The sequence below is a fragment of the Sphingobacterium sp. GW821-FHT03E03 genome (assembly GCF_059420745.1).
Window position 1 is genome coordinate 1 of sequence record NZ_JBWKUH010000016.1, and the last position, 57671, is coordinate 57671.

Genomic DNA, 57671 nt, shown 5'->3' on the forward strand with positions numbered 1-57671 from the left:
TTAGCTCAGCTGGTTCAGAGCATCTGCCTTACAAGCAGAGGGTCACAGGTTCGAATCCTGTAGCCTCCACAAAGCATCATTAAATGGTGCTTTTTTTTCGTTAGGGGGTTTAGCTCAGCTGGTTTAGAGCACTACCTCGACAAGGTAGGGGTCACTGGTTCGAACCCAGTAATCCCCACAATAAAAAAAGCGTTCTTATGAACGCTTTTTTTATGCTGTTTAAAGGGGTTTCTATTTGCCCCATTAGTTTTTTTCTACTGTCGAAGCAGCAGACGCTTTAAATATTTATTAATTACTGCCTGGATTTCCCCGTTTTTTACCCAACTTAAAGCCATAGCCTGTTGTCCATTCGATAAAGTCTGCTTTACCACCATGAGCCTTAATGGAAACTCCTGCAAAGAAATCTTTATACACTTTATAGCGTACACCTGCTCTTAGATATACGGGTGTACTTTCACCATTGAATTTATTACGGTGTAAGTATACACCGACATTACCATTGATATATAGTCTTGAATTTAACACGTGATCGATGTAGAAGGCTGGTCCATAGGAAAATAATGCTGAAAATTTACCTGATTTATCACCAGCAATGTTCTCGTCATTACCACTTGCTGAATAGAATGCGTCCATTCCAGCGCCAAGACGCCATTTGTATCCGAAATGTTTGCTATAATAGGCCCCTAGGGTTGATTTGAAGTATTGACCATCATGCTCTCGATCGATCTGTTTAAATCCAAAAGCATAGTTGAAATGTAGTTCCTCCGTTTCTTCCATTTTTGGGACAGCACGTTTTCTGAAATCAAATGGTTTGCTCGTCGGTGTATAAGAAACAGACAAGCTCAATGGAAGTAGGTTTATTCCTGTGTTTGGCAAAGCCAATGCACCATTGCTGAAATGGTGGAACGCTACACCGGCACCGACCTGGAATTTCTGGCTTAATCGATAGTTTGCCTGAAGCCCAAAATCGATAAATACATTGTTTTTGCTTCCAATAAGGAGGTTAAAAGGGTTTTCTTGTTCGTTGTAAGGGTTGAATCTGCCGGAAAGCCCCAATGCAATCCGGTAGTTGAAGTTCCATCGGCTGTTGACTTTCGGTTTTATGGGAATCGCTACGAATCCATAAAATGCAAAGGGCTGGCCCAGGTGTTCCTGGCCAAAAGTACTGCTATAGATGCCGACACCGTAAATGGGGTAGTTATATATTTCGTTATAAATGCTTTTTAACGAATCCTGAAATTGTGTTTGGAAGCCAATGCGGAAGTTAAGACCGCTGTAATAGGAGTCTTCCAGGGTTTGTTTTGAACGTTCGTTAAATTTGAGTTCGCCACCACTTTCATGCTCAAGTTGAAATATTAACCTTGTTTTTGCGGGGGTACGGTTGTTTGATGTGTCTTTCTGATTTTCTATTCTGGGAGTGACCTGCGCATTTGTATGAAAGGAAAGAAGCGCGAAGATCACAAAAACAAGTATGCTTGATCTCATGAAATAAAACGTTTGCGTTTTTTAAAATTTTTGCAAAAATAAGAATGATAAACCATTGTAACAATATTCATTCAGCATATGGGAAATACAGATGACAAATTGCCGTATTTCAACTACAAAGAAGAAAGTGCAGCAGTAGTGGCTTGCAATAAATTGTTTTTATATCTACCTAATTATATTGCATATCCACAGCAATTTATCTAAGTTTGAGCTGAAAAGAAAAAGGAAATATGATTAAAAATCTATTTAAAATTACTGCTGTTACGTTTGCTCTAACAACAGCGGGGGGGGCTTTGTTTGCCCAAAACGCCAAATTTGACTGGAAAGAATCTTCTGAGGGTGGGTATACCTACAAGTATGTGACCAATGACCCTACTCATTCAAGGTTTTACAAACTCAAAAATGGTCTAACCGTTATCCTAAGTCCAACCAAAAAAGAACCGCGTATCCAAACTTACATCGCGACAAAAGCCGGAAGTAAAACCGATCCAAAAGATCATACAGGTTTGGCGCACTATCTGGAACATATGCTCTTCAAGGGTACGGATAAATTTGGATCGAAAGATTGGGCGAAGGAAAAGCCTTTGCTGGATCAGATTGATGCACTTTATGAAAAGTACAATGGTACGACTGACGAGGTGCAGCGGAAAACGATATATAAGGAAATCGACCGTGTCTCTGGTGAAGCAGCCAAATATGCGATCGCTAATGAATACGATAAACTGATGGCATCCATGGGTGCTGAAGGTACAAATGCATTTACTTCGTTTGAACAAACGGTATACCAGGAGCAGATTCCGAGCAATGTAATGGATAAGTATCTTGCTGTACAAGCCGAGCGTTTTAGAAATCCGATACTCCGTTTATTCCATACGGAGCTGGAAGCGGTGTATGAAGAAAAAAATATCGGATTGGATAAAGATAGCCGTAGGGCTATTGAAGCAATGTTTGAAGCAGCTTTCCCAAATAATAACTATGGAAAGCAAACCACTATTGGTACAGTAGAGCATCTAAAAAATCCATCATTAAAGGCTATCCGAGAATATTTTAACACCTATTATGTGCCTAACAACATGGGGGTGATCATGTCCGGTGATTTTGATCCTACAGAAGTTGTGAAGAAGGTGGATAAGAGTTTTGCTTTTATGCAGCCAAAAGAGGTGCCACCGTATACTTTTGATCCTGAGAAGCCTATTTTAAGCCCAATTGTTCGGGAGGTAAAAGGGCCGGATGCGGAATTTATGTTTATGGGATTCCGTTTTCCGGGTGCGGCAACCAAGGATGCGCAGCTATTAAATCTGATGAGTCAGATTTTGACGAACGGTTCTGCAGGTCTGATTGATCTGGATTTGGTGAAGAATCAGAAGCTATTGGGCGCGGGTGCCTTTCCGTATGTGTTGAAGGATTATTCACTATTGATTCTACAGGGAAATCCAGGGCAAGGACAGAGCCTAGAGGAAGTACAACAGTTGCTGTTAAAAGAGCTGGATAAACTGCGGAAAGGTGAATTCTCTGATGATTTGATCGGAGCAATTGTCAATAACGCGAAAAAAGATGAGATCAAACAGAATGAAAGTTATGGCGATCGTGCAGAAGCATTGATGGATGCTTTTACATCGGGTCAGGACTGGTCGTCGGTGGTTAGTTATTCGGATGGGTTGAATAAGATTACAAAACAAGATATTGTCAATTTTGCCAATAAATATTTGAACGATAATAACTACGTTGTCGTTTATAAACGTAAAGGGGTAGACAATAATGTTGTGAAGGTAGTGAAACCGGAAATTACACCTGTCACTGTAAACCGTGACGATCAATCTGATTTCTTGAAAAAAGTGGAGGCAATGCCAGAGGATAAGATCCAGCCGGTGTGGGTAGACTACAATAAAGATGTTCAGAAAGCTACCGCAAATGGTTTGCCGGTACTCGCTGTGAAGAATAGTGACAATGAATTATTCTCCCTGTCTTATCGTTTTGATGTAGGGAAATGGAGTAATAAATTGTTATCGTTGGCGGCCGGTTATCTGGAGTTTTTGGGAACTAAAGATAAATCCAGTGAGCAATTCAGCAAAGACTTTTATCAATTGGCATCTGATTTCTCTGTCTCTGCGGGAAATGAAGAAACACTGGTCTCAATTTCGGGTTTGAATTCGAATTTTATCTCCACGCAATCTTTAATTCAGGATCTGTTGCGCAATTGTGTGACTGACCAAGAGGCATTCAGAATGTATATTGCACGCCTTAAGAAGTCCAGAGCGAATGCAAAGGAAAACAAGGGAGCGATTATGGAAGGACTGAAATCTTATGCAAAATACGGTGCTAAAAACCCATTCAATAATGTTTTTACAGATGCGGAACTGGATGCATTGAAAGCGGAAGATCTTGTAAAAGCATTACATGATCTGGCGAATATGAAACATACATTACTTTATTTTGGACCATTGAGCGCCAGTGAATTTGTAGCGAAGGCAAAACCATTAAAACAAGGTTCGGGGGACTATGTGCAAGGTGGAAAAAGCTTGGTGTTTGCGGAGCAGCCAACCAATAAAAATCAGGTATTGTTTGCTAATTTTGATATGAAACAAGCGGAAGTATTCTGGTATAGAACATCTGACGCTTATTCCAATCCACTTACACCAACAGTGTCATTGTTCAATAATTATTTTGGTGGTGGTATGGGAAGTATTGTATTCCAAACTATTCGTGAATCGAAAGCGTTGGCTTATTCTACTTATGCATTCTATGGCCAGCCTTATAAAAAAGAAAATCATTATACAGTGGGTGCTTATGTCGGTACACAGGCCGATAAATTCAATGAGGCAATCAAGGGTATGAATGAATTATTGGATGTACTTCCTGAAAGTACAAAAGGTTTGGATATTGCGAAAGTCAGTTTGCAGAAATCTATTGCAAGTGAGCGTGTACAGAATGCTTCTATTCTAGGTAGCTATTTAAGTGCACAACGTATGGGTAATACAACAGATATCCGTAAAGTTGTTTATGAGCAAGCTCCCAAGCTGACTTATACTGATTTGAATATGTTCCATAAGAAAGAGATGAGTCAAAAGCCTTATGTATACTGTATCGTAGCGAAGGAAGATAGCCTCAAACCAGAAGATCTTGCTAAATTGGGCGAGGTGAAAAAACTGGATTTAAAGGAAATATTTGGCTATTAGTTTTTTAGATATTAGTATCAGGATAAGAGATTTGAGACAATAGTTTTTAGGCCTTTGGTTGATAAACTATTGTCTCCTTTCTTGATTCTCTACTTTAACTAAAAACGGGGCTGCCCAATTGGGCAGCCCCGTTTTTATGTTATTTTATTTGGTATCCCCGACAGTCTCTTTTCAAATAGTTGATTCTCAGTGGGTACTTTTATTTTTGGGGACAGTCTTTCCACTGGTTATCTAATTGTTGTCTGTATTCTTAAAATTGCCGATAAGCTAGCTTCTTGCTTATCAAAAACGTATGATCATCTCTTCCAAAATGGAAGGGATGATCTACTTAATTATGGTTGATCTTCGTCATGAGGGTTTAAAATCGGATGATCTCCTCAATCTGTTCGTTGATAAACTGTAAGGTATCTTCTTTAAATAATTCACCGTTTTCGTTCAGTTCCTGCTGTACATTGGGAAGAAATATCTTGAGGGGGAGTACATGCATTCTGAGGTAGTGGCATATTCCCGTGAGATGATCTATCCCGCGTAGGTTGCCATATCTTCCAGAAGATAATCCAACCAATGCAACTTTTTTGTGGTAAAAACTAATTGGAAAAGTGCAGCAGTCAATAAAAAGCTTGAGTGCGCCAGGGATGCTTCCATTGTATTCGGGCGCTACGAAAATAAACATATCGGCCTGACTAACCTTTTGCTGAATTGGTTCAAAGGCGGTACTTCTTTTTCCGTAAAGATCTGTTTCTAAAATATTTGAGGGGAGATCTGATAGCGAAAAGATCTCACTCTCAATGGATTTACGATTAAGAAGCTGTTGGTAGCATTTTGCTATTTTTAACGTCTTACTATTGGGACGGTTTGTTCCGGATATTATTAAAATCATTGTGTTGTTGATACTTATAAAAAGCACTATTTCAAAGTGGATACATATCTTGATTTTTTGTATCTTAGCATCCTGAGGATATGTGCCTTTGATCAATCAAAAGTACAAAATATGCTGAATTTGTTAGGCTAATTTAAATTTAGCGTAAATATTTGGTCAAATTGATCTTCGGGAAAGTGAAATGTAGTGTAAAATGACATTTTAATTAAGAAAGGTTTTCATTCAAGATGGGAAAAATAATCGCAATCGCAAACCAAAAGGGTGGGGTTGGAAAAACCACAACGTCAATTAACTTGGCGGCTAGTTTGGCGGTTTTAGAATATAAAACATTGTTGGTGGATGCGGATCCACAAGCAAACTCTACTTCTGGGATTGGTTTTGACCCTCGTACGATCAATGAAAGTATATACGAATGTTTGGTCAATGATTTGAGTCCAAGAGACGCTATTCAGTCAACTGAAACGCCAAATCTTGATCTTTTACCTGCTCATATCGACTTGGTTGGTGCTGAGATTGAAATGATCAATATGCACGAACGGGAGTATAAGATGAAAAAAATCTTGGATCAGGTGAAAAATGATTATGATTTTATTATCATTGACTGCTCTCCTTCCTTGGGTTTGATCACCATTAATGCCCTGTCAGCATCTGATTCGGTCATCATACCTGTTCAATGTGAATATTTTGCATTGGAAGGACTTGGTAAATTACTGAACACAATTAAAATCGTTCAAAACCGTTTAAATACTAGCTTGGAGATCGAAGGTATTTTATTGACGATGTATGATGTTCGTTTAAGACTCTCTAATCAGGTTGTAGAAGAGGTGAAAACGCATTTTACAGATTTAGTTTTTGATACCATCATTCAACGTAATACCCGTTTAAGTGAAGCTCCTAGCTTCGGTATTTCTGTTATCATGCACGATGCTTCTTGTAAAGGAGCGATCAACTACTTGAATTTAGCGCGTGAGATATTGCAGAAAAACGGGCATCTTAATGAAATGAATACAACAGTAACCGCATAATATGGCAGCACATCAGCGTAAAACAGGACTGGGAAGAGGTTTAGGTGCGCTATTAAACGATAGTGTAGAAGCTCCTGCTAAAAGTAATCAGCAAGTTGAGGAGTCACCGCTTGTGACTTCTTCTACAGTACATGCAAACAAAGAAAATGGCAGCATCAGCCATGTCCGGGTGGAAGAAATATCGGTGAATCCATTTCAACCTCGTACCGAATTTGATCCGGTTGCCCTACAGGAATTATCCGAATCCATTATTTTGCAGGGTTTAATCCAACCGATTACAGTACGTAAGATTTCGGATGGCAACTATCAGTTGATCTCAGGGGAGCGACGTCTTCGTGCTTCAAGATTGGCGGGAATCACAGAAATTCCAGCTTATATCCGTACTGCTAATGATCAGCAAATGCTGGAAATGGCATTGATCGAGAATATCCAACGCGAAAACTTAAACGCCATTGAGGTTGCTTTGAGCTTTCAGCGTATGATCGAAGAATGTAATCTAAAGCAAGAGGAACTTGGTGAACGTGTCAGTAAAAACCGTTCTACAGTGACAAACTACCTCCGCCTATTGAAACTTCCACCTGTCATTCAGGCGGCGATACGGGATGGCGCCTTGACCATGGGCCACGCTCGCGCACTGATCAATATTCCAGAAGTAGATAAACAGTTATATATCTTTAAATTGATTATCGATCAAGGTTTGTCTGTTAGAAAGGCCGAGGAGCTAGTTCGCGAACTCCAAAAAGGTGGGAAGAAAAAAGCTGGCAAAGATAAAACTGCGATGTCATTTCAGCTGCAAAAAATTGAAGATGATCTGGCATCGAAATTTTCGTCGAGAGTCAAATTGAATTTGAAGAGTACCAAAGGTAAGGGGGCGATTGAGATTCCTTTTGAATCGGAGGATGATCTGAGCCGTATTCTTGAACTTTTAGATTGGTAATATGACCAAATTAATAAGTCTGCTTTTTGCCGTATTTGCTGTACTGATCGTACAAGCGCAGACTGTCGATACAATTCCAAAAAAACAGGTTCAAACTGTTAAAGCAGAAAGTTTGAAACCAAAATCAGCACAGGACACTGTTAAAAAGGAATCCCGGAAAGAGCGTAAAAAGCGCGAAAAGGAGGAGGCCAAAGCGAAGGAGAAGGTCGTTTTTAAAGATTCAACCCGCTTAGCTATTGAAGCAAAGAATAAACAGGCCTGGAAACGTTCTTTGGTACTCCCTGGCTGGGGTCAGTATACCAACGGTGGTGTATGGTGGATTAAAGTGCCTGTGATCTATGGTGGATTGGCAACTACAGTGCTCGTTTTTGATTTCAATAATAAATATTACAAAGAACTTTTGGGTGTATTACAAGATAGGGCGGAAGGTCGACCAGTAGATCCTTTTTATGAAAGAATCCCAGATCAGTCAATTATACGGGCAAAGGACAATGCAAGACGAAACAGGGATCTGATGGTACTGCTAACGCTCGGCGTCTATGGATTGAACGTTGCCGAAGCGTATATTGATTCTATGCTAAAATATCGCTGGAGTATCGGTGATGACAAACCCAAAAAGACAGCTTTTTCTATCGGACCTACATTAATGGATGCAAGTCTCGCATCTGGATCGTTTACTTTTAAACCTACAGTCGGATTAAAGTTGTCCATGAAATTCAATTAAAAACCTCTCGCGGAAGCTTGCAGCAAGTGCAATGTCCGACGACATATGGTTCTTATTGGTCTTTGAATACGGACACTTTCAATAAAAAATCGTTGTTAATCACGGTTTTGTGTCTGTTTTTCAATGGAATTTTTTAATTTTAAAAATAAACTATACTTTATTTTCTAGATATATGAACATCATTCTCTTGGGATATGGCAAAATGGGGCAGATTATCGAAAGGTATGCACTGAAAAGGGGCCATCAGATTTTTTTAATTGTGGATGAAAATAATCGTCCCGGCCTGACAGTTGATGATATCAAGGGAGCTGATGTAGCTATTGATTTTAGTGTGCCATCTGCTGCTTTGGATAATATGAACCTCTGTTTGGAAGCAGGTGTACCAATTGTAGTGGGGACAACAGGCTGGTATGATCAATTGGAAAGTATCAGGGAAAAATGTCTGGACTCAGATGGAACAATTTTATATGGTTCAAATTATTCGATTGGTGTGAATGTATTTTTTCATATCAACCGTATGTTGGCGGAAGCCCTACAACCTTATAAACAATATGATGTTCAAGTGGAAGAAATCCACCACATCCACAAATTAGATGCCCCTAGTGGGACTGCGATTACCATTGCAGAGGGTATCTTGGATCACAGTGATGTGAAAACAAACTGGGTCAATACTGTTGTGGGCGAGCAAGATGAAATTATTCCTAAACCACAAGAACTTCTCATCGAGAGCCATCGGATTGAGGAAGTTCCGGGTACACATACCGTGCTGTACAGTTCTGAAGTGGATCAAATAGAATTTAAACATACTGCGCATAGTCGTGATGGCTTTGCGTTGGGCGCTGTCGTAGCCGCCGAATGGTTGAATGGTAAGAAAGGATTCTATCAAGTAACTGAAATTTTTGATTTTAATAAATAGTACTAATTAATAGATTATGTGGTTAATTATCTTTGCGGTTTTAACGGCAATAGCGGGATATGGATTGTGGCAATTGTTTGTTAAAGCTGGCAGAAAAGGCTGGGAAGCAATCGTACCTTTTTACAGTCAATATATACAGGCTAAATTAACAGGAAGACCAACCTGGTGGGTGATCTTATTGTTGATTCCAATAGTCAATATTTTTGTCTTCTATAACCTTTACCTCGACTTTATCCATTGTTTTGGCAAGCGTCGCTTTTGGGAGAATGCTGCTGCTGTTTTGGTGCCATTTATCGTGTTGCCCATGTGGGCAAAAGATACTAACGTGCGTTTCTTGAATGGTTTGTATGCTAAAAACCTGAAGACCGCTGCACAGGAAGGTGTGGAATTGACCGAAGAGAAGCTTGCGGAAATCGAACAAGCCTCCTATAAGGAATATAAAATCAAATATCCTTATAAGAAATCTATGGTGCGTGAATGGGCTGATGCAATCGTATTTGCAACTGTTGCGGCATCACTTATCCGCGGATTTTTAATCGAGGCGTATATGATCCCGACAGGATCAATGGAGCGTACCTTATTGATTGGAGATTTCTTATTTGTGAGTAAATTGAATTATGGCCCTCGTGTGCCTAATACGCCAATTGCTTTTCCTTTTGCGCATCATACGATGCCAATAACAGGTGGAAAGGCTTACTCTGAGTTGATTGAGTTGCCTTACAAACGATTGCCGGGCTTTCAAAAGATAGAACGAAATGATGTCGTTGTCTTTAATTTCCCTGCAGGTGATACAGTAGCCTTGGAAAACCAGAATGCAAGTTACTATGACCTGGTCAGAGCCTACGGCTGGCAGACCGTTAATTCGCAGTTTACCATTCAGGCCCGGCCAATAGATAAACGTGAAAATTATATCAAGCGGTGCGTCGGATTGCCCGGAGATAAGATTTCAATGAAGGATGCTAAGCTCTTTATCAATGATCAACCGGGATTTGATCCGCCTGAAAGCCAGTTGAATTATTATGTGTTGACAGATGGTACGCCATTGGATATGGAACGTCTACGTGAATTACGTATCGAAGGTGGTGGATCTGATCAGCAACCAGGTGTATATGAGCTGTATATGACAGATGATGAGGTCGCACTTGTGAAGTCATGGTCAAATGTAAAGGAAATCAGAAGAAGTCCAGCTGGTGAAGGTGCTTATCCGTACGATCCTCAGTATAAGTGGGATTTTGATAACTTTGGACCTATCTTGATTCCGAAAAAAGGCTGGACTGTTGCTTTGAATGCTCAGACCTTACCAATCTATGAGCGCGCCATTCGCGTTTATGAAAATAACAAATTGGAGAAACGTACCGATGGTATCTACATCAACGATGTTAAAGCGGATAACTATACCTTTAAAATGGACTATTTCTGGATGATGGGAGATAACCGTCACAATTCCCTGGATTCAAGAGGATGGGGATTTGTGCCTGAAGACCATATTGTAGGTAAAGCATTGTTCACCTGGATGAGCTGGGATGAAATAGGTTCGGGACTGACTAAAATCCGTTGGAACCGTATATTTAAAGGAATTCACTAATAGTCACTATAACGAAGAAATCATTTTCTTTTTATAGCGGACGTGAGTCAAAAAAAGGGCTTTCCCACAGGAAAGCCTTTTTTATTTGCAATATTTATTGTTTAAGGCATCAAGCCTTCGTCGTATCGTTTATTTTAGACAGGTCAAATAACGTTTGATTGTTTCCTCAAGTCCAAGGTATAGGGCATCTGAAATCAAGGCATGTCCAATGCTCACTTCCAGTAATTCAGGTATATGTTGATTGAAATACTGGAGATTGTTTAAATCTAGGTCATGGCCTGCATTTAAACCTAAGCCAACCTCGCGTGCTTTTAATGCGGCTTTGAAGTAAGGTCTGATGGCGGCTTCTTTATCAAAGCCATATTCGCTGGCAAAACCTTCGGTATATAACTCTATCCGATCTGTCCCCGTTTCTGCTGCCGCTTCGACCATTTCCTCCACGGGATCTACAAAGATTGATACACGGATGCCAGCATCTTTGAACAATTGGCACATATCCTGTAGATAGGCTTTGTTTTTGATGGTGTCCCAGCCGTGATTGGAAGTCAGCTGGCCTTCGGTATCAGGAACCAAGGTTACCTGAGCAGGTTTGTTGGCCAGTACAAGGTCAATAAATTTCTGCTCCTGGCAATTACCCTCGATATTGAGTTCGGTCTGAATTTCGGCTTTTAAGTCAAATACATCCTGATAGCGGATATGCCTTTCGTCTGGCCTTGGGTGTACAGTGATACCTTGCGCCCCAAAACGTTCACAGGCTAATGCAGCAGCTACGAGATTGGGGTTATTACCCCCTCTGGAGTTTCTGAGCGTTGCAATTTTATTGATATTTACTGAAAGTCTAGTCATTTTCCTGTATGTTATACGGTAAAAATACGAATAATATCTATTTTTTTTTAACTTGCATATATGGATGGAATCGATTATAGCTTGTTTAGTGGCTTTCGCCTATTGGACGTTATCGATATTATATTGGTGGCGATTATTATCTACTATATCTATAGTCTGATTCGGGGTACCATTGCCGTGAATATCTTGATCGGCGTTGCCTTGTTTTATGGGGTCTATATTGTTGTCAAACAGATGCACATGCGTCTATTGACCGAAATATTTGGTGGATTTATATCTGTAGGATCCATTGCGCTTATTGTGGTATTCCAACAGGAAATCAGACGCTTTTTGCTTCATGTGGGTAAGAATATATCGATGAAGCGAAAAAAGGTTTTCTGGTCCTTTTTGGGGAATAAGAAAGCTATACAGAAGGACCTGACGGAGGATTTAAGGCCGGTTGTGGAAGCCTGCAGAAGTATGTCGCGTACACGAACCGGGGCACTTTTGGTTTTCTCAAAATATTTTGATGAGGAATATTATCAGAGCAGTGGTGAGTATATCGATGCACATATTTCAAAACGTCTTATTGAGAGTATATTTCATAAAAATAGCCCCCTGCATGATGGGGCGGTCGTGATTGTCGATTTCAAGATTATGACGGCTTCCTGTGTACTGCCATTGTCAGATAGTGAGGATTTACCGCTACAATTTGGCTTGCGGCACCGTGCGGCAATTGGGGTGACCGAAATCTCCGATGCCATAGCGGTCATTGTCTCCGAGGAAACTGGGGAAATCTCTTTTGCAAAGGACGGTAATGTGAACATGAATGTTTCGCCCGAAGAACTGGAACAACTGCTAAAAGATGAGTTATAAAAATGAAGTTGGGCAAAAGTAATAGGAGGGTCTGCGCATTGGATATTCGAAAAGAGCGGGGAGAGGCATAGGAAAGAAATTAACAAAAAATGGGGGTATCCAAAAAGTCGGATACCCCCATTTTCGTTATAGAGTTTTCAATGCTTTATTTTTTTGCAGCATTGATTATTTGTGTATTCAATTTGATGTATTCGCTATTTTTACCTTCAGTAGCGACTTCAACTCCTTTCGTCGCGGTTTCTATAGCGCCTTTTTTATCGCCGGCTTTTAATTGTGCTTTTGCTTTCCAGTATAATACGTGGGCAGCCTTAGGCTGTGCTTTGGCCGCTTCGTCAAACCAGGTTAACGCTTTATTTTGATCCAGATTGTTGTTGAAATAATATTGGGCAGCGGCGAAATAAGGTTTTTTCTCACCTTTCATGGCTTCATCAATGGAAGCGATAATTTTTGCCTGTTGATTGACTTTAAGGTCAACTTTTATTGCTGTTTTCTCCCATGCAAGAGTTAATACGGCATCCGTCGGTGTAACGTTGTCGAAAGAGATCGTAAATGTTTCGACCGGAGAGCTCAAGTTTTGCGGTTTCACATTGAAACGAAATGCATCTTCAGATTGATTGTAGGTGTAGGCACCCCATTGCTTGGTATTCTTGCTAATAATAACAGTCCATTCATTCTTATTAGGAATGGTAAATAATGCATAGGTTCCCGCAGTGAGTTTGTGTCCATTTAGGCTAACATCGCCTTCAAATGTTAAGGTTGTGTTGGTATTGGCACCTGTACGCCATACTTCATTGTAAGGTACGAGTTCACCAAAAATCTTACGGCCGTTCATGCTTGGACGACTATAGTTTAGAGTTACATTTTCAATCCCTAATCCCTGTGTGATTGTTTGAGCACTACTTGCTGCAGGTAGTTTTAACTGAGCAAAGGATTCATTTGCAGTAAACATCAGGGCTGCTGCAAAGGCAATGGCAAAGAATTTCTTTTTCATTTGTTCGATAATTACATTGTGAGCTTGTTTGCTCGATTATTTATGAATATAGAATTTTGCGAATTAATGGTTGAGGCTCATTTATTTCGGATGAGGTACTCTGCATCATGGCATGTGGAATGAACCCTGTTACAATCGAACGAAGATTCATCACTTAAAAATAGGAAGAATTTCACAAAAAAGGGCATCTATTTTTTTAGATGCCCTTTCGTTATACCAATATTTCGTTTTGATATTAATTTTCTTTTCCGATTTTGTGTCCTTTCGTAGCAAAAAACAAGATATATAAGTATGCTGGAACCATTGCAAAGAGAAATGCATGTTGAAAATCAACATGTAAGGTGTCTTTCAGATAGCCATAAATCAAAGGCCAGATTGCTCCTCCGGCAATACCCATAATCATAATACCAGATCCTGTTTTTGTAAATCGTCCCAGTCCTTTAATTCCTAGTGGGAAAATGGCTGGCCACATCAATGCATTTGCGATACCTAATAAGGCAACAAAGATATAGGACGTAAGACCTGTAGAAAATGCAGAAATTGCAGTGAATGTAATTCCGACAATTGTACAAATACGCAAAGCTGTCTGTTGCGATACAAATTTTGGAATAGAAATAATACCAATAAAATAACCAACAAGCATGCAGACAAGCGTGAAAGTTGTACCATATTTAACAAAAAATGGGGGTAGTGACAATAATCGTCCATAAGTTCCGATGATATCACCCGCCATCACTTCCACTGCTACACAGAAGAAAATAGCGAGAAATCCTAAAAATAGATGTGGAAATTGGAATATACTTGTCTTTTTTGTGCTTGTTACAGCAGCTTCATCTGTTGTTTCTTCTTCCTTATTAACATCCACCTCTGGCATTTTTACGGCGAATACGACAATAGCTAGAATCGCAACACCAATGGCTACGCCAATATAGGGACCGTGAAGTCTCTCCGATAATTCAGCTAGTAAAGCATCGTGCTCTGCACCAGCTTTAAGTTCTTTGATTTTGCTGGAAATATTGTCGTAATCTTTTAATAGAATGCTTCCCAAAACCACTGGTACAATCATACCTGCTGTTTTATTGAAAATCCCTACAATAGAGATCCGTTGGGCTGCACTTTCTATTGGTCCGATGATACTGAGGTATGGATTGATCGCGGTCTGCAATAGTGCCATACCTGAAGCTTGAACAAAGATTGCAACAAGGAAGAGCTGATAGCTTAGGTTTGATGCGGCAGGAATAATAATAAGCGCACCAATAATAATTAAGACCAAACTCGCAACAAGGCCATTTTTAAAACCTATTTTACCTAAAATCCATGAACTCGGCAATGCCAGGAAAAAATAGGCGATATACGAAGCAAAAAGGATTAAAAACGCTTGCGTATCTGTCTCCAAATTAAATGCCAATCGTACAAATGGAATCAATGCCCCATTGGCCCAGGTGATATACCCCAGAATAAAAAATAATGCACAGCAAATAAGCATAGGGACTATCGCTGTTTTACCCGAATTAGGATTAGTGGTCATTTTTTTAATTATATTTAGTTAAGTTATCGTTCACGGATTGGAAACCAGTCAAAAAAACAGCTTTAGACAAACGATTGCATGCTATTTTTGTTGATTTTTGAAATATCCATCTTACAAGACTACTTAATTTTCTTGAATATCGGAAATAAATAAAGGGGTATTTTGATAATTATTTGGCAAAAAAAAGAAGAATAAATTGTGAAAATTATCCTTCTTTAGTTGCAAATATTGTTGATTTCGAATTACATGGGATTGATAAATCGAGTTAGCAGACTTCGGTTTACTTTGGTACAATAGCTACTGTAAGTCTTGAGATACAATTCAATTTATTGAAGCGATCGTACATTTTTATCTCCCAGATGTGGGTTGACCGACCAATATGTATCGGGCTACATTTTGCTGTGATAACTCCACTACTTACCGGGCGGATGTGATTTGCGTTCACTTCGAGTCCTACCCCCCGGTATTTGTCGGGGTTAACCACCAAATTGGACGCAATACTCCCTAAAGATTCTGCCAGGACTACTGAGGCGCCACCATGCAGAATGCCATGGGGTTGTTTCACATTATCTGTGACGGGCATGGTTGCTGTAATACTGTTATCATCTATTTCGGTTGCCTTGATTTCCAATAAACCCGAGAGGTATTTATTGAAAAAGACATTTATTTCCTCAATGCTGTAAGGCTGAAACCAAATTTTTGACATCGTCTGAATTTAAATAACGTTCTTGAATGATAATGCGGTGATGATTGAGGTGCCCGGCAATCACATACAATAATGCTTTGACACTCGTGAGCCGCTCTGAGGCCATGCCCTTGCGTTCTAATTCTGCGTCGTTAAAGCTGTTGAACAACATTAAGTTGGCTTTGCGTAGGTAAGTAAATTCCTTACTTAGACTTTCCAAAGTACGGTCATTGTAACGGGAATATTGAATAAGGTAGTCCTGGTCATACCCTGCGAGCTCTTTGAGATCGTTGCGCGAAAAACGTAAAGCACGGTAGGCCATGATACGCTCATTGTCGATGACATGTCCGACGACCTCTTTGATTGTCCATTTATCTTCGGCATATTTGAAATTGCCTCTTTCTTCTGGAATAGCATCCAGAAATGCAGGAAAGGAGAGCGTCTGTTCTTCCAATGCATCTAATACGTTATCGACTACAGTCTCAATATAGGGCGCGTATACTGCCGGATATTCGTCAGATTTGAGTGGCTTCATATTTTAAGTTGCTTTTTAAGATTATTCGAAATGTTGTTCCTTTACCTATTTCAGATTCTTTAACAAAGATTTGTCCTTGATGATATCGTACCATTCGTTTGGTTAGGCTCAGGCCAAGTCCCCAACCTCTTTTGCGTGTTGTAAAACCTGGCTGGAAGACAGATTCAAAATTTAACCTTGGAATTCCTTTGCCCGTATCACTAATGTCTATAAAAATTTCTTCTTTCGCAATATTTTCTGAAATATTAACAGTTATCTTTCCCTCTGTACCAATAGCATTTACCCCGTTTTTCAATAAATTTTCAATGATCCAATCGAAGAGTGGAATATTAAGTTTGGCCTCCACATGTGTATCTCCATGTAATTCGAATATGATCTTGTTGCTGGTCCGTATTCGGAAATAATCCATGTAATTTTTGATGACCTTATAGAGGTTGTGATTGGTTAACACGGGGGTTGACCCTATTTTCGAAAAACGATCAGCCACGATTTCTAATCTTTTAATATCGTTTTCCATTTCATTGAGCGTATCGTCTTCTTCGGCGTCAAATTTGATCCGAATAAGCTCCAGCCAGCCCATTAATGAAGATATCGGGGTGCCCAGCTGATGGGCGGCTTCTTTTGTAAGTCCCACCCAGACTAGATTCTGCTCGGATTTTCGAATAGAATTGAAAACTGTATAAGCAATAATAAGGAAGAGGGCGATCAGCGATAGTTGGACATAGGGGAATACACGCAATTGTTGCAAAAACCAGGAATCTTTGTAGTAAACATGCCATTTTTGACCATTTTCCAATTCCAAGGTAATGGGGGGATGACTCTTCTTCATAAAGGCAAGCTGTTTCTGGAAATAAGCGGGGTCATAATCCAGGTTGTTTGTAACACTGTCGTCATGGATCGGCTTAATATTGGTCTTGGTGGAATCCAGATTGCGCCAGAAAATAATATCGTTTTTATCGTCTGTAATAATTGCCGGCAAATTTAAGCTATCCCTGACAGCATAGATGAATGTAATGAATTCATCGTCGACATCTGGCATGGTCATAATATTTTTGGTGCTCATGGCCCATACTTCGGCTTTTGAACGTTCGGCGTGGGCAAGATTTCGGACAAGGTAATTGGTGTAAACCAATGATGCGATGGCAATGATTGCCGCAAAGATGAGTAAAATAAATTTCCAGCGTTGTTGGCTTATCTGAGAGGGTTTCATGATTCCTTATTTGTGTACTCTATTGCAAATTAATGAATAAATGTCTGTTTTCTGCACTTTTATTTCACCTTAGAAGTTATCCTGTTATCCAAATCAAAAATTTTGTGGTAATTTTGCGGCATGAGTTCAGAAAGAAGAGTAAGAGTGCGATTTGCACCGAGTCCTACTGGTGGTCTGCACCTTGGAGGCGTACGTACAGCTTTGTTTAATTTTCTCTATGCACGTCAGCATCAGGGAGATTTTATTTTACGTGTCGAGGATACGGATCAAACTCGTTTTGTCCCAGGAGCCGAGGAGTATATCAACGAATGTTTAGCTTGGTGTGGCCTGACTCCAGATGAAAGTCCGTTGCAAGGTGGTCAATATGGCCCTTACCGTCAAAGTGAACGAAAACCGTCTTACCGCAAATATGCTGAACAGTTGATCGCGAATGGTTACGCTTATTATGCGTTTGATACAGCAGAGGAATTGGAAGAGCAACGGAAGCTACAACCTAACTTCCGCTATAGCCATGAAAATAGGTTGAAATTGCGTAATTCTTTGAGCCTGAGTGAGACCGAAACTCAACAATTATTGGAGGCGGGAACACCGCATACAATCCGAATAAAGATTCCAACGGATGAAACGTTGTCTTTCACAGATATGATCCGTGGGAAAGTCGCTTTTGATACCAATCTTGTCGATGATAAGGTTTTGCTTAAAGCAGATGGAATGCCAACATATCACTTAGCCGTGGTTGTGGATGATAAGGCGATGGAGATCTCGCATGTTTTCCGTGGTGAAGAATGGTTGCCTTCTGCGCCGATTCATATTCTATTGTGGGAATACCTGGGATGGGCGGATAGTATGCCACAATGGGCACATCTCCCGTTAATCCTTAAGCCTGATGGTAATGGAAAATTAAGTAAACGTGATGGAGACCGTCTAGGATTCCCTGTATATGCCATGAATTGGACGGATGCCAAGTCTGGCGATACAACCAAAGGGTTCCGTGAGATGGGATTCTTGCCAGAAGCTTTTGTCAATATGCTTGGTGTATTGGGCTGGAATGATGGTACAGAACAAGAACTATTCTCTTTGGAGGAGTTAACCCAGAAATTCAGTGTCGATCGCATCAGCAAAGCTGGAGCAAAATTTGATTTTGAGAAGGCAAAATGGTTCAATCACGAATGGATTAAACGTTCTTCAAGCGATTCTTTATTGCCTCAGATCAAGGATGTATTGACTCACCATCAGGTAGCAGCTGAAGAGAGTTATGTAAACCGTGTCCTGACAGCCGTCAAAGAGCGTTTAACCTTTGTTGAGGATTTCTGGACCCAAGCTTCTTTCTTTTTTGTACAACCCGTTGAATACGATCTGAATGCGGTAAAACCAAAATGGTCTGTTGAAAAGACAGTATTCTTTGAAAATATGATGACATCATTTGAAAGATTTACGGAATGGAAAGCGGCGGAGCTTGAGTCATTCTTTAAAGAAGCAATTCAAAATTCGGGAATGAAGATGGGGGAATTGATGATGCCATTCCGGATTATGCTGGTAGGCGGTAAATTTGGCCCTGATGTATTCCAAATTGTTGAGTTACTTGGTCAAGGCGAAGTCATTGAACGTATAAAGAAAGCACTTCAAGAATTTGACGCTTAAACACTAATATATAAGAAAAAAAGCTGTTGCAACCTATTGCAACAGCTTTTTTTATAGGTATGGAATTCTCAATCGCATGAACAGTGCTTTAGCCGGGGCAAATAGAAAAATGATCAGCGTGATGAATGCCCCCAATATCCCTAGATAGGTAAATATCTCCATATTACTGATCAGAGATGCCTGTTGACTAAGTGTTGCATGGAGGCTTTTGCTGGCGAGATTAATTGCCAATTGATCACTGGATGTCCCCACGTATTTTTCGACCAAAGCGCTCCAATAGGCGACAGTGATCGGACTGGCCGTATTTAAGTGCTGTTCGATCTGGATGAAATGTTTTTGATTTAAGGTGTAAGTGATGTTCTGAATCAACGCAAAACCAATATTGGTACTCCAGAATCTAACGGACGTGCCCATTAAACCTGCATTGCCCGCATGATGTGGAGCAACCCCTGTTATAATATAGATCACAAGTGGCGTAAAGAGCCAGCCTTGTCCGATTCCCTGAATAAATAGTGGTAGGCCAATAACCCAAACTGTGGTATCGGGATAGAACGTGGGGACAAACAAAAAGCAGGATGTGGTCAACAGCAGGAACCCCAGTCCGAAAATGTATTTCGGTGATACATCGCGCAATAACAGTATGCCTGAGCCACCTACTCCCACTATGGTCCCCAATACATTAATGTATTGGATGTCGATAATGTAATGCCAGGGCCACCGCCAAACATTGGACATGACAGTGTAGGCATTATTGAGACTGCTCCGGATCAGATAAAATAGAAAAAATAGGATAACGCCAAAAATAACGTTCTTATAACTCAAAATTTCAAAATGAAACAGTGGTCGTCTTACGAGATATTGTTTGATCACAAAAAGCGCCCCGAAAATTAGGAAAAGTGCGAGATTAATTGTGATTGTGCTATGTTCGAACCAATAATATTTACGGCCATAGATCAATACATATGCACCACAGCTTAACGAAAGCAGTAGAAAGAGACAGCTGACCAGATCCAATTGATAAAGTGGAAATTTTCGGCTTAATCTGTTGTTATTCAGGAGAAGCAAAGCAATCGCAACGACCATCAAATGCCAATAGAGCACAACATGGATCATATCCTCCCAACCATAATCCATAATACTTTCTTTTAAGAGGGATGTTGTTATTGTTCCGCCTGTTAGCATAAAAGTATACAAGAAGAAATAGGCAATGGTACGGCTTTTGGAATGTCTGATCTGCATCATCAGCAAGGGAAGAAAACAGGCGCCTTCAAGTACACAGAAAATACCCTCAATCACTCGGAGCACGGCAATGAGGAAGGGATCTCTGGTCATAGAAATGGCTAATAAAATAAGGATGGATACTGTACAGGTCAGCAGGATATATGTCCTTACCCGAAAGAAGGCAAATAGCCGTTGAAATATCAATAGCGCTACGACAATAGCACCATACATCAACGAAAGAAAATACTGAATATCTTCTATTTCGATCGCTAATGTGGAAGCTGTAAAAGCTGTATTGGAATGAAAAAGGGACATTAACATAAGATGCGGAAACATGGCCAAAATCATCATAGGAAGTTTAATCCATTCGGGCACCCACTTATAATATAAAGATGTGTTTGAACTCATGAATAATTAAGATTGGTGGGCTGCATGAACCACAACATTCATTCCAGCACGTAGTTTTGTTAGATCCTGCTGTGGAGAGAATATAATTTTGATCGGTATGCGCTGTTCGATTTTAACGAAGTTTCCGGTTGCGTTATCCTGAGGTATGGCCGAAAATTTAGACCCCGAGGCTGGAGAAAAAGAATGAATGATGCCTTTGAGATGTAAATTTGGAAAGGCATCTACTTGTATATTCACCTCGGTACCTTCGGCGAGATTCGCTAGTTGGGTCTCTCTAAAATTCGCATTTATCCATTTCTCTTCGCTGACAACATTGACTAAAGTTTGTCCTTCTTTAACAAATTGTCCGGGTTGGATTGTTCTTTTCCCAACAAAACCGTCGTAAGGTGCAGTCACTATCGTATAGGAAAGGAAGACCTCAGCGTTGTTTTTTGCAGCTTTTTTGATATCAATATTTGCTCTGGCAGGTAGCTCGTTGGCTTTTTCTTTGCTTGTATTTAATTGTGCAGCGTTGTATTCTTCCTGTATGGCATTGAGTTGCGCCAAAGAAATTTCATATACAGCCTTGGCGTTATCGTATTGTTGTTTGGCCACAGCATCTGCTTCAAACAAATTTTTAAATCGTCTATAATCTTGTTCCGTTTGCCATACACTCACTTTGGCAGCTTCTAATTTTGCTTTTTGGACAGAAATACTATTGGCGGTGACATTTGTGCTTTTGACAATCACTTCGGCATTCCGCTGACTACTTCGAAGTTCGGCATTCGCCATATCTACTTTGGTCTGATACTCGCTGGCATCGATGAGCAATAAGGTGTCACCACGATGTACATATTGATTTTCTTCAAATCTGACTTCTTTCACAAAGCCCGCTATTCGACTTGCAACTGGTGTAACATACTGATCTATCTGTGCATCGTTTGTCGTTACGTGCTGACTAGTAAATAGTAGATGTCTACCCAAAATGCCGATCCCTACAAGCAGTACGATCGCGGCAAATACAACTAAAACTTTATTAAATCCCTTTGTTTTATCTTTATTTTCTTCTTTACCCATTATTGTTTTTATGAATATTTAATTGCTTTTTCATCCATTCTCCAGATGATCTACCCGTTAAGGTATGGGTGATTTGCATCTAAGGTTTCAACCAGCAATTTCCAAAATAGGATGACAAATTGTTCTTGAATCGAGACTGCCCTGATACGCTCATAGGATACTTCTGTAAGCAAGGAGTGAAACTGTGTACAAAGATACTGCTGTAGATGGGAGTTGGTTTTGTATAGTCGGACGGATATTTGTTCATTTGCGCCAGATTGCAAAAAAATGTAATTTTAAATTATGGAACAGGAACAACTAGGGGCTATTGATGACGATCAATACGACTTTTATGTGTGTCATACACATGTAGATCGGATTGATCCCCGTGAATATATACATCGGAAAGCACGTTTACTTTATGCGGATGGTAGTATTATACATATATTTACTGCCACGAAACATTGGTATTTGCCGGGGCGGTTTTACATGTGGATTCCCGCCAATACTCCATATCATCTGGAAAGTTCCAGTTCTCATATTCACTTGTATAGCTTTTACTTTAAAGAACAGGAGGAAGTTCACCCGGTTCTGTTGGATCCCAATATATTTTTAAGCAATGACCTGATGCGTGAGATGTTTTTGTTTGCGAAGAATTGGGAAGGGGGGATCAGTAGAAAGACCAGCTATTCAAGGTATTGTTTACTCAGGGCGATGATGGCTATTATTCCGGAGATGAGTCGGCCGATAGATGCATTTCCTATGCAACATCCTTATCCTAAAAGCGAAAAGCTTCGGCGTATCGCTCGATATTTAAACATGCATATTGATCAAGCCTTTACTATCGAACAAGTGGCGGCGCAGTTTGGAATGAGCAGTAGATCCCTTTCACGACTTTTTAAGGAAGACATGGGCATCAGCTATATCCGGTTTTTAAGAGCTATACGCATTGCAAAAGCTTTGGAGCTGATGGCTGAAAATACCTATTCTATCCTAGAAATCGCTATGCGGATTGGCTACAACGAATTATCATCTTTCAGTAACATCTTTAAGCGTGTAACGGGTATTCGTCCTTCGGTTTATATGTCGAAAATTAATGAATACAAGAATTGATTGCTTTAGATTATGCCAAAAGCTCGTGCAAATCTTCCTGAGAAAGTGATTTTATAAAACTTTCTTCTGTTGTAATGAGGCTTTGTGCAATGGATTTCTTGCGGTTCTGTAGCGCCAATATTTTCTCCTCTACGGTGTCCTTACTGATAAATTTATAGATAAATACATTCCGTGTCTGTCCAATACGATGTGAACGGTCAACGGCTTGTTGTTCTACCGCAGGATTCCACCATGGATCTAGTATAAAGACATAATCCGCTTCAATCAGGTTGAGCCCTACACCACCAGCTTTGATCGATATTAAGAACAATTTGGTGTTATTGTTTTTGCGGAATTGACTCACCGCTTCATCGCGGTTTTTGGTGCCTCCATCCAGGTAGGCATAGTTTGTCCCTTTCTTATCAAAATATTGCCTGAAGATATTGAGCTGTTTGACAAACTGGGAGAAAATAAGAACCTTATTTCCTCGTTGCATCACCATTTCAAGGGTCTCAATGACGGCGTCAAATTTTCCCGAATCACCCAAAAAGTCCTCGTCGACCATTCTAGGGTGATTGGCGAGCTGGCGAAGTTTGGTCAGTCCCTGTAATAGTGCAATCTGCGTTGATTTTGGTTTGTTGTCTAATTGTCCATCAAGAATGGCATTGCGATACTCAGATTTGACCTTCTCATAAAGTTCCGATTGTTTATCGGTCATTTCACAATAGAGCACTTGTTCTGTTTTGGGCGGCAGTTCCTTTGCGACCTGATCTTTTGTACGTCTTAGAATGAAAGGTTTGACAATCGCCTGAAGGCGTTGCGCTTTTTCTTCATCCTTTTTCTTTTCAATGGGCTGTACAAACTCTTTTTGAAAGTAGGTGTAACTTCCCAATAAACCGGGATTGGTAAAGTGCATTTGTGCCCAAAGATCAGAAACAGAGTTTTCTACGGGTGTTCCGCTTAAAGCCAGTTTATTTTTGCTCTTCAGACTTTTTATGGCCTTAAAGGATTTTGATGTCGGATTTTTAATATTCTGGCTTTCATCCAAGATGATATAATTAAAATAGAAGCTATTCAATATATCTTCATCAATACGTGCAATGCCGTAGGTGGTGATAATTAGATCGTATTTGGAGAACAGTGAGGCATCTTTGATGCGATTGTTTCCCGTGTGCAGATGGATTTTGAGCTGGGGAGCAAATTGATGTGCTTCTTTCTGCCAGTTGTAAACAAGTGACGTCGGTAATACCAGGAGTGATGTATGTATTTCCTGCTGATCGACAATCTGTTCTTTTTGTTGTTGCAATAAGGCTAAGGTTTGTATGGTTTTACCCAATCCCATGTCATCTGCGAGACAGCCCCCAAATTTATATTGTTTCAGAAAGTTGAACCAGTTATATCCTGCTTTCTGATAAGGCCGGAGATTACCTTTGAAGTGCTTTGGCTCCGGAATATCTTCAATTTCTTCGAATGTAGCAAGATTTTGCAATTTACGATTGAAAACCAATTTGGTGTGTTCGCTGATCTCAAAGAGAAGGCCGATATGAACTTTGTTTAATTTAAGCTCATGTCTGTCGGCAGAAAACTGAAAGAGGTGATTGTATTGTGCAAACCATTCTTCGGGGATCATGGCGATTTCACCATTTGGCAGGGTAAATTCTTTGATATTGTTTAGAATATGATTTCTTAACTGAATAAAAGGAATTTCGTAGGGGCCGAATTTAGCGATAGCGCTGATATCGAACCAGTCATTATCCTCATCAATAGCGATGTCCAATGAGGTATGTCCGATGAAAAAGCGTTTTTGTTCACTGTTTTGTATAATTTGAAATCCCAGGGTCTTTATTTGTTCCTGATGATTATTTATCCAATCAAATATTGAAATGCGTTTTCCGGATTGAATAGATGGCGCTAGTAATCCAAGTTGGCGATCCAGATCCTCAAGGCCCAGGGCTTTAAGATTCTCCTGCTGTTGTTCCTCCCATTGTAAAGATCGTTTGACCCGATGGAAGATATACTGGTCCTTCTCCTCATTATACTCCATTCGGACGGTCACTTTATTTTCCGCCCCTGCGGTGAATGTGTGGGGACCATATTTGAATTGCAGCTGTAATTGCGAAGCTCCATCTTCAACGTAGATCAAATGAAGTAAAGGGATTGCTTGGTGTTGATGTGTCTGTATTTCAAAACCCTCGGCATAAACATGGTAGCGTTCGATCAATCCACAGACAAAAGTTTCAAAATATTTTTTTTCGGTACTTCTTCCAACAGAAATGTATCGTTTATTGAGAAAGGGACTCAATTTTTTTCCTTCCAGGGCCTGATCAAAATAGTATAGTGTATTGTTTAAAATTAGCCATGCCTGTGCATTGGTTAATACAATGGCATTTTTAAACATAAACTCCAAGCGCTGGTTTTCGTACTTTATAGTTGGGAAGTAACGTGTTTCTTCTTCGGTTCGGCGAAAGTGAAATAAGATAGAGGCCGCTGATGTTGCGCGTTTAATTTCCTGATCTGCTGGATAACCATCTTTACTCATCATGAAAAGAGGTTTATCTCCGATAGACTCAAAGAATTGAATCATCTTTTCATCAATCTTTGGGCGTAACAGGTCATAGAGTTTTTTGTCAAAAACTTTAGAGAAAAAGTCTACAGGTCTAATTGCTTTTTTATAGTACTTTTTGATGAGGTTGGTCTGTTCGATATCGTCGAGCAGTCGAATGAGCTTGTAGTCTACCTCATCCAATTCTGCAGCATAGGCATCTACAGTATTGCTAAATATACGTTGATATCGTAATGAGTAAGTCCCATTGGGATTGAGTTTGACCATGTGTGGCTCAATGAGATAGCCAAGATAGGGATGCTCACAGATAGAATAAACGATTTTATATACTGGAAATGACTTTGACTGTTGCATTAAAAATAGCGGACCTTGTAAATAAAGGTATCTAATATACAATAAAATATACCATTAATCACAATTTGCCGGACGAAAATTAAAAAAATATAGCTAGCTGAAGTTGTGTATAAAAGTTCAGGTAAATATAGAGAGCCTATTTATACACTTGAACGTATCAATGGGCAATATCTCTATCTAATGATTAAAAAATGCCTTCAAAAACAAATTGTGCTGGGCCTTTGAGGAAGACATCTGTAAAATTGTGTCCGTCTTTATGAAAGGAGACATAGAGTTGGCCGCCCAATACGCGAATTGGAATATTGATATCGCCTTGAAGATCTGCTTGTAGCGCCACAGCCATCGCTGCTGCAGTAGCACCTGTGCCACAGGCATAAGTTTCGTCTTCTACACCACGCTCAAATGTGCGGAGGAAATAACCATCTTCTTCTTTTTCTATAAAATTGACGTTGATACCTTCTTTGGCATAGGTCGCGTTGTTGCGGATCGAAAAGCCGTCCTGAAAAACATTTTTCTCTTTCAGGTTTGTAACGAAGGAAACATAATGGGGGGAGCCGGTCTGCAAGATGTAAGCATCGTCGTCGCGACCAAATTCGCTGACATCAATCATTTGTAGATTGACGAGCTCGGGTGATAAGGAAGCATGATGTATACCGTCTACTGCCAAAAAGGCAGTTTTGTCAGTGATAATCCCTAAGTCATGTGCAAATGCCACGATACAACGTCCGCCATTGCCACACATGCTGCCCTCGCGTCCATCTGCATTGTAATAGATCATCTCAAAGTCGTAATTTTCTTTGTTTTGGAGCAGCATAAGCCCATCTGCACCAATACCAAATCTGCGGTCACAAAGGCTTTTGACCAGTGCTTCATCTGCACGGTTAAATGAATTGTTGCGATTGTCCACTAAAATGAAATCATTTCCCGCTCCTTGATATTTTGAAAATCTTACTTTCGATGCCATTATGTTGATTTGTAGTAACAAAAATACGTTTTTTTGTTACAAAAATCCGGCAGAAAGTTAAGATTTGTTAAAATTATTGCATTTGTCTAGCAATTAACATTTTTTAACGTGTCGGATTTTCCGAAGGCCTTGAAATGGTATTACATTTGAACATATCCGAATAAAATCGGTAATTTTAAGAGCAAAAATTATCAGCTTATATTAAGACAATTTAAAATATAGATAAGTTTATGAATAAGGTCGGTTTAACGCTATTAACAGCTGTTTTCGGTGGAGCAGTAGCATTAGGTGGTTACAAGCTTATTGAGAATAAGAAATTAGATGGCATGTCTTTCGAAGAGAAACAGAAAGTTTATTTTGCCAATAATCCTACAGGTGTGATGTCTTCCACAGGTAATCCTGATTTTACACAAGCTTCTGCTGCGGTAGCTCCAGGTGTGGTACATATTAAGACAACATATAGTAGAAAGGGTTCCCAACAATCGCAGGGATCTCCTTTTGATATGTTTGAAGAATTTTTCGGTATGCCGCAGGGTGGTGGACGCCGTCAGATGCAGGCACAGCCAGTTCAGGCATCGGGATCAGGTGTTATTATTTCGGATGACGGTTACATCGTTACCAATAACCACGTGGTGGAGGATGCGGATAAGATCGAGGTGGTACTGACAGACAAACGTACATTTGAAGCAAAATTGATCGGACGTGATCCCAATACGGATATTGCATTATTGAAAGTTGCAGGCAAAGGTCTTCCGGTTGTAAAAATGGGTAATTCGGATAATGTCAATGTTGGTGAATGGGTATTGGCGTTTGGTTACCCCCTTGGTTTACAGTCTACAGTGACGGCGGGTATTGTCAGTGCAACAGGTCGCGATATTGGTATCTTAAGAGAGGGGCAACAGCAACGCGGTAATCCTTTTGGAGGTGGTGCGGAGCAACCACTTGCGAGCTCGGCTATCGAATCTTTTATACAGACAGATGCCGTTATCAACAAAGGGAACAGTGGAGGAGCGTTAACAAATGCTTCGGGCGAATTAATAGGTATCAACTCAGCGATTGCGTCACCAACTGGAGTGTATGCCGGTTACGGATTTGCGATTCCGGTTAATTTGGTGAAAAAAATTGCGGATGATTTTGTTGAATTTGGTAATGTAAAACGTGGTTATATTGGTGTTAGTTATGTGCCTATAACCTCAGAATTGGCCAAAGAAAAAGGTATTACAGAGATTAATGGTTTATATGTGGAGGATGCGGTCACTGGTGGAGCCGCTGAAGCTGCAGGTATTAAAAAAGGGGACATCTTAACGAAGGTCAATGGTAAGGTGATTACGGGTTCCCCTGTACTAAGTGAAACTATCGGTCGCTTACGTCCGGGTGATAAAGTGAATATTACCTACAAGCGTGAGGGTAAGGAAAAACAAGTTTCCTTGACATTGAAAGGTGAAGAATCGCTTAAATCAGCTTCTGGTGCGAGTGGAAAAGCTTCGAAAAGCGCAACTGAAATCTACAACAAATTAGGAGCAAGCTTTATTCCTGCCTCTGCAGCGAAGAAAAAAGAATTGGGTGTAAACTCTGGTGTTGTGGTGACACAAGTAAACCGCGGTGGTATATTTGATTACTTCGGTGTCGAAAGAGGTTTAGTAATTACAGAAATTAATGGAAAAGCTGTCAATAGTGTTGATGATGTAGAATCTGCATTGGGTGCCACTCAGCGTAATATTGTACGCTTAAAAGGTGTGTCTCCGCAAGGTGGTGCAGTTCAACTCAGCTTCCCAGTAGAATATTAAAAATTGAATTAAGAATTGGTTGATTAATATAGTTTAGGTGGTTCTAACCGTAAGGTTAGGCCACCTTTTTTATTAGAGGGTATCGTTTGTCTTAGGGCCCAGCAAGATCTTTAAATATTTGATGCATTTGTCACGGGAAAATACTGCCCACAAGGATATGGTCACGGAGATTTTGGTACATGATATCATCGCCTATTGTGCGCACTGTCATAAACCTTTGTGTGAATGCTTGAATGCATGAAAATTTAATTGAAAATACCAGGATCTTGGGAATCGTCCGGATGCTCCGATTGTAACCGGAAAGTACGATTTCATCAGGGTTGTTTCTTTAATAGTTTAAGTTTAGTTATTTTGTGCAATAATGTTGAGAGAAACTGGTCCTGCTTGGAAAAATGAGATGGAACATGTTTATGATTTATAGTTACATATGTATGCTCATGGAAGTTTAAAGGGCTTTTCGGCGGGCAATTAAAATGCGATCTGTCCGAACGTTGATAGCAATGGAGATATTCCTTATCTATTGCTCTTTATGGTTACATAGCTTTTAAAAAAAGTATTTCGATGAAAATTTTAATGGTCTGTTTGGGAAATATCTGTCGTTCGCCATTGGCACATGGGATATTGAAGCAAAAAGTAAAAGATAAACAATTAAACTGGGTTGTAGAATCTGCTGGCACAGGTGACTGGCATATTGGTGAGGCGCCCGACCGAAGGGCAATTGCGATTGCAAAGAAATATGGGGTCGATATCTCCGGACAACGGGCGAGACACTTCCATCCTGCATTTTTTAATGAATATGATCTTATTTTTGTCATGGACCGTCAGAATTTTGAGGATGTCTGTGCACAGGCGGAAAACAAAGATGATTTGGAGAAGGTACAATTGTTTTTAGATGATGATATCGTTCCTGATCCGTATTTTGATGACAATTTGTTTGACCCCGTTTTTCAGATGATTGACAAGCGTTGTACGGAGGTGATCGCAAAGGTATCCCTATCCTCGTAAATGACATTGATATTATCTGAATATCGTGAATTAATTCCTAATTTTCGATGGTCAAAAATTCCAAAGGAGAGGAAGACTTTGGAGATCTCGGTGAATAATGTTTAAAAAAAGGATAATAAGATAAGCCAACACAGGTGAACTTGTCTTTTTTGTTTAAAGAAAAAAAATGAAAGCAGCAGAAGTAAACAAGAAGTGGAGCACCTTGCAGGGTGAAATAGCTTCTTTATTTGATATGGAAAAACCTGACATCAAGGTGTGTTTATTCCTTATTGGTGTGCAGGAATTGGGGAAAGGTCCACAGACTTTCTCAAAGCGACAAAAAGAGGAGTTGATGCATATCGCAACATGTCGTTTGTTCAGTGCAATGGGATTCTATACCCTAAAGGGGCTGGATGAAGAAGGATGGCCGCACTGGGAACTAATAAAACCCATTCCTAACTACACCTTATTGGAGCAGGAACTTATTATGAAGTCCTTGATTATTGATTATTTTGAAGAGTTAAACGTCATCTAAAGTATGAGATTTTTAAAAGTTTGTTTAGTAACAGTATTTTGTTTTTTGCAGATAATGGCATTTGCAGCTAAACCGGAGTATAAATATGTTCAGATTGTTACCGACAAGGGAACCTGTGTATTACGCTTGTATAATGCAACAGCAAAACATCGGGATAACTTTGTGAAATTAGCAAAAAGCAAATATTATGATGCTACCCTGTTCCATCGGGTTATTCAGAATTTTATGATACAGGGTGGTGACCCAGATTCAAGAAACGCGGTTGGTGGAGCTCAGCTAGGCAATGGAGGTCCCGGTTATACCATTCCTTCGGAAATCCAGGATGGACTATTCCACAAGAAGGGGACAATAGGTGCCGCCCGGGACAATAATCCTGCGAAAGCATCTTCTGGCTCTCAATTCTACCTTGTTCAGGGCAAAGTATTCACCCCCGAAGATCTCAGCCGCTTAGAACAGACACGGATGAACGGCAAGAAATTTTCTGAAGCGCAACGTCAGGCCTATACAACAGTAGGTGGAGCTCCACATCTAGACTGGAACTATACGGTATTTGGTGAATTGGTTCAGGGAATAGAAATTATCGACCAGATTGCGGGGGTGAAGACCGACAAACATGATCGACCGGAAGTAGATCAAAAAATGAGCATGCACGTGTTGACCAGACGTGAAGCACTTAATCTGGAACGCGAGCTGAAAGGGCTGAAGCCTCAAACAGGTTTCTTTACCAAGATAGGTGATTTATTCTCATCTAAAGATTATTAAAAGGTGTAAAGTTTCAAATCTAATATCTCAATACTCATATCTAAACAAATGAAAATAGTAACCTATAATGTGAATGGTTTGCGGGCCGCTTTAAAGAAAGATTGGTTAGGCTGGTTGAAAAATGTGAATGCAGATGTCATATGTCTTCAAGAGATTAAAGCCACTCCTGATCAAATTCCGGAGGTTGCCTTGCTGGAAGAAATGGGTTATGAGCATTACTGGTATCCGGCACAGAAAAAGGGGTATAGTGGAGTGGCCATCTTCAGCAAAATTACTCCCACACATGTCGAATATGGTTGTGGTCATGAAGACTATGATTTTGAAGGGCGTATCATTCGTGCTGATTTTGATAAGGTGTCGGTGATGAGTACTTATTTCCCTTCCGGAACAACAGGAGATGTTCGGCAGGATTTTAAATATCGTTTTTTGGATGATTTCCAGTTATATAGCAATAAGTTGTTGATTGAAAAACCTAATTTGGTTGTATGTGGCGACTATAATATCTGTCATCGCGCTATTGATATCCATAATCCTAAATCGAATGCAAACTCTTCGGGATTTCTGCCGGAAGAACGCGAATGGATGGAAAACTTTATCAACTCGGGATACATTGACTCTTTCCGTCATTTGAATCCAGAACCGCATAACTATACTTGGTGGAGCTATCGTGCCGGTGCACGTACCCGAAATCTGGGTTGGCGTATCGATTATAATATGGTGTCAAAACCGTTAGAGACGCAGATCAGATCTTCACAGATTTTAGCAAATGCGGTTCATTCGGACCATTGTCCGGTTCTGTTAGAACTGGATGTGTAGATAAGAGTGATCTCGTGAAAAAATATGCTGTCAAAAAAATAAAAGAGAAACCCCTAAGTATTGGATATTTGAAAATCGGTGGCAGGGGATATGAATGAATTTAAAGAAAAACAGGGGTATCCGAACATTTTTGGATACCCCTGTTTTTATGGAAATGGTATGTTGATCAATCCATTTAAATGCAGCTCGACTGTTTAGTCGATCCGGTGTCTCAATAGCTGTTATATTTAAACCCGACTATGGATGATGGAGAGTTGTTGCGCAACCTTCTCCGCAATCGTCAGAAATGATTTTGTTACAGGATCTTCTTGATCTATTGCGACAGGGAAACCATTGTCTCCAGCATCAGAAATCCCTTTAAGCAATGGTATTTCACCAAGGAATGGTACTTTATATTCTTCGGCTAAACGTTTTCCACCATCTTTGCCAAAGATATAATATTTGTTATCAGGCAGTTCTGCCGGTGTAAAATAAGCCATGTTTTCAACAACTCCCAAGAGTGGAATATTGATACTGTCCATTAAAAACATGCCGATTCCTTTGACAGCATCGGCTAGCGCTACCTGCTGCGGTGTGGTGACAATAACCGCTCCGGCGATTGGAAAAGTCTGTGATACCGTGATATGGATGTCACCGGTTCCCGGTGGCATATCGACAACAAGATAATCCAGTTCACCCCAATTGGCATCATTAAAAAGTTGTTTGATGGCCGAGGTGGTCATAGGACCACGCCATGGGATAGGTTGATTAGGATCCGTAAAAAAACCTATGGAAAGTAATTTTAGACCAAATTTTTCAAGTGGTTCAATTTTAACCTGACCGTCTGGCATCTCAACAGATCCGGGTTTGGCTCCTTCCAAACCGAACATAATCGGTAGTGATGGGCCATAGATATCGGCGTCCAATAGACCTGTTTTTGCTCCCTTGGCATGAAGTGCAAGGGCCAAGTTCGCAGCGACTGTTGATTTTCCAACACCGCCCTTACCTGATGAAACCAGAATGATGTTTTTAATCCCTGAAACCTGAGCGCCCTGTTTACCGACTACATTGGAAGTCATGTTGATCTGAACATCAAGATTTTTATCAATAAAATGTGCTATGGCGTTGCGGCAAGCATGCTCTATATGGTCTTTTAGTGGACAGGCGGGGGTAGTCAATATGACATCGAAGGCAATTTTTTGGTCTTCGATCTGAATATTTTGAATCATATTCAATGTTACAAGATCCTTTTTTAAATCGGGCTCTTCAACATAGGATAATGCATTTAATATTTGTTCTTTGGTAACCATCTATTATTCATTTGAAATCATGGAATACAAAACTACTCATTGCCGATCAATTTCATGTCATTTGTTTGTTTTTAATGGAATTTAGATCGTTGTAATTGTTCCCTGTTTATGACGTAAGGATTGTCCAAAAACACTGAACAAATCCTTGAAGACTCTATAGCGTGGTATAGTGAATGCGCTGGGATAACTTTTGAAGGAGACTGTTTTTCTATTGTTCAGAAAATCGCCTGATAATCTTGTCTTCATTCTAATCGGAGTTTTAGATAAGCTGTGCTTCGGATGGTTTCCGGGTAATTATAATTGTATATAAAGGCAAATTTATCTAAGTTTGACTATTGATATGCATGGATTTGCATGAAATTGTAATTATGTCCAATCGATTTATAACATCACTGAAGTCCCGCAAGTGGCGATGGCTTTATATTACTTTGGCTGTTTTCTTGATTTTGGTAATCGCAGCAGGTACTTATGCTTACCAAAAGAGAGACGGGATGCTCATGGGGGCGATCAATAAAGCAAAAGCTAAGCTGTTGGAAAAGTATGATATGGATTTGAAAATTCAATATTATGCTTTTCAGGGAATTAATGCAGTGCAGTTTAAAAATATACAGTTGTTACCTAAAAATAGGGAGCCGCTGGCACAGATTAATGATCTGACAGTATCTGTTAAATTATGGCCCCTTTTATTCGGTGATGTAAAGCTTGGGGAGGTTGTTATGGACAACGCAACAGTGTCTTTGGTCAAGAAGGATTCCATTAGCAACTACGATTTCCTGTTTAAGAAACAAAAGAAGGATACAGTCGAGAATGATAATCCGAAGCAGAATTTGGCTGCGTTGGCGGATCGTCTACTAAAGAATGTATTTTTTAAAATCCCAAATGATCTAGATCTTAAAGATCTTGAGCTTTCTTATAAGGACGACAGTACTTCACAGCGTATTGTCATACCTTCTGCTGTCATTGACGGTGGCGATATGGAATCTAAGTTTTTGCTAAATGATCATGAGGCTGCCTGGAACCTAACAGGGACAATAGATTCGGATAATCAGGAATGTGATCTGCGTCTTTTTTCGGATAAGAAGGAGGTGAATCTCCCACTATTGCAGCGCAAATTCGGTCTGGCTGTTAGTTTTGATGAGATATCCTTTCGATTGGACAAGGCCAACCGACGTAATAAGGAGTTGTTGGAATTACACGGGCAATGGGGTTTTAAAAACCTGAAGGTAAATCATTGGCGTATCTCCAGTAAAGACGTTATTTTCCCCGAAGCGACCATGCAGGGTGCACTCAATATCGGAGCTTCTTCCATTGAAGTCAGTAAGGAGAGTACAGTACAGGTAAAAGATTTTGTTTTTTCTCCATACATAAAATATGTACATAAACCTGAAAAAGAGGTTTTTTTGGCTATTCACACGGATAAAATCAAGGCACAAGACTTTTTTGATGCGATGCCAGTTGGCTTGTTTCCAGGGCTGGACGGAATTCAGGTTGAGGGGCATATTCAATACGATCTAAATTTCGCTTTAGAATTAAAAAGACCGGATAAGCTTCTCTTTTCGTCCAAAATGGATGATAAAGATCTGCATGTCGTGAAATGGGGCGAGGCTAACATTGGGATGCTAAATACACCTTTTACCTATACAGCTTATGAGGATGGTAAACCGATGCGTGAGATTGTGGTTGGTCCGCAAAATCCGAATTTTACACCATTGGATCAAATCTCCCGTTACATGCAGATTAGTCTGATCAACACCGAAGATCCTTTTTTCTTTAAGCATAATGGCTTTGAAGAAAAGGCTTTCAAACTCTCTATTGTCACGAATATCAAAGAAAAAGGCTTTAAGCGGGGTGCAAGTACCATATCGATGCAATTGGTGAAGAATGTATTTCTAAACCGTAATAAGACTGTCGTTCGGAAACTTGAGGAGATCCTATTGGTTTGGCTAATGGAGCGTTCGCAGCAGGTAAATAAAAAGCGGATGTATGAGGTTTATCTCAATGTTATCGAGTGGGGTAATAATGTCTATGGGATCACCGAAGCGGCCCGCTATTATTTTGGAAAAACTCCTGCACAACTCGGACTTGGAGAAAGTATATTTTTGTCCAGTATCGTACCGCGTCCGAAGAAAGGACTTAACTTTTTTGACTGGACTGGACATCTTAAGGGAAATATGTTGCGCTATTTTAATATCTATGGCCATATCATGACTAAAACAGGGCAGATAGGTGTTGATTCGACCACATCAGCTTATGGTTTCTATGAGGTACTATTGCAGCCACATCTGCGTGCTGCTAGACCTGCAGTTGTAGATTCGATAGACACATTGGATATGGGTGATGATCCATTGTTATTTGATGATCTGGGGAGCGGTGGAGCAACTGATAATCTGGAAGACGTTTCCCTTCCTAAAACCATAAAAAAGATGTCTCATCCTGAAAAACAGGACGAGGAAACAGCTGAACCGGAAAAACATAAGCGATCTATTTTCGATAAAATCCTGGGCCGTAACAAGGAAGAAAAGGAAAAAACGGAGGACGAGGTGAACAAGAATCCTAAAAAAGTACAGAAGTAGCCTGATAAAGTAGGTTTATAAATTAGTAGTTTTCATATTGAAAAAGCTTTTGATTTGTTGACATCAGGGGTGGATTCAAAAATTTAGCGTGCTCAATACCTTGGAAAATCTGTCTGGAAAAAGGAAATGATACCGATAAAAATAATATAGTGGAATGAAAAAAATAGAAATTGACGGATTGCTTTTTGAACCCCTTTTTGAAGAAGAACAGATTCAGAAAAGGGTACGTTTGATGGGGATAGACATTAGTCTACGATATGAACATAAGCAGCCTGTTTTTATAGGCGTTTTGAACGGTTGTTTTATGTTTATGGCGGATTTGCTTAAACAAATTGAAGTTCCCTGTGAGATGTCTTTTATTAAATTGGCCTCTTATATCGGTACTGGTCAATCTGAATTGAACGAGCTTTTAGGATTGGGTATCGATCTGGAAGGGCGTGATGTGATTATCGTGGAAGATATCGTAGACTCCGGACATTCGCTGAAACATACGTTGGATGCCGTGAAGCGATTAAATCCAGCCAGCGTCATCGCCTGTGCACTTCTGGTTAAGCCAGAAGCACTGCAATATCATTTTGAAGAGCTGACCTATGTTGGTTTTGAGATTAGCAAAGAGTTTGTTGTGGGGTATGGGATGGATTTTAATGGTCTATGCCGCAACTTACCTGATATTTATAAGAATGTTCCTGTTTAGATTATAGTCTTGGTGCTTGAGAGTTTTGAAGATTGAAATTTTGGTCTGTTAAGATCTTGGCTGTTGGAAATAGATCAAGGACTAAGGATAGAAAGATCCTTCAGCGAGGTCGTCCGTTTTTATCTTTGTTCCTTGATCCTATAGCAATGTAGCTTAATATTTAAAAGTACAAGTTTCAATATGATCATTGACCATACCCACAGCTTGCATGTAAGCATAGCAAATCGTGGAACCAAAAAACTTGAAACCTCTTTTCTTCATGTCTTTTGCTATTTTATCGGAAATCTCGGTCGTTGCTGGAACATGCTGCAAACTCGGCCAATGGTTGATCAACGGTTGCTGTTCCGGTAAAAACGTATACAGGTAGTTGTAAAAACTGCCATATTCCAGTTGCACATTTTTGAACAGTTGTGCATTTGTAATGGTCGATTCGATCTTATTTCGATGTTTGATAATACCGGAATCTTTCAGGAGTGCTTCGACGTGATCTGCAGTATAAATCGCGACTTTGCTGACATCAAAATTGGCAAAGGCTTCCTGATAGGCTGTTCTTCGGCGGAGGATCGTAATCCAGCTTAAACCAGCCTGAGCCGACTCTAGCACTAAAAATTCAAATAAGGTTTTATCGTCCTTGACTTGTCGTCCCCATTCTTTATCGTGATAGTTGACATACTGTTCATCAGATCCGCACCATTGGCATCGTATAATTTCTTTTGGCATGTTCTGTAAAGATTTTTTGAATGCAATATAACTTTTTATCCTAACTTTACGACCATAAAAAAGTTTCGAATTTAAAAGGTCTATGATTTCTTCATCGCCGTTAAGGAACAGTTTATTTCAATGAAAGTTAACATCTTTAAATATTTTATTGTCTTTGTAATCCTCTTTGTGTTTTCGGTTGTACAGTTGAACGCACAGCGACGGACATTGCGACATGTTGTCCAAGATAGCCTATCCCTACCCGATAGTACACATATTTTAAGAGATTCTATTCTGTCGCCTAACCAGGAGGTTCTGGCATCCTTAAATCCAGCACTGCAGAAACAATATCGGATTGTCACTGTAGAAACGGAGGGATTGGTGGTTCACAATATGTATAACTATGATGTGAAACAGTATTTTAAAGGTGAGCAGCATAATAATGTTTTGGCACGACAATATGGAAGCCCTAAGCCGCACCGGGAGAACTGGATATTATTTACTGTGCTCTTTCTGATATTTGGGGTTGGGTTAATTCGTATATTTTTTCCTTCAGATATAAAATTGGTCTTTCAGGGTTATTTTGATGACCGGGTGTTGTTGTCGGTTAGTAAGGAAGATACGATCCTAACCTCTTGGCCGTTCATTTTTCTGTTTGTATTGTTTTCGGGAGCAATGGCGCTATTTGTTAGTTTATTTTATGCTTATGAATTGAACCGCTTTGATTTTATTACCTTTCCCAATTATATTAAAACAGTAGGTATGGTCGGTGGACTATTTGCCTTAAAAATTGGCTTTATCCGATTTTTATCTTTTGTTTTTGAAATTAGGAAGCTGGTAAAAGAATATGTGACGGTGTTATATCTGATTTATTTTAACACACTCTTTTTGATGCTTCCAGTGTTATTAATACTGAGTCTTGTCCCATTAAGCGCTGTTGGCGTCGTTTTACATTTGGCTATTGTTGGAGCAATCCTATTATTCTTATATAGATTTCTTAAGACAGCGGCACATATTATGTCGATGTATAAATTTTCAATTTCCTATTTAATTTTGTACCTTTGTTGCCTAGAAATAGCACCAATATTAATACTGTTAAGATTATTGAGCTAAAACTGGTTAATATGCAAACTTCAGACGTAGAAAGAGCAAAGAAGGTAAAAAGTGTACTGGTGACTTTACCAAAACCTGAAAACGATAAGTCCCCTTATTATGATTTAGCAAAGAAATACGGGTTAAAATTAGACTTTCGAGGTTTTATACACGTAGAAGGAGTTCCTGCCAAAGATGTGCGTAGGGATAAAGTTAATTTAGCAGATCACACTGCGGTAATATTTACAAGTAGAAATGCTGTAGATCATTATTTTAGGATCTGTGAAGAGATGCGGTTTGAAGTGTCGGCAGAAATGAAATATTTCTGCATTTCAGAGACGATCGCCCTTTATCTTCAAAAATATATTCAATATAGAAAACGAAAAATTTTCTTTGGTAAACAAACGGCTAAAGATCTGGAAGAAGTTTTGAAAAAACATAAGGCTGAAAACTTCCTGTTTCCTTGTTCGGATGTTGCTAATGAAGAAACAAGCAATTGGTTACAACAAAATGGCTATAAGTTTACCCCGGCAGTTCTTTTTAGAACTGTGGTAAGTGATCTGAGTGATCTTAAGGATGTATTTTATGATGTAATTGTATTCTTTAGTCCTTCTAGTGTTCAGTCGCTATATGACAACTTCCCGGACTTTAAGCAAAACAATACCCGTATCGCTGCGTTTGGAGCTTCAACACAACAGGCTCTCTTAGAACATGGATTGATATTGGATATTCCTGCTCCTACACCAAAAGCACCTAGTATGACGATGGCTGTAGAAGAATACATTAAAAAAGTGAATAAATAATAACCTATCTTAGGTTGATGATATAAAGGGGTTTTTTAAACCCTTTTTTTGTTGGATTTGGTTATTCTGTGGGATTCAATGTATTATGATTGCATTGAGTTTGCCCGTCTAGCACAATCACAATAAAAACAGTCGCTTAGTTTTCATGCGGTTGATAAAGAAACCTGCTAGGAACTTGATCAAGGCATACAGTTTGTAGATAATTGAGTTGTTATAACAGGTGACTCATTTGGTTTGTTAAAATAAGGTTCTATATGATGGAACTGGATTGTGGTAAGATGAAATGTAATAAAAGTGACAGATGTCACTGAGATTTTAATTATATTTCTATTAAATTGTATTGGGGTTATTTGTTCCAATTAAAATAACGTCTACACGTTATTTTTAAAATTTGGTAGAGATATTTTTTTTATGTTTGTAATTAAGCAAAATTAGTCAGTCGTGAAGTTAAAGCAAGTTGATAAAATTTCGGGCATTCGATCAGAAGACTTTTTAAAAAACTATCTGAAACCAGGGTTTCCGGTGGTCATTACAGATTTTATTAGTGCTGATAGTCCAGCATTGAAGAAATGGAGTTATGATTACTTTAAGGAAATAGCCGGGGATATTAAGATTGATGTCTATGGAAAAGAAGAAGATTCAATGGACCGTGCTGCCAGTGCTCCTGTGGGGCAAATGACATTTGCGGAATATTTGGATCTGATTACCAAGGAACCTACCGAGTTGCGATTATTTCTGTTCAATCTGCTCAAAATACGTCCTGAATTAAAGCAGGATGTTATTTATAATGATGTGACCGGAGGAAAAGTGTTGCAGTGGCTACCATTTATGTTTTTCGGAGGAGAGGGGTCTAGCACCCGCAATCACTTTGATATTGATATGTCCCATGTATTCATTTCACAATTTCAGGGACTAAAACGGATCTGGCTTTTCCCGAATGATCAATCGGATCTGATGTATAAGTTACCGTACAACTTTCATAGTATCGCTAATCCGAAGTATAGCAATGTGGAGGAATTTCCGGGAATAGAATATCTGGAAGGATATGAAGCTTTGATCCATCCCGGAGAAACACTATACATGCCCGCAGGATGGTGGCACTATATACAATATGAGACTGAAGGATATTCGATTTCGGTAAGAGCATTGGCTAATTCGATCAGCGAGAAATTACAAGGGGCACGAAATCTTTTTATAACAAGACATTTTGATAATACGATGCGGAAGATCTTTAAGGATCATTGGTTTCATTACAAAATAAATACAGCCAAGCGTCGCGCAAATAATGCCATTAAGAGAAATAAACGATAAAAATAAAGGGGGTATCAATTGATATCCCCTTTATTTTTATCGTCTAGACCAGTTTGATCTACAGGGTATGATTTTTCTTAGACCGATTCTTCATTTTCTGCCCATTTGCTTGCTTCTCTGTAGAACAGCGTATAAGGATCGCTGGGGTAGATGGTCGCATCTGGATTATGTCTAAATGGAATTTCAGGATTAAAAATCTCACTGAGTATATTGCTTAGGAACCCGACGAAGTTCTCTTTTTGAAAGGCGAGAAAGTCGGCGGTCAATACACCTTCTTTGCCATTAAACAAAGTTCCTTCTTCACGCATTTTTCGGGCGACATATAGATGTGGCTCCAGTTGCTTCCGACCTGTTTTTTGCTCAAATACATAGGCATAGAAAAGTGTTTGTATCAGTGCTTTATTTTCGGTGTTTGGTGCAAACACTTGATCGATCTCTCTAAATATAACTGAGTCACCTCCTGTCTTGTAATCGACAATCCGGCTGATGATACGATCATCATGTGTGACGACTTCGTCGACACGGTCGATGATACCGTATAAAGTAACCTGTTCTTCTTTACCATTTACAGAAATAGGGAATGGAAGTGTGTAATCTATGTCGTTTTCAAGTTCTATAATACGGAAAGCCTTATAATTGGCGATATCATATTCGAGATACATTTTGATATATTCAGAGGCGATCTTTAGCATGATCCGCTGTAGGCTATTTAAATCGCTCGTAGAATTTAATTCAACCTGATATTGAAAGCCTATTTCCCGGACAACAAAAGATTCGATCTGATTGAAGTGCTGCTGCAGGATATTCGTTGGTACAAAGTCTTTCTGATCTTTGAAGGGTAGGAATATTTTCTCCATGACATTGTGGATAACAGTCCCCAACTTGTTCATCTCAAATTCCTGTGAAATGGAAGGTGGTTCTTTGATATTCGCAATATGTTTGAGGAAAAATTGCAATGGCGATTGCAGGTAGGTTGTGAGTGCTGTTGCTGATATTCTCTTTTGGTCGACAATAAAGTCCTCATACATCTTTTCCCATACTTCGCCCTGTTTTTCGATGATAATCTCTTTTGTTTTGTCGGCGAATTGGATCGTTTGTTGTTGAATCTTGCGTTCAAAATTAAACTTGCTCTCGAACTCAAGCTGTTTGATAAATCTACTTTCCTCTCCTGTTGAACTTTCGTCTACAAGTCCATTGTAAAAAATATGGATACCCTCACTATATTGAAAGTGTCTATAAAACAAATAGGCTGACAGTGCATCTTGATTTTCTAATATTGGCAGCCCATAGGCTCTTCTCAGGCTGTTGGGGATAAAGGTTGGGGAATTGGATGTTTTGGGTAGGATACCTTCATTTGCACCTAAAATATATACATTATCAAAATTTAAACAACGGCTTTCCAGAAGTCCCATAATCTGGATGCCCTCCAGTGGATTTCCTTCTATCGCAGAATTTATCGGCGATATGGCTTTCTTGATCAGACCAATCTGGAAGCTGATACTTAAAGGCGCCACTGTCTCAAATCCCAAGAGTAATTGGTTGAGTGTCTTTTTGGTTTCTATCAACAGGTTGTTGTCAATCTGACGGATGCGTTCATGTGCGGAAATACTATGTAGCAGATCGTCAACAATTGTGATGAGCGAAGGGATCAATTGCGCCGCGTGTACAATCGGAACGAAAAATTGAGGTAGTGCGCTTTTGAAATGGAGTTCTTCCAGTGCGATTTCAAATAATTGCTTATCAGCGATTTCTTTCTGAATTTGCAGCTTGTCTTCCAAAGAAACCTGTGTTAAAGGATGATTTATAAATGTCTCAATGGTCTGATAAGAGATTTTGTTCCTCTTTAACTGCGAAATTTCTAAATGCACTTCCATCCATAAATCCAATATACCATAAATAGGGGATTGGGTTAAGGGGTAGCCAGTAGTAATATTGGGATTAACATCAGGAAGACTTTGCAATAGAGGAACCAATAGGTTCTCATCAGCTAATAAAATGGCCGAGGTTTGCTCCTTGTTATTTTGTTTTTCAAGAATGTCATATAGTAATTTTGTCTGACTTATTTTTCCTGTGCTTGCATATAAGTTTACCGTTGAGGTTCTGTTACCTATAATATTGGGGCTGCTGCCGAGTGCGTTAACAAGTCCGGTCTGAAAGATATTCCGACGAATGAACAGACCCGCTTCTTGCATATTGTCTTCTAGATAATAGGCATCTGCATCGAAGTAAAATAGTGCCTTTCCTTCTTCTTGCCATTGACGGAATAATTTAGCTTCGGCTCTATTTAGGGCATTGAATCCGACGAACAGAATCTGTTTAAAGGATGATGTAAAGTCCTGAAGTGTAGCTTTGCTCTCGACCAGATCACGATAAATCGTCGGATAATTAGTCTGACCACCAGCTTTAAGTGTTTCTTTAAACCTTGTGTATAAAACCGGCAGTCTTTTCCATAATTGTAGAAATCGCTCTTGTACACCACTATGACCAGCAATGGAAAAGGATTGCCAAAACTGACGGATAAACCCTTGTTGTTCTTGCGTAAGGTGTTGAAAAGCAATATCGATTTTGGTATTATCATAAAGCTCCATATAGATCTGATCTATGGGAACGAGGTCATAATCCAGTTGTCCAAAGTCACTCAATATAATCTCGGCGATAGGGTAAAATTCTTCTAATGTTTCTGGTTCTTTGCCTTCTGTGGCCAAAAGTTCGTTATGGATTTTAAACAGATGAAAGAACTGTCCCAAGGGGCTCGCCTCGGCGTCATTGGTCGATAATTTGAAGAATTCCTGTATAGTAAAAAACTGGGGAGACCAGATTGCCTGTCCATAGACATCGGCAAGATTTTTTTTAAGATATGTAATCGGACGTTTATTGTTAAACACGATGGCAATCTCACTCAAATCGTTTCCAAAACGTTGTTGAATATCCGCCGCTACTAATTTTAAAAAGGCTGTTTGCATCGTGATCGTTTATTTTACTTCAATTAATTGATTTGATTTAGCATAGTAGAGGTAGGCTTTAACATTGTTGTAGCCTAGGTTCTCTAAGTTTTGCTTATAGTTGTCAACCTGATATTTATGTCCGATATAATCGGTTTGTGTAAATTTAAAGTCGAGGACAATTGTTTCTTCCTCAGATGTGAAGACTTTATCGGGGCGGATGGTTTCTCCTTTAGCGGTAATGATACTGGCTTCATTCCAGATTTTATATTTCCCAGTAAGCCACTGATTGATGATGGGATGGTTCCATATCCGATTGATTTCTTGCATCAGGTGGGGCTCTTCCTCTTTTGAGAGTATACCTTCCTGAATGAGCTGACGGACTAATCTGGAAATATCTTTTTCTTTGGCGATCTGGGACATAATTTCATGGGCCAATATCCCATATTGCGCCGCTTTTTCCAGCATCATAATATCGTTGATCGTGCGTGTGCTGGATTTCTCCAGGGCCATCTCCAATTCTTTGGAAATCGGGTAGTGGCTGAGTGCAATGATATTGTCTTCTTGACTTTGATGGGCAACTCGTTCGATGGTCTGATCGACCTTTATATGGGCATCTTCTAATGTAAATGGAGCAACAGATGAATCCAAGACTTGATAGAGTATATCGCTTATATATTCATCCTTGATATCATATCCCGTAATTTCGCCGGTCTTTTTGTCTACAGATTCTTTAAATGATGGAGCAGTAATATAGAGGTGTTCAACGGCACGTGTTGTAGCTACGTAAAACGTATTTAGCGCGTCCATATAATTGAATAACATTTCCTCAAAATACTGTTTGAAAAACACAGACTTTCCAACTGTCGTGGTATATTTTATAGGAATTTTCCCCAACTGGGCAAATGGTGTATCGTAAGTGTCGATCCAGAAATCTCCATTAATCATCCCGTCCAGATCCCAGGAACAGAAAGGGAGCATGACAACATCATAAGCAAGCCCTTTTGATTTATGGATTGTTGTTACCTCAATTGCGTTTATATCACCATTAGAGGGGAGTACTGCACGATTGCCATCTTCTTCCCAGAATTCTAGAAACTGAATAATTCCACGCTCACCATTGGTCGAGAAGGCCGAAATCATATCCTTGAAAGCCAATAGGTAAGGAAGGTGAATGTTCTGTTCCGTTGTGAAGCCATAGATTTCGATAAGTTTTTCTATTAAATGAACCAAAGGCTGTTTTTGCCAAATTTCCCAGGAATCGATCAATGCGTGGGGAAGAAAATCTTTCAGCGCACGGATGTCGTTTGAAGCAAAGGTTAACCAAGCGGTTTGATTGACCGTATTTTTCTGGATGGTCTGATAGAGATAGACCATTTTTGCTTTATGAATGCTATGTTTATCCGAATTATATACGAGCGCTTTTAATGTTTCTATCAACAAGAGTACAGCGTCGTTGCTGGCTAATGATAGCGCATCTCCGGAGATAACCTCAAAACTAAGATTCTCTTCTTTTTTGAAATCCATCAATTTTTGGATAACCAATTTCGCTTGTGCATTACTACGTACAAGGATGCCTATTTGTTTGGCATGGTATCGGCCGGTATGAAACCATTCACCTATCTTCTTGCATAAAAGAAGAAGAGATTCTTCGATGACCTGGTTTCTCCTGTAGCGTCCATCTGACACAGGGATATACGAAATCTCGATGGATCCCAATTTGTCGAGATCCCCCTTTTTGTGTGCAGGGATTTCCTGTTGACTATGTTCATAGGCTTTAACAAGCATATTATCATTGCCTGAGGCTGCCCACCAACGTTTCCCCTCTTCGTCTAAGTTTTCGTCTACTTTTTCATTGAGAACACGCTGCAGATGCTGGGGGATACTGCTAAAAAGATAGTTGTTTAGCTGGATGATATTTGGGAGACTTCTAAAATTTGTGTCAAGACTACCATTTTCAATAAAGCTGTTTTTGGCACTCTCATCCAAGTTGAACGCATGACCAATTTGCTGTTCGACCTGTTGGAGCAATATTCGCCAATCTCCGTTTCGCCAACGGTATATACTCTGTTTGACATCACCAACAATTAGATGCTCACTCAGTGTGCCGTTGGCATCGGCAAGTGCATTGATCAATAGGGGACTGTAGTTTTTCCATTGAATACGAGAGGTGTCCTGAAATTCGTCGAATAAAAAATAATTGAAGCGATTGCCGATCTTTTCCCAGATGAATGTAGGATCGCTGTTCTCGTCAATCCCAAGTTTATTTAACAGGATCTGTGAATCGGAGATTAATTGAGCTCCGTTTTCCTTACGCCACTGGGTTAGTAAGTCGCTCATTTCTTTGAGCAAACGTAGGTAATAGAGATTGTTTTGTACAGCCTGATAAGCAATGTACGCTGCCAGATTCTCCTGTAGTGTCCGAAAAGACTGTAAGATGGGAGCAAGCGCTGATTGGAGATCGTAACGTATATTTTTGTCACTATCTGTAAATGCGTCCTCATTGTCAATTAATTGAACATATTTGTCTAATATCTTGGCAATTTCGGAAGAACTTAACTTGTCTGTCTTTTTACTGGTCTTGCTAGCCGAGATAATCTTATTGCGTGATTTTCCCTTGAGCTCATTTTCACTGATGTTGAATCTTTTGAACGTATCATTGAAAGTTTCGATGGTCAGTGAAAGTGCTTCTGTAAAGGCGTTTATTTTTTGTTCGATTTCTTGATTCAGGAGATTGAAAACTTCCCTTGGGTTAGCTGAATTAATATAGCTGTCAAACTCCTGGAAATTTTCAGAGAAAATAAGGTTAGCCAGGCCCATCAATTGTTGTCGATAGTTCCAGTTTTCATTTTTGGCTATTTTTTTCTCCGCATAGGTGATGATCCAATCGAGGAGGTCGGGGCGCTCATCAAGCAGCTGATTGAGCATGACTGTCAACTCATTTTTGACTTTATTGACATTCATTTCTATCTTGTAGGCTGCGTCGAGGTTGAGCTCATAGGTGAAAGCACGGATAACTTTTTGAGAAAAACCATCAATTGTACTGATGGTAAAATGACTGTAATCGTGTAAGATTCGACGGTAGACACGATAGGACTTCTCCTGGATCAAATAGCTTGTCCAGTCGGGTTGTTGCTGCAGCAATAATTTTCTGAAATCTTCGATTTTGGGACTGAGGTCGCCAATAGCTAGGCCTTGGAGCACGGAGAGTATGCGCTCTTTCATTTCTGCGGTGGCCTTGTTGGTAAACGTTACCGCCAATATCTCCTTATAGCTGTTTTCATTGGACAGCAATAATGTTAGATAATGTAGTGTCAGACTAAAGGTTTTTCCGGAACCGGCCGAAGCTTTAAGTATTTTTAATGGCGCAACAGATTTCATGGAATGAAGGTAGAAAGTAAAATGTGAATTGGCAAAAATGCCGAAGATTATTTTAACTGAAAAAAATAGGCTTAATTTGTATCTAATTTAGTCCAAAAATTTGGAAAATGCTTTTTTCTCTACCTCGGTTCAGGGGAAGACCAATCAGGAAATGCCACCAGATTGGGCAAAGAAAACGCCTGTAAAAATTACCTTGGACGCTAGTGGCAAACCTACGGCAATGAATTACGTTGTTAAAGGGGATTTTGAAGGAGTTAAGGATGTCATTTTCAGCGAAGTTTTATTAAATTATGTCTATGAATAAAAAAAAATAACTATCTTTGCATCCCCTCTAGTATGAAGCTCGGGGGATATGTTGAATACATAAAATAAAATTAAGAAATGGCAACTAAAATCAGATTGCAAAGACATGGTAAAAAAGGACGTCCTTTTTACCACGTAGTCGTAGCGGATTCTCGCGCTCCACGTGATGGTAAATTCATCGAACGTATCGGTTCTTACAACCCAAACACAAATCCTGCAACTATCGTTTTGGATTTTGAAAAAGCTTTGGATTGGATGAATAAAGGTGCTCAACCTACTGACACAGCTCGTGCTATCCTTTCTTACAAAGGTGTTCTTTACAAAAAACACTTACAAGGTGGTGTGAAAAAAGGTGCTTTTGATGAAACTGCTGCTGAAGCTAAATTCACTGCTTGGACTGAAGCTAACGAAGCTAGAATCTCTGGTAAAAAAGATGGTTTAGCTCAATCTAAAGCTGATGCTAAGAAAGCTGCTTTAGCTGCTGAAGCGAAGAAAAAAGAAGAAAAAGCTGCTGCTGTAGCTGCTAAAAATGCTCCTGTAGCAGAAGAACCTGCTGCTGAAGAGACTGAAGCTCCTGCATCAGAAGAAACTGAAGGTTAATTCTTTCATAAAGTATTCGAGAAAGCCGACTCAATCTTGAGCCGGCTTTTTTAATAAAATAGTTTATGTGTTAAAATGTGATGCTGATTGCTCTAATTTAAAATAGGAGCAGCTATACCATCATACCGCTATACAAGAAAATGAAAATTAAATAGATGCTGAATTTACAGTGGAAGCTGGAAAGAAAAGCATCTCAATACTAATATCCCAATACGCAATACTACAAAATGACTATTGATCAAAGTTTTTATATAGGCTATATCAGCAAAACACGAGGTCTAAAAGGCGAGATGCAACTGTTTTTCGAATTTGAAGACTATGAGAGTTTGGATATAGATGTCGTTTTTTTGGAGGTCAACAAAAAGCTTGTACCTTATTTTATCGATGCTATAAAACTGCAGAAAAATAGTACCGCCTACGTGACATTTGAAGATGTCGATCATATCGACAAGGCACAGGTGCTCGTTCACAAAAAGGTTTATCTACCCAATGATAAAATGCCAGAACGGGATCCCGATGATTTTAGATATACGGATTTGATCGGCTTTTTGGTGATTGATGAAACTCATGGTGAACTGGGGAAAATTACAGATGTACAGGAATTTCCACAACAATTCGTCGCGACAGTTGATATGGACGGTAAAGAATTGATGTTCCCACTATCCGACGACTTAATCGTTGGCATAGATGGAGAAGAAGAGATTATTGAAGTGGAATTGCCTGAAGGGTTAGTTGATCTTTATAAAGAATAAAAGTGGACGTCTTGTAAATTAATCCTTGATTACAAATCGGAATTTACTTTGGAGGGTCCGTCTTGATTCCTATAAATTTGAATCGAAAAAGGTCTAAGTTCGTAAAGGAATTTAGACCTTTTTCGATTCATTAAGTTGAGGTTTTAAATCGTATTTTGCTTCATCTGACAAAATTTTTGTCTTGGGACAGTCAGGGATCTCTTACTCTGATGGATTTTGTTTAAATTGGTACTGAATAATCAATATATTGACCATTATAAACGATCTGTCTTGAAACTATTACTGCTAATTATTTCAACGATATTCTTATCCTCTTGCGCTTTCTTTGGGAAGAAAAAAGAATTTCCGATCGGAAATTATCAAGTTATCTGTGGTTATACCAATGACGGCTACCTAGAGGCCAAAGCTAAGGATCCACTAAATATTGAACCTGATACATATTGTGATCATCCACTTCATCATCGTTCCTTTCTCTCCCTTCAGGATAAAGGACAATTTGTCCTCGCGATAGGTGATATCTTAATCTATGGCAAATATCGATTTGAAGGGGATAAAATTGAATTGGTGGATGATAAAAAGGGAACCCTCTCTTTGGATATAATTCAAGTAAAAAAGAATTTCGTACAATTGAAAGGTGATTTCTCCCAATTCAATTCAGCCCATTTGCCAAATACGGAACGGTTGTTTCTCAATTTTGAATTGGACAAAACACCCATTCGCGAGCAGCCTAGTAAATTTGATAGTGTAGTCAATCTTTGGCGTAATATTCCGACAAGTGCTGAAAATGATCAAGAGGTAAAGGCCCGGGCATTAAACTTTTTAGATTATTCTATTGCATACTTTCAGCACATCTCAAATTCTGGCGTCCATAGTGATTATAAGATAGATGGGATTGAATCTCCAATTACTTATGCGCAAAATGGCATTGTACTGAAACAATGGGAAGACGTTCCTGTTTCATGGAAAGAGCTATTTTACAACGAGGAGAATGCATTGGTTGCCTATAAATATTTAATGGATGGATTTAAGTACGGAGAGAAGGAGAAATATAGTGTCTCAGGTCTGTTGCTAATCACATTCTATTTAAAGAATCTACGTAATTCTCTTTCAACTTTGAAATAATTTGCATGGTAAAATCTGGGAAAACGACAGCTTTGTTGCTATAATTTATAGCTTTTCGAAAAAATATTTTTGTTGTTTGGTTTTTTAAGACGATATTAGCAACGCTTATAGAGAAAGGCCGAGGGACTAGACCCAGTGAAGCCTTAGCAACCTGTATTGTTCAAGGTGCTAAATTCTACCCTGCTCCATGTGGGAAAGATAAGTTACATGCAGATAGACATATCCTCGACTTGTGCGTTTCGATGTAAGCCAACCCAAACTTAAAACAGTTTTTTAATGAAGATTATCGACCATATCCAGAATGCTAAAGGAAAAACATTGTTTTCTTTTGAGCTATTACCTCCTGCAAAGGGACAGGGCATCCAAAGTATTTTTAAAACAATGGATGAACTGATGGAATTTAAACCTCCCTTTATTGATGTAACCTATCATCGGGAAGATTATATCTATAAGGAACATGCAAGTGGGCTGTTGGAACGTGTATCTTATCGCAAGCGACCAGGAACAGTGGCGATATGCGCTGCGATCATGAATAAGTATAAAGTGGACGCAGTACCCCATCTGATATGTGGTGGCTTTACCAAAGAGGAAACTGAAAATGCTCTGATCGACTTAAATTTCTTGGGTATCGATAACGTATTGGTATTACGAGGTGATGCACGTAAAGGAGATGCTGATTTTATTCCAAGTGAAGGCGGACACGCTTTTGCAACGGATCTATTGGAACAGGTAACGGATATGAATAAAGGGAAGTACCTCCACGAAGATATTATCACATCTGAAAAAACCGATTTTTGTATTGGTGTCGCAGGATACCCTGAGAAACACTTTGAATCCCCTAATTTCAATACTGATTTTAAATATCTGAAGCAAAAAGTGGATATGGGTGCTGAGTTTATTGTAACTCAAATGTTCTTTAACGTGGAGAAGTATAAGGAATTCGTGACCAAATGCCGTGACAATGGAATCCATGTGCCTATCATTCCAGGCCTAAAACCATTGACGACCAAAAAACAATTGGTTACTTTGCCAAGAATTTTCCACCTGGATATTCCTGAGGAATTGAGTGATGCAGTTGCAGCATGTAAAACTAATGCTGATGTAAGGCAAGTAGGCGAAGAATGGCTTGTGCAGCAATGTCAGGAACTGATTAAATTTGGTGCGCCAGTATTGCACTTTTATACCATGAGTAATCCTGGGCCAACGAAAAAGATTGTCGAGAAGTTAGCCTAAAAAATATAAGAGAAGCGAGGGATTTTCCCTCGCTTTTTTATTGAACCTATAGCGGATATACCGTTTTGGACTTGTGAAATGAATCGCATTTACTCCATGGCCTATGTAGCTTATGGGATGAAGTATGCCATTACCCCTGCTTTCAAAATCAGCATTTCTCTTTTCACTATAGAAGTGGCCTCTTTCAAAAAATATTTTTAGTTAGACGGTAGTGTTAAATAGTGTTAATTAACATTTTTAAATCGAGATAACTATTTAATTTAAAGCACTAAAAAAATAAGATATACACCAATTGTCCTTATGATGTATAATAAATTAAACTCACGATTTGGTTTGGCCTGTGGCCTCATTGCTACTTTTGTCTACATTGTTACTGTCGAAAAGACCGTGAGCTGGTGGGATTGTGGTGAATTTATCGCCTGTGCGTATAAACTTGAGGTGGCACATCAACCTGGCGCTCCGCTATTTTTACTTATTCAGAATGTTTTTTCCAATCTGGCTTTCGGTAATACAGGGCAGGTCGCCTACTGGATGAATATTGGTTCGGCAGTCTGTAGCGGTCTGACGGTGACATTTTTATTTTGGACAATCACAGCGATTGCTCGGAAGATTGTAAAGAAGCCACAGCAATCTGCTTTTTCTTACTATTTACAGATCTTTGGAGCGGGTGCAGTGGGGGCTATGGCCTTTAGTTTCAGTGATACCTTCTGGTATTCGGCCGTAGAATCCGAAGTGTATGCGATGTCTTCACTTTGTACAGCCGTGGTTTTCTGGGCGATTTTTAAATGGGAAGTGCGTGCGGATCAGAATGGAAGTGACCGCTGGCTGATTTTTATCGCTTTCGTCATGGGGCTTTCGATCGGAGTCCACCTGTTAAATCTTTTGGCTATTCCGGCCATAGCCATGGTGGTGTATTTTAAAAGGACTTCAGAAATTAATTTTAAAGGTATTATAAAGGCATTTTTATTAGGGATATTGGTTCTTGCAGCAATCCTTTGGGGCGTTATTCAGTGGCTGATCGGTTTTGCTTCCAAAATAGATCTAGTGTTTGTGAATTCTTTTGGACTGGGATTTGGTACAGGAATTCTTTTGTTATGTCTACTTTTCGCTGGCTCAATTGTATATGGTCTTTTTTATTCCCATAGAAAACGCATGTATACGTTAAATACAGCTTTATTGGTATTTTGCTTTATTCTGTTTGGTTATAGTTCTTATACCATGGTGCTGATCCGTGGAAAGGCAAATCCATCCTTAAATAACAATGCGCCTGATAATGTCTTTTCGTTTTTGGGTTACTTAGGGCGGGAGCAGTATACGCGAGAGCCTCTGGTCAAAGGTCCATATTATGATTCAAGGGCTGTGGATGTCCAAAGCAAGACCAGTTATCGGAAAGATGAATCCAATTATACGGCATTTACACAGGTTGATAAGTATACATTTGATCGCGAAACATTTTTTCCACGTATCTATAGCCAGGATGCAAATCATCAAGCCTACTATAGAAGTTATCTCAAGTTGAAAGAGGGCGAAAGACCACAGTTCTCCGATAACTTTGAGTTTTTCTTTAATTTTCAATTGGGAGAAATGTATGCCCGTTACTTCTTATGGAATTTTGTTGGCCGGCAGAATGACAAGCAAGGCTATGGATCCTACACGGAGGGCAATTGGCTCTCAGGAGTGAAAACGCTAGATAATTGGCGCCTTGGTGGGCAACATGATCTTTCGGAGTCACAGCAACATGATCCCAGCCGAAATACATACTTTTTCTTGCCTTTGTTATTGGGGATAGCTGGAGCGATCTGGTTGTATAAAAACAATAAACCCTACACTTTGGTGTTGACTTTGCTGTTTGTTTTTACGGGTGTAGCGATTGTTGTATATCTCAATCAGACACCACTGCAACCCCGTGAACGTGATTATGCTTATGCAGGATCTTTCTATGCTTTTGCGATCTGGATCGGACTGGGTACAATTGCACTGATGCGCTTTTTAAAACGTTTTCTCAATAACCGCTATGCCATGGCTACGGGATTATCTTTTGCGCTGTTGAGTGGACCAATTATTCTGGCACATCAAAATTGGGATGATCATAATCGTTCCGAGAAATCCTTGGCTCGGGATGTGGCCCGTAATTATCTTGAAACCTGTGCACCAAATTCAATCTTGTTTACCTATGGCGATCACGATACTTTTCCATTATGGTATCTGCAGGAAGTGGAAGGAGTTCGTCCCGATGTACGAATTGTTGTGCTAAGTTACTTAACTGGAGATTGGTATATGCAACAGGCCAAGAAAGCAACGTATAAAGCAGCAGGACTTCCGATTGCGATCCCAGCCGAAAAGACAAAAAAGGGTATCCGCGATTATATCCCTTTTGTGGATAGACAGTTGGATGAAGCCGTGGATATTCAGCAGTTATTGCAGTTTGTCACTTCCGATGATCCAGATTATAAAGTACAGCTGAATTCGGGAAATCTGGAGAATTATTTTCCGACTAAGAAGGTTAAATTGGCTATTAACAAAGCCGAAATCTTGAAAAAGAATGCCGTGCCAGCTTATTTTCACGATGCGGTCGTTTCAACAATGGAATGGGAAATCCCAGCTGACCACTTATCCCGATCGGATCTGACCTTGTTGTCCCTCCTTGAAAATAATCATTGGGATCGACCAATCTATTTTTCGAATATGCTCCCCAGTGATATTAAGTTGGGGTTGGACAAATACCTTGTCAACGAGGGATTCGCTTCAAGGTTAATGCCAGTTGCTGTGACCAATGAAAAGCAGGCGACTGCTGGCGAGATGTCAGCTTTGGTTAACGTGGAAGCCTTATATAATAATATCATGCATAAATATAATTGGGGAAATACCAAGAATGCAAAATATTTAGATACGGATTCCTTTCGCTTCTCGAGTATGTATGCGCGGGATATTTTTGGAAAGACAGCACGGTTGCTGTTGGAAAAGGGACAGGTTAAACAAGCTGGTGAAGTGGCCAAGAAAGCATACGACCAATTGCCTGATCGTGTATATGCGATGTCGGATGCGATTAATTATGTAGATATCATTGATAGCCTATATCGTTCCGGACAGGGACATCTAGCTGGAAACGTAGTCGATCGAAATTTGGACTATGTTTCACAAAATATGGAATACCTGCATCAGCTGGTATTGGATAAGAAAAATCTAGGCTTTGAATGGAACGATATGCAGACGGCACTAGACTCGGTCGATCGTTATCGAGATATCTTATTGGCAGCCAATGATAGCAAGCGACTGGCACGTGTTGAGGGGCTTAAGAAGCAGTATCAGCAATGGTATGGCATAGAATAGAAATTCAGAAGCACCTTTTGAACGATCAGAAGGTGCCTCATTTTATATAGGGAGCTTAAAGAAATGCTAGAACTTCATGCCAAACCCAACCCCCAAAAGAAAGGGGTTGATATCAACGTTTGCCGGTATTGATAAGTTTGGAGCCAAGTTGGAAGCATCCACTTGAACATCCGTCTTCAAAAGGATATACTTAGCATCTAAATTCAGGAAATATTTTTCTGAAAGTCTGACATCAATACCAAGTTGTGTGGCAAATCCAAACGCATTATCATACTTTACGTTCTTGACCGTAGGCCCTTCATTTGCACTATAGAAAATTGTGTAGTTTACCCCTGCACCTACATAGGGTCTGAGGTTTCCATCCGGAAGAAAATGATATTGCGCTGTCAAGGTCGGCGGCAGGAGCCATACACTACCTAAATCTACATTTGCTGAGGTGTTACCACCAATGGCACTTAAGTCGGAACCAACGGTATTGACCCTGTGTTTCGTTGTTCCTAAAATCAGCTCCGCGGCGATATTTTTGGTAAAGAAATAAGTGAAATCTAGTTCTGGGATAAATTTTGTGTTGATCGCAATGTCGCCACCAATAGCGCTGATATTGGCCGATTCGTTGGGCATTACCGCGACTCCTCTAAGGCGCATCTGCCAGCGTTGCTCGGGAATATTCTGTGCCTGTAAATTTAAAGCGCCAAATGTAAGTGCGAGAGCAAGAAATAGTAACTTTTTCATATCGTTAATGGTATTTGTTTGCAGTAAAACTATTTGTTTTATGGCATTGAGTGAATGACGATAATCAAGTTAAAAACTGAATGAAATAATTTATTGGTTAACAGAAAAGATGTACCTTTATCATTTGCTGTTCCTCAAAATATGGACAAGCCGTGTTGTCTATGTATGTTTAGAAAGAGAGAGTCGGCTGATTTAAAAGGAACGTTATTTTACGATATAAAAAACAAAAGGTCGGAAACAATTCCGACCTTTTGTTTTTTATGTAATCGTTTACTTATCCATTTTTCTTCACTTCTTTCCCCCAAGAATCTTTTAACGTAACTGTACGGTTAAAGACCAGGTGTTCTGGAGTGGAATGTGTGTCTAATGTAAAATAACCTAAACGTATGAATTGATACCCTTTTCCAGGTGTAGCAGTAGCCAGATCGGGCTCGATATACGCATGTTCAATCACATGTAAACTTTCAGGATTGATAGAATCTTTGAAATTTTCAGCTGCTGCAGGGTTTTCATCATTGAACAACCTGTCGTATAATCTTACTTCAGCTTCCTTTGCATGAGGAACAGAAATCCAATGGATTGTTCCTTTTACTTTTAATCCGGATGTATCTTCACCTGATTTAGAATTAGGTACGTAGGTACAATGTACTTCTGTTACCTTTCCATTTTCATCTTTGACAAAATCGTTACAGGTAACAATATAAGCGTGTTTTAGACGAACCGAAAGTCCTGGACCGAGACGGAAGAATTTTTTTGGAGCATCTTCCATAAAATCTTCACGTTCTATCCAAAGTTCTTTGGAAAAAGGTATAATCCGAGTACCTTCACCGCCTTCCACTTCAGGGTTATTCTCACCGACTAAATCTTCCACTTGACCATCCGGATAGTTTGTGATCACTAATTTGATCGGATCAAGGACAGCCATTCTACGCCAAGCAGTTTTATTGAGATCCTCCCGGATACAGAACTCCAACAGACTGACGTCTATCATATTTTCACGTTTTTGAACTCCGATCTTATCGCAGAAGTTGCGAATACTTGCCGGTGTATATCCTCTTCTTCTCAAACCGGAGATCGTTGGCATACGAGGGTCATCCCAGCTTTCAACAAATTTATCATTGACCAATTGCAATAATTTTCGTTTGCTCATGACCGTGTAAGTCATGTTTAAGCGTGCAAATTCATATTGTTTGGACGGGAAAATTTCCAGTTTATCGATACACCAATCATAAAGAGGACGGTGTGGGATAAATTCAAGGGTACAGATCGAATGTGTGATTTTCTCAATTGAATCCGATTGACCATGTGCAAAATCATACATTGGGTAGATGCACCATTGATTGCCTGTCCGGTGATGGTGGGCATGTTTGATGCGATATAACAAAGGATCACGCAGGTGCATATTTGGACTAGCCAAATCTATTTTTGCACGGAGCACTTTCTCCCCATCCTTATATTTCCCAGCTCGCATATCTGCGAATAGGGTCAGATTTTCGTCTATAGATCGGGCGCGATAAGGTGTCGGAACACCGGGTTCTGTGGGCGTACCTTTTGCTGCAGCAATTTCTTCCGCTGTGCTATCGTCCACGTACGCTAAACCTTTTTTTATGAGCTCAACAGCGTAGCTGTAAAGTGTTTCAAAATAATCCGAAGTATATAATTCTTCCGTCCACTGGAATCCTAGCCATTGAATATCTTTTTTAATGCTTTCAACATACTCGGTATCCTCAGTGACAGGGTTAGTGTCATCAAAACGTAGATTAGTCTTGCCGTTATACTGCTGTGCTAATCCAAAATTTAAGCAGATGGATTTGGCGTGACCAATGTGGAGGTAACCATTTGGCTCAGGAGGAAAACGTGTCAATACACGCCCGCCATGTTTTCCTGTACGAAGATCTTCTTCGACAATTTCCTCGATAAAATTTAATGATTTTTCTTCACTCATAATACAAAGTTAATTATTAGAAGCGAGATATTAGCTAGGAGATGATAGATATTCAGCTTAGTCTGAGCCGGTAATCAACCGAAAAATACCTACTTTAGTTGTGATTGAGGGGGTAGTGATAACTTGAAATAAAAAAGGGACGAAGATCCGTCCCTTTTTACCGATTTGTTACTATTTGAAAGCGAACACCTTTCCAAGGGATTCATTGCTTGTAAATGTACAACTTTGATCAATCAATTGACCTGTTCCGATATTGATTACCATACCATGCACAGCTAGTGCCTGACCATTTTTCCATGCATTTTGAATGATGGAAGTAGAACAAAGATTAAAAACCTGTTCTTTGACATTGAGTTCAACTAAGCGGTCTACTTTCTTTTCATTATCTTCGATGCTATCTATCTCTTCGCTATGCAAACGGTATACATCTTTGATGTGACCTAACCAGTTATCAATGATACCATATTGATTGCGACTTAAAGATGCAGCAACCCCACCACAACCATAATGTCCAGCTACAATGACCTGTTGTACTTTTAATACATTGACGGCATAATCTAGGACACTTAATAAACTCATGTCTGAGTGGATAACCATATTGGCGATATTACGGTGTACAAAGACCTCACCTGGTTTTGTACCGGTCAACTCGTTGGCTGGTACACGGCTGTCTGCACAGCCGATCCAAAGAATTTCAGGATTTTGACCTTTTGCAAGTTGTTGGAAACGTCCTGTCGTGTCATTCTTCACAAAATCCATCCATTCCTGATTTCCCTTAATAATATTGTCAAATCCTGTTTTTAAATCTTTATTTTCCATATTCCTTTTTTAATATCACTTTGCCCTAGAGCTCTTTTTTTGATAAAATAATACAAATTTCTTAGTTTATTGTTTACTGGAAACAACTTTATTTTTTATAAACGACCTGTAAAAGTTCGATCTCCTTGCCTTTACTTTTTGCGTTCTGTTCAAAGTCTTTAATGACTTCGATAACATCCTTGTCGATAAATTTACTGAATGTCCCATCGATACGGATCTTACTGACCGATTTTGGTAAACTATATAGTTTCTGCTGGATAGGAACCTTGTTCAAAAATGAAACTTCCTCTGCTAATACAATGACAGCCTTATCCTCTTCGTTGTCCTTTTCAATATTATATTTAAAAGCATTTTTCATATTTGCTCTTAGAATATAGAATGTCGCCACAACGATTCCAATTCCAACACCCATTAATAAGTCAGTAAATACGATAGCGACAATAGTCACGAAAAACGGAATGAATTGATCCAGACCTTTTCGATACATTGAGGTAAATAAGCTTGGTTTAGC

At 39.6% G+C, this 57671-nt stretch carries 46 protein-coding genes, 2 tRNA genes and 1 riboswitch (1 of these 49 running past the window's edge); of the genes, 27 read left to right on the plus strand and 21 right to left on the minus strand.

Features of this window, described 5'->3' with window-relative positions:
* Both AC07UV_RS16920 and AC07UV_RS16925 read left to right on the plus strand, forming a co-directional pair.
* Nucleotides 1-69 (plus strand) — tRNA-Val (locus tag AC07UV_RS16920).
* 34 nt (nt 70-103) lie between these two features.
* Nucleotides 104-178 (plus strand) — tRNA-Val (locus tag AC07UV_RS16925).
* A gap of 110 nt (nt 179-288) precedes the next feature.
* Here the strand turns inward: AC07UV_RS16925 and AC07UV_RS16930 are convergent.
* Complete coding sequence (locus tag AC07UV_RS16930; RefSeq protein ID WP_282251842.1) at nt 289-1485, minus strand: acyloxyacyl hydrolase; 1197 nt, start codon at nt 1483-1485, stop codon at nt 289-291.
* Between the two features lie 230 nt (nt 1486-1715).
* Here AC07UV_RS16930 and AC07UV_RS16935 point away from each other — a divergent pair, with 230 nt between their 5' ends.
* Complete coding sequence (locus tag AC07UV_RS16935) at nt 1716-4661, plus strand: M16 family metallopeptidase (protein WP_495184593.1); 2946 nt, start codon at nt 1716-1718, stop codon at nt 4659-4661.
* A gap of 358 nt (nt 4662-5019) precedes the next feature.
* On the opposite strand, the gene AC07UV_RS16940 is transcribed toward AC07UV_RS16935, so the two are convergent.
* The gene (locus AC07UV_RS16940; RefSeq protein ID WP_282251845.1) at nt 5020-5541 is read right to left on the minus strand and encodes an NADPH-dependent FMN reductase; all 522 of its coding nucleotides are present in this window, start codon (nt 5539-5541) and stop codon (nt 5020-5022) included.
* A 227-nt stretch (nt 5542-5768) separates the two neighbouring features.
* Here AC07UV_RS16940 and AC07UV_RS16945 point away from each other — a divergent pair, with 227 nt between their 5' ends.
* The 5 genes from AC07UV_RS16945 to lepB all read left to right on the plus strand — a co-directional run bounded on the left by AC07UV_RS16945 (nt 5769) and on the right by lepB (nt 10728).
* A complete protein-coding gene (locus tag AC07UV_RS16945) occupies nt 5769-6566 on the plus strand; it encodes a ParA family protein (RefSeq protein WP_223581606.1) in 798 nt (265 codons plus the stop codon).
* Nucleotide 6567: 1 nt separating this feature from the next.
* On the plus strand, nt 6568-7503 hold the full coding sequence (locus AC07UV_RS16950) for a ParB/RepB/Spo0J family partition protein (protein ID WP_495184594.1): 936 nt from the start codon (nt 6568-6570) through the stop codon (nt 7501-7503).
* Nucleotide 7504: 1 nt separating this feature from the next.
* Complete coding sequence (locus tag AC07UV_RS16955; protein WP_282251847.1) at nt 7505-8227, plus strand: DUF5683 domain-containing protein; 723 nt, start codon at nt 7505-7507, stop codon at nt 8225-8227.
* Between the two features lie 172 nt (nt 8228-8399).
* Nucleotides 8400-9143 (plus strand): 4-hydroxy-tetrahydrodipicolinate reductase, encoded by a 744-nt coding sequence (dapB, locus tag AC07UV_RS16960; RefSeq protein WP_259179809.1) that lies wholly within the window; start codon nt 8400-8402, stop codon nt 9141-9143.
* Nucleotides 9144-9159: 16 nt separating this feature from the next.
* Nucleotides 9160-10728, plus strand: a complete 1569-nt coding sequence (lepB, locus tag AC07UV_RS16965) for a signal peptidase I (RefSeq protein WP_282251850.1) — start codon at nt 9160-9162, stop codon at nt 10726-10728.
* A gap of 129 nt (nt 10729-10857) precedes the next feature.
* Here lepB and AC07UV_RS16970 read toward each other — a convergent pair whose 3' ends face one another.
* Nucleotides 10858-11574, minus strand: a complete 717-nt coding sequence (locus tag AC07UV_RS16970) for a pyridoxine 5'-phosphate synthase (RefSeq protein WP_282251851.1) — start codon at nt 11572-11574, stop codon at nt 10858-10860.
* A 60-nt stretch (nt 11575-11634) separates the two neighbouring features.
* On the opposite strand from AC07UV_RS16970, the gene cdaA reads away from it, so the two are divergent.
* Nucleotides 11635-12429 (plus strand): diadenylate cyclase CdaA, encoded by a 795-nt coding sequence (cdaA, locus tag AC07UV_RS16975; protein WP_181390572.1) that lies wholly within the window; start codon nt 11635-11637, stop codon nt 12427-12429.
* A gap of 145 nt (nt 12430-12574) precedes the next feature.
* On the opposite strand, the gene AC07UV_RS16980 is transcribed toward cdaA, so the two are convergent.
* From AC07UV_RS16980 to AC07UV_RS17000, 5 genes are all read right to left on the minus strand, one after another.
* Nucleotides 12575-13420 (minus strand): DUF2911 domain-containing protein, encoded by an 846-nt coding sequence (locus AC07UV_RS16980; protein WP_282251852.1) that lies wholly within the window; start codon nt 13418-13420, stop codon nt 12575-12577.
* Nucleotides 13421-13655: 235 nt separating this feature from the next.
* Complete coding sequence (gene gluP, locus AC07UV_RS16985) at nt 13656-14948, minus strand: glucose/galactose MFS transporter (RefSeq protein ID WP_495184595.1); 1293 nt, start codon at nt 14946-14948, stop codon at nt 13656-13658.
* Nucleotides 14949-15228: 280 nt separating this feature from the next.
* Nucleotides 15229-15654 (minus strand): hotdog fold thioesterase, encoded by a 426-nt coding sequence (locus tag AC07UV_RS16990; protein ID WP_495184596.1) that lies wholly within the window; start codon nt 15652-15654, stop codon nt 15229-15231.
* Complete coding sequence (locus AC07UV_RS16995) at nt 15620-16168, minus strand: DinB family protein (protein ID WP_120260317.1); 549 nt, start codon at nt 16166-16168, stop codon at nt 15620-15622. Before AC07UV_RS16995 ends, AC07UV_RS16990 begins: the two co-directional genes overlap by 35 nt.
* Complete coding sequence (locus AC07UV_RS17000; RefSeq protein ID WP_282251859.1) at nt 16149-17378, minus strand: sensor histidine kinase; 1230 nt, start codon at nt 17376-17378, stop codon at nt 16149-16151. The genes AC07UV_RS16995 and AC07UV_RS17000 overlap by 20 nt, the downstream gene beginning before the upstream one ends.
* Before the next feature lie 120 nt (nt 17379-17498).
* On the opposite strand from AC07UV_RS17000, the gene gltX reads away from it, so the two are divergent.
* A complete protein-coding gene (gene gltX / locus AC07UV_RS17005; protein ID WP_282251861.1) occupies nt 17499-19019 on the plus strand; it encodes a glutamate--tRNA ligase in 1521 nt (506 codons plus the stop codon).
* Nucleotides 19020-19070: 51 nt separating this feature from the next.
* Here gltX and AC07UV_RS17010 read toward each other — a convergent pair whose 3' ends face one another.
* Entirely contained in the window at nt 19071-20648 is a 1578-nt protein-coding gene (locus AC07UV_RS17010; RefSeq protein WP_495184597.1) for an MFS transporter, read from the minus strand.
* Between the two features lie 6 nt (nt 20649-20654).
* Nucleotides 20655-21704 (minus strand): HlyD family secretion protein, encoded by a 1050-nt coding sequence (locus tag AC07UV_RS17015; RefSeq protein WP_495184598.1) that lies wholly within the window; start codon nt 21702-21704, stop codon nt 20655-20657.
* A gap of 282 nt (nt 21705-21986) precedes the next feature.
* Between AC07UV_RS17015 and AC07UV_RS17020 the strand changes: the two genes are divergently transcribed.
* Nucleotides 21987-22796 (plus strand): helix-turn-helix transcriptional regulator, encoded by an 810-nt coding sequence (locus AC07UV_RS17020; protein ID WP_495184599.1) that lies wholly within the window; start codon nt 21987-21989, stop codon nt 22794-22796.
* A gap of 10 nt (nt 22797-22806) precedes the next feature.
* On the opposite strand, the gene AC07UV_RS17025 is transcribed toward AC07UV_RS17020, so the two are convergent.
* Nucleotides 22807-25692 carry a DEAD/DEAH box helicase gene (locus tag AC07UV_RS17025; RefSeq protein ID WP_282251869.1) on the minus strand — a complete coding sequence of 962 codons (2886 nt, stop codon included), beginning with the start codon at nt 25690-25692 and terminating at the stop codon, nt 22807-22809.
* A gap of 184 nt (nt 25693-25876) precedes the next feature.
* On the minus strand, nt 25877-26656 hold the full coding sequence (gene dapF / locus AC07UV_RS17030; protein ID WP_282251871.1) for a diaminopimelate epimerase: 780 nt from the start codon (nt 26654-26656) through the stop codon (nt 25877-25879).
* 230 nt (nt 26657-26886) lie between these two features.
* Here dapF and AC07UV_RS17035 point away from each other — a divergent pair, with 230 nt between their 5' ends.
* From AC07UV_RS17035 to AC07UV_RS17055, 5 genes are all read left to right on the plus strand, one after another.
* Complete coding sequence (locus tag AC07UV_RS17035; protein WP_282251873.1) at nt 26887-28443, plus strand: Do family serine endopeptidase; 1557 nt, start codon at nt 26887-26889, stop codon at nt 28441-28443.
* Nucleotides 28444-29004: 561 nt separating this feature from the next.
* Entirely contained in the window at nt 29005-29448 is a 444-nt protein-coding gene (locus AC07UV_RS17040) for a low molecular weight protein-tyrosine-phosphatase (protein WP_495184600.1), read from the plus strand.
* 166 nt (nt 29449-29614) lie between these two features.
* A complete protein-coding gene (locus tag AC07UV_RS17045; RefSeq protein ID WP_282251878.1) occupies nt 29615-29962 on the plus strand; it encodes a hypothetical protein in 348 nt (115 codons plus the stop codon).
* A gap of 3 nt (nt 29963-29965) precedes the next feature.
* Nucleotides 29966-30724, plus strand: a complete 759-nt coding sequence (locus tag AC07UV_RS17050) for a peptidylprolyl isomerase (RefSeq protein WP_495184601.1) — start codon at nt 29966-29968, stop codon at nt 30722-30724.
* Between the two features lie 48 nt (nt 30725-30772).
* Nucleotides 30773-31540, plus strand: coding sequence for an exodeoxyribonuclease III (locus AC07UV_RS17055; protein WP_495184602.1), 768 nt, complete (start codon nt 30773-30775; stop codon nt 31538-31540).
* 227 nt (nt 31541-31767) lie between these two features.
* Here AC07UV_RS17055 and AC07UV_RS17060 read toward each other — a convergent pair whose 3' ends face one another.
* Both AC07UV_RS17060 and AC07UV_RS17065 read right to left on the minus strand, forming a co-directional pair.
* Nucleotides 31768-32829 (minus strand): Mrp/NBP35 family ATP-binding protein, encoded by a 1062-nt coding sequence (locus tag AC07UV_RS17060; protein ID WP_282251881.1) that lies wholly within the window; start codon nt 32827-32829, stop codon nt 31768-31770.
* Between the two features lie 81 nt (nt 32830-32910).
* Nucleotides 32911-33075, minus strand: a complete 165-nt coding sequence (locus tag AC07UV_RS17065) for a hypothetical protein (RefSeq protein ID WP_495184603.1) — start codon at nt 33073-33075, stop codon at nt 32911-32913.
* Between the two features lie 122 nt (nt 33076-33197).
* On the opposite strand from AC07UV_RS17065, the gene AC07UV_RS17070 reads away from it, so the two are divergent.
* Together AC07UV_RS17070 and AC07UV_RS17075 are read left to right on the plus strand one after the other, a co-directional pair.
* Nucleotides 33198-35402, plus strand: coding sequence for a transglycosylase domain-containing protein (locus AC07UV_RS17070; RefSeq protein WP_495184604.1), 2205 nt, complete (start codon nt 33198-33200; stop codon nt 35400-35402).
* 154 nt (nt 35403-35556) lie between these two features.
* A complete protein-coding gene (locus AC07UV_RS17075; RefSeq protein ID WP_121120772.1) occupies nt 35557-36096 on the plus strand; it encodes a phosphoribosyltransferase in 540 nt (179 codons plus the stop codon).
* A 153-nt stretch (nt 36097-36249) separates the two neighbouring features.
* Here AC07UV_RS17075 and AC07UV_RS17080 read toward each other — a convergent pair whose 3' ends face one another.
* Complete coding sequence (locus AC07UV_RS17080) at nt 36250-36816, minus strand: DNA-3-methyladenine glycosylase I (protein WP_495184605.1); 567 nt, start codon at nt 36814-36816, stop codon at nt 36250-36252.
* Nucleotides 36817-36936: 120 nt separating this feature from the next.
* Between AC07UV_RS17080 and AC07UV_RS17085 the strand changes: the two genes are divergently transcribed.
* The 3 genes from AC07UV_RS17085 to AC07UV_RS17095 all read left to right on the plus strand — a co-directional run bounded on the left by AC07UV_RS17085 (nt 36937) and on the right by AC07UV_RS17095 (nt 40001).
* A complete protein-coding gene (locus AC07UV_RS17085) occupies nt 36937-37908 on the plus strand; it encodes a DUF4271 domain-containing protein (RefSeq protein ID WP_495184606.1) in 972 nt (323 codons plus the stop codon).
* Between the two features lie 11 nt (nt 37909-37919).
* Nucleotides 37920-38690: a uroporphyrinogen-III synthase gene (locus AC07UV_RS17090; RefSeq protein WP_077437140.1), complete on the plus strand. Its 771-nt coding sequence runs from the start codon at nt 37920-37922 to the stop codon at nt 38688-38690.
* 441 nt (nt 38691-39131) lie between these two features.
* Complete coding sequence (locus AC07UV_RS17095; RefSeq protein WP_495184607.1) at nt 39132-40001, plus strand: cupin-like domain-containing protein; 870 nt, start codon at nt 39132-39134, stop codon at nt 39999-40001.
* A 77-nt stretch (nt 40002-40078) separates the two neighbouring features.
* On the opposite strand, the gene AC07UV_RS17100 is transcribed toward AC07UV_RS17095, so the two are convergent.
* Together AC07UV_RS17100 and AC07UV_RS17105 are read right to left on the minus strand one after the other, a co-directional pair.
* Nucleotides 40079-42964, minus strand: coding sequence for a PD-(D/E)XK nuclease family protein (locus tag AC07UV_RS17100; protein WP_495184608.1), 2886 nt, complete (start codon nt 42962-42964; stop codon nt 40079-40081).
* 9 nt (nt 42965-42973) lie between these two features.
* Nucleotides 42974-46324: a UvrD-helicase domain-containing protein gene (locus AC07UV_RS17105; protein ID WP_495184609.1), complete on the minus strand. Its 3351-nt coding sequence runs from the start codon at nt 46322-46324 to the stop codon at nt 42974-42976.
* A 100-nt stretch (nt 46325-46424) separates the two neighbouring features.
* Here AC07UV_RS17105 and AC07UV_RS17110 point away from each other — a divergent pair, with 100 nt between their 5' ends.
* The 6 genes from AC07UV_RS17110 to AC07UV_RS17135 all read left to right on the plus strand — a co-directional run bounded on the left by AC07UV_RS17110 (nt 46425) and on the right by AC07UV_RS17135 (nt 53664).
* Nucleotides 46425-46628, plus strand: coding sequence for a hypothetical protein (locus AC07UV_RS17110; protein WP_495184610.1), 204 nt, complete (start codon nt 46425-46427; stop codon nt 46626-46628).
* Nucleotides 46629-46705: 77 nt separating this feature from the next.
* Nucleotides 46706-47227: a 30S ribosomal protein S16 gene (locus tag AC07UV_RS17115; protein ID WP_108634790.1), complete on the plus strand. Its 522-nt coding sequence runs from the start codon at nt 46706-46708 to the stop codon at nt 47225-47227.
* 227 nt (nt 47228-47454) lie between these two features.
* Nucleotides 47455-47979: a ribosome maturation factor RimM gene (gene rimM / locus AC07UV_RS17120; RefSeq protein WP_495184611.1), complete on the plus strand. Its 525-nt coding sequence runs from the start codon at nt 47455-47457 to the stop codon at nt 47977-47979.
* Nucleotides 47980-48249: 270 nt separating this feature from the next.
* Nucleotides 48250-49101, plus strand: a complete 852-nt coding sequence (locus tag AC07UV_RS17125) for a hypothetical protein (protein WP_495184612.1) — start codon at nt 48250-48252, stop codon at nt 49099-49101.
* Nucleotides 49102-49203: 102 nt separating this feature from the next.
* A riboswitch (SAM riboswitch) is annotated at nt 49204-49306 on the plus strand.
* Nucleotides 49307-49377: 71 nt separating this feature from the next.
* Nucleotides 49378-50334 carry a methylenetetrahydrofolate reductase gene (locus AC07UV_RS17130; RefSeq protein ID WP_120260295.1) on the plus strand — a complete coding sequence of 319 codons (957 nt, stop codon included), beginning with the start codon at nt 49378-49380 and terminating at the stop codon, nt 50332-50334.
* A gap of 300 nt (nt 50335-50634) precedes the next feature.
* Nucleotides 50635-53664 (plus strand): DUF2723 domain-containing protein, encoded by a 3030-nt coding sequence (locus tag AC07UV_RS17135; RefSeq protein WP_495184613.1) that lies wholly within the window; start codon nt 50635-50637, stop codon nt 53662-53664.
* 66 nt (nt 53665-53730) lie between these two features.
* On the opposite strand, the gene AC07UV_RS17140 is transcribed toward AC07UV_RS17135, so the two are convergent.
* The 4 genes from AC07UV_RS17140 to AC07UV_RS17155 form a co-directional block, all read right to left on the minus strand.
* Entirely contained in the window at nt 53731-54396 is a 666-nt protein-coding gene (locus AC07UV_RS17140) for an OmpW/AlkL family protein (RefSeq protein WP_495184614.1), read from the minus strand.
* A gap of 274 nt (nt 54397-54670) precedes the next feature.
* Complete coding sequence (locus tag AC07UV_RS17145; RefSeq protein ID WP_495184615.1) at nt 54671-56341, minus strand: glutamine--tRNA ligase/YqeY domain fusion protein; 1671 nt, start codon at nt 56339-56341, stop codon at nt 54671-54673.
* A gap of 171 nt (nt 56342-56512) precedes the next feature.
* On the minus strand, nt 56513-57160 hold the full coding sequence (locus tag AC07UV_RS17150; RefSeq protein WP_223581656.1) for a carbonic anhydrase: 648 nt from the start codon (nt 57158-57160) through the stop codon (nt 56513-56515).
* A gap of 88 nt (nt 57161-57248) precedes the next feature.
* A protein-coding gene (locus AC07UV_RS17155; RefSeq protein WP_282251912.1) for a SulP family inorganic anion transporter crosses the window boundary here: on the minus strand, nt 57249-57671 show its 3' end. It continues 1113 nt past the right edge of the window; 423 of the gene's 1536 nt are visible here — the last part of the coding sequence; the start codon falls outside the window, past its right edge; the stop codon is at nt 57249-57251.

Bases quoted from the DNA above. Each gene is read 5' to 3' on its own strand.
- AC07UV_RS16935 (WP_495184593.1), top strand. From the start codon at position 1,716: ATGATTAAAAATCTATTTAAAATTACTGCTGTTACGTTTGCTCTAACA.
- rimM (WP_495184611.1), top strand. From the start codon at position 47,455: ATGACTATTGATCAAAGTTTTTATATAGGCTATATCAGCAAAACACGA.
- AC07UV_RS17040 (WP_495184600.1), top strand. From the start codon at position 29,005: ATGAAAATTTTAATGGTCTGTTTGGGAAATATCTGTCGTTCGCCATTG.
- AC07UV_RS17045 (WP_282251878.1), top strand. From the start codon at position 29,615: ATGAAAGCAGCAGAAGTAAACAAGAAGTGGAGCACCTTGCAGGGTGAA.
- AC07UV_RS17000 (WP_282251859.1), bottom strand. From the start codon at position 17,378: ATGAAACCCTCTCAGATAAGCCAACAACGCTGGAAATTTATTTTACTC.
- AC07UV_RS17115 (WP_108634790.1), top strand. From the start codon at position 46,706: ATGGCAACTAAAATCAGATTGCAAAGACATGGTAAAAAAGGACGTCCT.
- AC07UV_RS17090 (WP_077437140.1), top strand. From the start codon at position 37,920: ATGCAAACTTCAGACGTAGAAAGAGCAAAGAAGGTAAAAAGTGTACTG.
- AC07UV_RS17085 (WP_495184606.1), top strand. From the start codon at position 36,937: ATGAAAGTTAACATCTTTAAATATTTTATTGTCTTTGTAATCCTCTTT.
- gltX (WP_282251861.1), top strand. From the start codon at position 17,499: ATGAGTTCAGAAAGAAGAGTAAGAGTGCGATTTGCACCGAGTCCTACT.
- AC07UV_RS16940 (WP_282251845.1), bottom strand. From the start codon at position 5,541: ATGATTTTAATAATATCCGGAACAAACCGTCCCAATAGTAAGACGTTA.
- AC07UV_RS16990 (WP_495184596.1), bottom strand. From the start codon at position 15,654: ATGTCAAAAATTTGGTTTCAGCCTTACAGCATTGAGGAAATAAATGTC.
- AC07UV_RS16995 (WP_120260317.1), bottom strand. From the start codon at position 16,168: ATGAAGCCACTCAAATCTGACGAATATCCGGCAGTATACGCGCCCTAT.
- AC07UV_RS17105 (WP_495184609.1), bottom strand. From the start codon at position 46,324: ATGAAATCTGTTGCGCCATTAAAAATACTTAAAGCTTCGGCCGGTTCC.
- AC07UV_RS17015 (WP_495184598.1), bottom strand. From the start codon at position 21,704: ATGGGTAAAGAAGAAAATAAAGATAAAACAAAGGGATTTAATAAAGTT.
- AC07UV_RS16930 (WP_282251842.1), bottom strand. From the start codon at position 1,485: ATGAGATCAAGCATACTTGTTTTTGTGATCTTCGCGCTTCTTTCCTTT.
- AC07UV_RS17080 (WP_495184605.1), bottom strand. From the start codon at position 36,816: ATGCCAAAAGAAATTATACGATGCCAATGGTGCGGATCTGATGAACAG.
- AC07UV_RS17060 (WP_282251881.1), bottom strand. From the start codon at position 32,829: ATGGTTACCAAAGAACAAATATTAAATGCATTATCCTATGTTGAAGAG.
- AC07UV_RS17075 (WP_121120772.1), top strand. From the start codon at position 35,557: ATGAAAAAAATAGAAATTGACGGATTGCTTTTTGAACCCCTTTTTGAA.
- dapB (WP_259179809.1), top strand. From the start codon at position 8,400: ATGAACATCATTCTCTTGGGATATGGCAAAATGGGGCAGATTATCGAA.
- AC07UV_RS17050 (WP_495184601.1), top strand. From the start codon at position 29,966: ATGAGATTTTTAAAAGTTTGTTTAGTAACAGTATTTTGTTTTTTGCAG.
- AC07UV_RS16970 (WP_282251851.1), bottom strand. From the start codon at position 11,574: ATGACTAGACTTTCAGTAAATATCAATAAAATTGCAACGCTCAGAAAC.
- AC07UV_RS17140 (WP_495184614.1), bottom strand. From the start codon at position 54,396: ATGAAAAAGTTACTATTTCTTGCTCTCGCACTTACATTTGGCGCTTTA.
- AC07UV_RS17100 (WP_495184608.1), bottom strand. From the start codon at position 42,964: ATGCAAACAGCCTTTTTAAAATTAGTAGCGGCGGATATTCAACAACGT.
- AC07UV_RS16980 (WP_282251852.1), bottom strand. From the start codon at position 13,420: ATGAAAAAGAAATTCTTTGCCATTGCCTTTGCAGCAGCCCTGATGTTT.
- AC07UV_RS17130 (WP_120260295.1), top strand. From the start codon at position 49,378: ATGAAGATTATCGACCATATCCAGAATGCTAAAGGAAAAACATTGTTT.
- AC07UV_RS17145 (WP_495184615.1), bottom strand. From the start codon at position 56,341: ATGAGTGAAGAAAAATCATTAAATTTTATCGAGGAAATTGTCGAAGAA.
- AC07UV_RS16945 (WP_223581606.1), top strand. From the start codon at position 5,769: ATGGGAAAAATAATCGCAATCGCAAACCAAAAGGGTGGGGTTGGAAAA.
- AC07UV_RS17065 (WP_495184603.1), bottom strand. From the start codon at position 33,075: ATGAAGACAAGATTATCAGGCGATTTTCTGAACAATAGAAAAACAGTC.
- AC07UV_RS17035 (WP_282251873.1), top strand. From the start codon at position 26,887: ATGAATAAGGTCGGTTTAACGCTATTAACAGCTGTTTTCGGTGGAGCA.
- AC07UV_RS16950 (WP_495184594.1), top strand. From the start codon at position 6,568: ATGGCAGCACATCAGCGTAAAACAGGACTGGGAAGAGGTTTAGGTGCG.
- AC07UV_RS17010 (WP_495184597.1), bottom strand. From the start codon at position 20,648: ATGAGTTCAAACACATCTTTATATTATAAGTGGGTGCCCGAATGGATT.
- AC07UV_RS17150 (WP_223581656.1), bottom strand. From the start codon at position 57,160: ATGGAAAATAAAGATTTAAAAACAGGATTTGACAATATTATTAAGGGA.
- AC07UV_RS17055 (WP_495184602.1), top strand. From the start codon at position 30,773: ATGAAAATAGTAACCTATAATGTGAATGGTTTGCGGGCCGCTTTAAAG.
- AC07UV_RS17135 (WP_495184613.1), top strand. From the start codon at position 50,635: ATGATGTATAATAAATTAAACTCACGATTTGGTTTGGCCTGTGGCCTC.
- AC07UV_RS16955 (WP_282251847.1), top strand. From the start codon at position 7,505: ATGACCAAATTAATAAGTCTGCTTTTTGCCGTATTTGCTGTACTGATC.
- AC07UV_RS17070 (WP_495184604.1), top strand. From the start codon at position 33,198: ATGTCCAATCGATTTATAACATCACTGAAGTCCCGCAAGTGGCGATGG.
- dapF (WP_282251871.1), bottom strand. From the start codon at position 26,656: ATGGCATCGAAAGTAAGATTTTCAAAATATCAAGGAGCGGGAAATGAT.
- cdaA (WP_181390572.1), top strand. From the start codon at position 11,635: ATGGATGGAATCGATTATAGCTTGTTTAGTGGCTTTCGCCTATTGGAC.
- lepB (WP_282251850.1), top strand. From the start codon at position 9,160: ATGTGGTTAATTATCTTTGCGGTTTTAACGGCAATAGCGGGATATGGA.
- gluP (WP_495184595.1), bottom strand. From the start codon at position 14,948: ATGACCACTAATCCTAATTCGGGTAAAACAGCGATAGTCCCTATGCTT.
- AC07UV_RS17020 (WP_495184599.1), top strand. From the start codon at position 21,987: ATGGAACAGGAACAACTAGGGGCTATTGATGACGATCAATACGACTTT.
- AC07UV_RS17025 (WP_282251869.1), bottom strand. From the start codon at position 25,692: ATGCAACAGTCAAAGTCATTTCCAGTATATAAAATCGTTTATTCTATC.